Source organism: Glycomyces buryatensis, from assembly GCF_004912275.1.
Classification (GTDB): domain Bacteria; phylum Actinomycetota; class Actinomycetes; order Mycobacteriales; family Micromonosporaceae; genus Glycomyces; species Glycomyces buryatensis.
The window spans coordinates 30710-86274 of sequence record NZ_STGY01000042.1; the positions used below are offsets into that span (position 1 = coordinate 30710).

Below are 55565 nucleotides of genomic sequence, written 5' to 3' on the forward strand. Positions count from 1 at the left end.
GTCGCCTGTTAGCCCGGCACCGCTCACAGTCCCCCTGCCACTGGCAGGGCGCTGCTTCGCGTCTATGCCCGGTAGCGCATGACTCCCGCTATGGTCGGCGTTGCATCGCGTGCGCTGGTGTGCCTCGTTCAAAACACGTGCCGCCAGGTCGAGGTGATCCCGACAAGGCCGTCTCCCACCCGACACGACCCATAGGGGCCGGGAAGCTGCGGAACCCGATAGCACTGGGGAGTGAGAAGGTCCCGACCCCTGGTACAGGCCGGTCGTTCTCGGAATCATTCAGGAGGCCGATTCGGCCAGAGGCTTGGCGTAGTCTGCTTGCACCTACCCGGCTCCTGTACTAATTCCGCATCCCTGTGCGTATCTCAATTCTACCTCTACCGGCCATTATCGACAACACCTCAGTGGAGAAACATCATTCATGTTCCACGCCGAACACCCACGGCTGCAACGGAACCCGCATGAGGCGCACCCCACGGTCGGGTGTGTCGCCCGCCCAAACCCCAGGGGCTCCGGGAGCCCTGGAAGCCTTGCCCCGCTAACGGACACCCGCCCCGCTCACGCCTTCGTCGCCGATGCCTTTTGCGCAGAGCGGCCATCCACCGACACCGCCCCCGCCAACGACTCCACTCCCAATGCAGGCCTCCCCGGGCGCGACAACACCACCTCAGCCGGCTCTCAAAATTCAGGTTGAATCGCGGCGGCTCCCGGCTAGGCCGGGAGCCGCTTTGCGTTGTGCGGCTGTCAGGCGCGGGCTGCGGCTCGGAGGAGGCCGGTGAACTCTGCCGTGGGGAGGTCGAAGACCGGGGAGTCCTCGCCTAGTTTCGAGTCGCGAACCTGGTACTGGCCTTCGAACGCCCTAGCTTCCACGCAATTCTGGTCACCAGTGTTGCTGCTGCGACTGGACTTCCGCCAGGTCTGGCGGCATTCAACGCAGTTCTGATTGCCCGTGTCGCTGCTGCGGCTGGACTTACGCCAGGAGGTTGCTTGCATCGATGAACTCCTTAATCGGGGCGGCGATCGGCGGCTGCCTCGTCTCCTGGAAGGCCTCTTCGTAGTGTTGGACGACCTTGTCGGCGTCCTCGTAGTGGCTCCCGTGGAGTGATTCTAGATAGACCGTCGTGGGGAACACCCCGTCGGTGAAGTACATGGTCCGGTAGGGGCCTGGGATGCTTGAGTACATGCCTGAGGCGAACGGTACCACCAGGATTTCGATGTTTTCGCTCTCACTCATCTCCAGCAGACGCCTGACCTGAGCCTGCATGACCTCCGGTCCACCGACCTCACGGCGCAGCGCCGCCTCATCGGTGATGTAGACGATCTCAGGCGGATTCGCGCCGTTGAGTACGGTCTCCTGCCGTTCGACGCGCAGACCGCTGTCAGGGACGCCCTTCCCGGGGATGAGGTTCGTCTTGAGCCCATCGACATAGTCCTTGGTCTGGAACAGGCCGAAGACGAGACCCTGCCCCACGATGTGGAGGGTGCTGGCCGCACCTTCCATTTCGATGTAGTGCGCAAACTCCGGCGACACGTCGTAGTCGTGGTACCAGCCGTGCGAGTCGGCTGCCTCCACGAGTTCAATCAGGTGTTCGGTCTCTTCCCCCGTGAGCTTGTAGATGACCGATGCCGCGAAGGCGTCCGGGAGCTTCAGAGCCTCGTTGGTGCCCGCTTCCTGCTTGCGCACCTTGGACTCTGAGATTCCCATCTTCCGTCCCGCAGCGGCCACGCTCATGCCCGCGCGCTTCCGGAAGCCTTGGACCTGCCGACCGTAAATGACCTTGGAGATGTACGGAGAGTGAGTCATACATTCCAGAATCACATGGCATCGACCTCTGTGGGTAGTCCAACTCGGCCGCTCAGTTTTACCGGGTGGAACTGCCTGCCGCCCAGGTCCTTCACTCCGGGTCCCCGGAGTCTTACCTTGGGAATCAGGGGAGCACGGCACTCCCCCGCACAGAAACGGCTCCCTGCCCGCTAGCACCGGGCAGGGAGCCTTGACCACCGGAAGATAGGACCCTCCCATGGCAGACATCAGACTACTGCGGGCCGGCGGCGGCGGACAAGATCCGATCGGCGGGATCGTGCCCGAGCGCATGGATCTCCTCGACGAGTGGGTCACCGCCGACGACGAGAAGATCGAGCTGTACAACGACGACCGGGCGTGCGACGCGCACCTGATCCTCGTCGGAGGCCGAGCCGGGGAGGAGCAGATCGCGACGCTCTTCCACTCCGGAGGAGTGGCCCGCGGCGCCGTCTGGCACGGCACCGGTTCCGAGCGATCCAGGCGGTGGCAGGCGGCCCAGCGTCGCCGGGCGGCCGCGGCCATCGCTGCGCACCACGCCAGGCCGCGGGGGGTCGTATGACGCTCCTGGGCTCGTTCGACTTCCACGGCATGACGATCGAGGTCAGCCGCACCGTCGGCGAACTCACCGGTGCCGAGGCGCTGTGGTTGCGGCGGGTCGATGCCGCGCCGACGGTGACGGTCGCGGTGGTCCGCGACGGCGATGTCGCGGTCACCAACAATATGGACTTCCGCACCGGGAGCCCGCGATCCGTCGAACTGGAACGCGCGCTCCGCGCCTTCCTGGCCGAACAGGGCGGCCCGGCGCATCCCGGGGAACTGCTCGGCGCGCCTCGGCGCGGAAGGCATCGCCCCTGAGCCGGGTCCGACCCGCTCCCCTGGACGATAGCTTTTGGATTGAACCTGTTGGGGTGCTTGCTGATCGAATCTCGCCGGGCTTGGTTGCCGCGCTAATCCCGCCGGATATCTTGGTCGTCAGTACGGGTAGTGGGTTCGAGCGCCTGTTCGGTGATGGTGTTGTGGCGCCCGGGGAGGCCTGCATTGGGTACGGGGGCGCTGGCGGGAGCGGTGTCGGGGGAGGTCCGGCTGCGCCAAAGGCATCGACGACAAGAGCTTGGACGGGGCAGGTGTCCGTTTGCGGGGCAGGGTCTCTGGGGTTCCTGTGGTGGCGCGACCGGTCTGGATGTCGGACCTGTTGGGCATGGTTGCGGATGGGGGTTCTCAGTGGGCGACACACCCGACCGCGGGGTGGGGGTCTGGCGGCTTCGATTGCGGCCGTGGGTGTTCGGTGCAGAACATGAGGGTTTTCTCCCCGATCGGGTGATGCCGATCGAGGCCTGTGGTGGGATAATTGAGGTACGCACAGAGATATGGAATTAGTACAGAAGTCGAGCGGGTGCAAGCAGACTACGCCAAGCCTCTGGCCGAGACGCCTTCTGACCGATTCCGAGAACACCGGCCTCATGTACTGGGGCAGTGGTTCTCAGCTCCTGGTGCTATCGGGTCCCGCGGTCCACCGCGCCCTTGATGGGCCGGTGTAGGTGGGAGACGGCCTTGTCGGGATCACCTCGACTTGGCGGCACGTGTCCTGAACGAGGCACACCAGCGCGATCGATGCAACGCCGACCATAGCGGGAGTCATGCGCTACCAGGCACACGCGAAGCAGCGCTCTGTTCGTTAGAGGGACTGTGGGCGGTGTCTGGGCCTTGCGGCGAAAGCATGCCCTCCAAGGAATGACCCGCGGAGCATGCCGAACCGACAGGCGAAGCACACCCTCCACCGAGGGACCGCGAAGCATGCCAGACCAAGGCCCGAGGCCCCCCTCGACCGAACCTGCCTGCACACCAGGCGGATACGGAGAGGAGTCCCCTCGGCGGTTGAGCCGAAGGCCACGCGCCACACACGCCCGGCCGACACGACCGGGCACCCACAACCGACCACGGCAACCGGAAGGAGGAGAACGACATGACCGACCCGACCTCGACTGCGCCATCCGCCTGCCCCCACCAATGCAGCCACACGCGCACGCACGCGACCAAGGCCACCAGCATCGGCACCGGCCAGCGCCACACCGCGGGCCGACTCCAGCCGGACACCATCCGACCCGGCCACGGCAACGCACCCCGGACCGGCCGGCCGCTCCTCGATCGCTGCGGGCCCGAACCCTCACCGACGGTCAGCCCAGACCCGGCAGGCCACCACGACCGGGATTCCCCGTCGCTCCGTCGCTGCGAGCCTGAACCGCAAGGGAAACGCCGTCCGGCCCCGGCGACGCACCCCGGACCGGCCCGCCACCCTTCCATCGCCGACCGCCCGAACCGCAAGCGGAAGCACGGCCCGGCACGAAATGCCGGACTGGGGTCCGGCCCGGCGCCGGTTATTTCGCCGGGAACGTCGCCGCGGTTGCGAGGCCGCGCCGGGCCCACCGGTCCAGGTCCTCGTCCGCCTCGCATCCCTTGGCGTCCACGGTGATCCACCCGTCGAGGGGGCGGTCGCGCATGACCATGGTCGCGGCGCCCGGCTCGGCGAGCAGCGACTCGTGCTCGTCGGGGTCGACGCGGACCATCAGGCCGCCGTGGCCGTGCACCGCGACGGCCATATTGCCGTCGTAGAGGAAGGCGAGGCCGCCGAACATGCGCTTCTCGGTCAGGTGATCGGCCAGGTCGGGCGAGTCGGTCAGCAGTGCCCGGATGCGGGCCGCGAATGCTTCGTCGTATGCCATGCCCCGATACTCGCATCCGGCACCGACCACCGGGGTCAGTAGCTGCGGCGCCCCCGCTTCGACGCCTTCTTGCGCTCGCGTTCGGCGCGTTCCTGGTCGCGCTGGGCGCGAGCGTGTTCGCGTCCGGCGGCGTCCATTTCCTTGAGCTCCCGGGCGAAGCGCTCGGCGTCGTCCTGCTCCCGGCGTTCGCGCGCCTCGGCGGTCGCCAGTTCCTCCTCCCACGCCCGGCGCGGATCCGGATCCGCAGAACGGCGGCGGTCCGACTCGACCGGCGGACGCGGGACCGGCCCCCCTGAGGCGCCGGAGTCGCGGCCGCGGCGCCGGAGGTAGGCCAGGAGCGCCAGTCCGGCGATGCAGGCGAGGATGGCCGCCGTCCAGATCACGGGTTGCCTCCCTGCGCCGCGCGGTCCGCGTCCATCTGGTCCTCCAGCTTCAGGCCGTCATTCGTCTCGGTCAGGGTGTACTTCCCGATCTTCTGGAGGTTGATCGGGTTCCCCCAGTTGTTCTTGAGGGGGTCCCAGGACTTGCGGGTGGCGTCGAAGGACTTCTTCCATATATCCAATGTGGAGTTCATGGTGGAGGAGCCGGCCTTGGTCAGCGACTTCGACGTGCCCTGCAGCAGTTTGTCCTTGGTGACGTCGAGCGCCTTGCGCAGGCCCTTGGCCTCCGAGGAGAACTTGCGGAGCTGCCCGGCCAGGCGGCCCATCTTCGACATCAGCCGCCCGAGCTTGCCGACCATCTTCGCGAACACCGCGACGGCCTTCGAGACGACCCGGGCGGCGGCCGCCGCCATCGTCGCCCCGAACGTGAAGCCGGCGGTCGCGGCCGCGCTCAGCAGCCACATGATCGCCTCGGCGATGAAGTTGGTGATGATCTCCAGGAAGATCGAGCGGAGGATCCCCACGGCCACCCCGGCGACATTGATCGCCTCGGCCGTGGACACCGCCTGCTCGGAGGAGGCCCGCAGGACCGCTTCGAACCCGGTCGCGGCCTCGCGGTAGTTGTCGGCGTCCGCGCCGGTCCAGTCGTCGACGGCGGCGACCTCGGCGGCCCATTCATCGGCCGCGGCGGTCATCTCCATCGCGATATTGTTCCAGGTCAGCGCCAGCCCGTCGATGGCCTGAGGATTGCCGGCGAGCATGTCGAAGGGTTCGCGCAGGAACCAGACGTGCTCGATCAGCCAGCCGAATCCGGCCTGGACGAGGTGCTTGAAGGGGTTGCCGATGAACGAGAGGACGTCGAGCCCGGTGGTCACCGTCGTCGCGGCCGCGTCCATGAAGCTGAAGTCGGCGGAGGTGAAGATCGCGCCGTAGGACTCGCCGGTCTTGGCCAGGCCGTGGACGACCTTGGATCCGGCGGTCGGGGCGGTGCTGGTCGGGTCTGCGATGAGGGGATTGGTCACGAGGTGGCTCCGTCGAGTTCGGCGAGCAGGTCGTTGAAGATCGCCTCGACCTCGTCGTCGGCGGCGGTGTACTGGTTGGCGGTGTCGTCGACCGCCGCGGCGAAGCCGACCCCGAGTTCGGCCGCGGAGCCGATCGCGGCGCCCGCGTCATCGAGGAACAGTTCGAGGATCGGCGGGATGACCTGCGCGAAGATGATGCCGTACGCCTCTTCGTCGCCGAGCCGCACCTGCTGGGCCGCGTCGGCGGCGGTCGCGACGCGGGTCATGGGGCCGTTCACGAGCCTGGAGGCGTGGTCGCGGAGCGACTGCGGGTCCACGTCGACCATTCAGGACTCCTGGCGCGGGTCGGTGAACGACTGGAGCATGCCCATCGCCTCGGAGTCGCCGCCGACCAGGCCGCCCATGATCTCGGTGGTCTTGCGGCCCGCCTCGGCGGCGGCCCGCTGGTAGGTCTCGAGGGTCAGCTCGGCCAGGCCGGCGCCGGACATGCCGCGCGCCTGCGGAGAGAACCGGAGCCCGGTGAGCGCGCCGCCCGCATTGACGGTGACCGTGACGGTCTCGTCATCGCTGCTCAGCGACGTCGAAGCCGCGGCCAGTTGCTCCTCGGCGCGGCTCGCCCGCTCCTGGATCTGGGCCACACGGGACTCCAGGGACTGCATGATCTCTTCTGGGGTTCGCATCATCGTCCTTCGTCTCGAAGTACAAGATCGGTGCCCTGAAGCTACTGGGCGGCAATGAATCTGAGATGGACGCGCACTGAACGTCCCGGGGTGGGGAGTGGACGGCCACTGACACTGTGCCGAACTGGCCTCAGGGGTTCCGCCATGGCGCTACGTGCCGATATAGTGACCGAAATGCGCGTGATGCGCGACACTTTCGATTCCCTCCCCTTTGGAGCGGCTATGCGGACAACGGCGACCCTCGCGGCGACATCGGCTCTGCTGCTGTCCCTGGCGGCTTGCAGCCCGGACGAACCCGAGAGCTCCGGGGACGGCTCCATCGTCTTCTGGACCCCCTACACCACCCCCGAGCGAATCGCGTTGCAGCAGCCCGTGATCGACGCGTTCACCGAATCCACCGGCATCGAGGTCGAGATGGTGCCGCTCGAACCCGACCAGATGTCGCAACTGCTGGTCACCAATGCCGCCTCCGGCGACGTCCCCGACGTGATCGCCCACAACCCGTCCTCCACCGCCGCCTGGGCCTCGCAGGGGCTGCTCGACACCGAAGCGCCCGGGGAGGTCGTGGACGCCCTCGGTGAGGGCACCTTCTCGGCGTCCGCCCTCCAGATGGTCACCATCGACGACGCGCTCAACGCGGTCCCCTCCGACGGCTGGGGCCACATGATCGCCTACCGCACCGACCTGTTCGAGGATGCCGGACTGGGGCCGCCCGAGTCCGTCGCCGACGTCGCGGACGCCGCCGAGGCCCTCCAGGGCGACGGCATCGCCGGAATGGCCATCGGCACCATGCCCGGCGACCTGTACACGACCGAGGGCATCGAGTCGATGCTGCTGCCGTTCGGATGCCACCTCGCCTCCGGCGGCGAGGTCACGCTCGGCGCCGACGAGTGCGTCACGGGACTCGAGCAGTACCAGCGCCTGGCCGCCACGGCCGGTTCCGGCCAGCTCGACGTCGACGCCGCGCGCGCCGCCTACCTGGCCGGGGACGCGGCGATGGTGCTGTTCTCCTCGCACTTCGTGGACGAGGCCGCCGGACTCGATGTGGACAACCCGGTGACCTGCGACGAGTGCGCCGACAACCCGCGTTTCCTGGCCGAGAACACCGGGTTCGTCACCGGCCTGACCGGCACCGGGAAGGAACCGGCCGTCGCCTATGGACAGACGACGAACTACGGGATCCCCTCCGGCGCCAACACCGCCGACGCGAAGACGTTCATCGAGTACATGATGTCCGACGGCTACGTCGAGACCCTGGGCTCAGCCACCGAGGGCCGCATCCCGGTCCGCCAGGGACCGAGCGGAACGTCCACCGAGTACGTCGACGGGTGGGCGGAACTGCGCTTCGGCAACGACTCCACGCAGGACGAGTCGATCGCCGACGTCTACGGCCCCGAGCTCGTCGACCGGATGGCGTTCGGCGCCGATCACCTCACCCGCTGGGGCTGGGGCACCTCGGACGCCGAGCTGGCGGGCGTCGTGTTCACCCAGACGATCCTCGCCAACGAGGCCGAGCCGCTGTTCGACGGCGCCGATCCGGCCGAGGTGGCCGCATCGATGGCCGAAGCGGTCACCGCCGCCCAGCAGGACCTGGGAGGATGAGCGCCCCCACGCGCACCGGCAGGCCCGCCCCGCGCCAGCGCGAGGTGATCCGGTCCGACCCCGGCCGCCCCCGGTCGCTGCTGCTGCGCCGCCCCGGCGCGCCGCTGACCGCGTCCCAGCGCGAGGACCTGCACGGGCGGGTCCTGGTGTCCCCCACCGTCATCGTCGTCCTCGCCTTCGCGGTTCTGCCGTTCTGCGCCGTCGCCCTGTTCGCGTTCCTCGACGTCCGCCTGGTCGACATCCCGCGCCTCTACATCGACGAGCTGACCTTCACCACCGCCAATATGACGGCCGTGTGGACCTCGGAACGGTTCTGGTCGGCCGCGCTCACCACCGCGATCTACGCCGTCTCCGCCGCGGTCGGGGCCGTCGCGGTCGGCCTGGCCGTGGCGCTGGCGCTGCGCGCGCCCTTCCGCGGCCGCGCGGTGATCCGCGCGCTCGTGCTGACCCCGTACATCCTGCCGGTCGTCGCGGCGACCACGATCTGGAAGACGCTGCTGCACCCCACCTATGGGCCGGTCAACGCGTTCGGCGTCCAGTGGCTCGGCTGGGACGAGCCGATCGCGTTCCTCACCACCTCCAGCGCCGACGTCGGCCCGTTCTCGGTGCCGGTGGCGCTGATGTGCGTGATCGCCTTCGAGATCTGGAAGACGTTCCCCCTCGCCTTCCTGTTCATCACCGCCCGGCTCCAGGTGGCGCCCAAGGACTTGGAGGAGGCGGCCGCGATCGACGGGGCCGGCAAGACCCGGACGTTCATCCACATCGTCCTGCCGCAGTTGATCGGGGTGATGGCGCTGCTGGCGGTGCTGCGGCTGCTGTGGTCGTTCCAGAACTTCAACGACATCTACCTGCTCACCGGCGGCGCGGGCGGCACGGAGGTGCTGGCGGTGCGGGTCTACTCGGAGCTGATCGTGCGCGCCGACATCGGATCGGCCTCGGCGACGGGCCTACTCATGACCGGCATGCTCCTGGTCGTGGTCGCCGTCTACGCCTGGATGCTCAGGAGGGAGCGCGTATGAGCCCGCCGCGCCGAAACCCTACAGGAAATAGGACATATCCTATAGGATCTGCCCGGGCGAGCCGGGAGGACCGGGTCCTGGCGGCGGCGCGCTGGGCCGTCATCGCCGCGGCGGTCGCGGTCACCGCCGGGCCGCTGTTGTACGGAGTGCTGTTGTCGCTCAAGCCGTTCGCCGCGGCGGCCGCCGATCCGCTCGACCTGTTCCCCACGCCCGGGGAGGCGACCTTCGAGGCCTACCCGACGGCGATCCTCGAATTCGGGCTCGGCCGGAACATGCTCACCTCGCTCCAGGTCGCCCTCGCCACCGCCTTCCTGGCCGTCGCCTGCTCGATCCTCGGCGCCTACGCGGCCGTGCGACTGCGGTTCTTCGGCCGCAGCACCGTCAATGTCGTCTTCCTCGGGGTGTACCTGCTGCCGGGCATCGTCCTGGCGGTCCCGCTGTTCGTGCTGCTCAACCGGATCAGCCTGACCGGCACGCTCATCGGCCTGGTCCTGGTCTACATCGCACAGACCGTCCCGGTCGCGCTGTACATGCTCCGCGGCTACCTCCAGGCCATTCCATCCTCAGTGGAGGAGGCGGCGATGATCGACGGCTGCGGGCGGCTGGCGCTCATCCGCCGCGTCGTCCTCCCCATGGCCCTGCCGGGCGTGGCGGCGACCGCGCTGTACGTCTTCATGATCGCCTGGAACGAATACCTGTTCGCGCTGCTGTTCCTGGTGGGCGACCGCGAACGGTGGACCGTCTCGCTCGGCATCGCCCAGCTCACCGAGTTCTCGGTGCCGACGACCGTGCTCATGGCCGGCTCGATCGCCATCACGATCCCCGTCGTCGCGGGCTTCCTCCTGGCCCAGCGGCTGCTCGTGACGGGTTTGACGGCAGGAGCGGAGAAGGGTTGAGGCATATGGCGATCCGATTGGGCATCCTGGGGGCCGGGGCGCGCGGCTGTGACACCTACGGCCGCTGGGCCCTCGAACATCCGGCCCGCGCGACCATCTCGGCCGTGGCCGACCCGGTGCCGCACCGGCGGGAACGGCTCTGCGACGCCGCCGGAGTGGCGAACGCGCACCGCTTCCCCGATTGGCGGGACCTCGTCGCGGGCGCCGAGCGGATCGGCTTGGACGCCTTGGTGATCGCCCTACCGGATCGGCTGCACGTCGAAGCGGCGCTGGCCGCCATCGAGACCGGCCTGCCGATCCTGCTGGAGAAACCCGCCGCGACGACGGCCGCGGACCTCGACGTCCTCGCCACGGCCGCACGGGAGGGCAAGGCCCGCATCTGGATCAGCCACGTCATGCGCTACCAGGCGTTCTGGCAGACCGTGCATCGCCTCGTCGAGTCCGGCACGATCGGGCGCCTGGTGACGATGCGCATCGAGGAGAACATCGGGTTCTGGCATTTCGCCCACTCCTACGTGCGCGGCAACTGGCGCAACCTCGCGGGGTCGGCGCCGATGATCCTCGCCAAGACCTGCCACGACCTCGACATCATTCGCTGGTTCGCCGGCAGCGCACCGGCGACCGTCGCCAGCGCCGGGTCGCTCACCTACTTCCGACCCGAGCACGCCCCCGCGGGAGCGCCGGCCCGCTGCCTCGACGGGTGCCCGGCGGCCGAGACGTGCCCGTTCTACGCGCCTCGCTACTACGCCGAGGCGCAGGCGGACAATCACGACTGGGTGGCGACGCTGCTGGGCGAGGACACGTCGACCGAGGGCCGTCTGGCGGCGCTGCGGACCGGGCCGTACGGGCGGTGCGTCTTCCACAGCGACAACGATGTCGTGGACCACCAGCAGACCGTGATGGGCTTTCCGAGCGGCCTGACGGCGACACTGTCCACTTCGGCGTTCACCGGTCAGAACACGCGGACGGTGCGGTTGACGGGTTCGGCCGGGGAGATCGCGGGGAACCTGCACCAGTGTTCGCTCGAAGTCGACCTGTTCTCCCCCCGCGGCTCGCTGCCGGAGCTGCCGCAGGCCCGTGTCGTCGGGAGCTTCACGCGGCCGCCTATGGGACACCAGGTGTTCGAGTTGTTCTCCGGGCCGGTGAACGAGGCGGGGGAGCCCGACACCCGAGGCCATTCGGGCGGGGACGAGGCCCTGATGGAGTCGTTCATCGCCTCCCTCGAGGGCCGCACGGAGCCGCCTTCGAGCCTGGAGGCGTCCCTGGACAGCCACCGGATGGCGTTCGCGGCGGAGCGCTCGCGCCTCGAGGGCCGCGAAATCGTTTGGGGGACGACATGAGCTGGTGGCGGAGTGCGGCGATCTACCAGGTGTACCTGCGCAGTTTCGCGGACGGGAACGGCGACGGCATCGGGGACCTGGCCGGGCTGGAGCAGCGGCTTCCGTACCTGCGGGACCTGGGCGTGGACGCACTGTGGATCGCGCCCTGGTACGTCTCGCCGATGGCCGACGGCGGCTACGACGTGGCGGACTACCGAATGATCGACCCGTCCTTCGGGAGCCTGGCGGGCGCCGAGCACTTCATCGGGGCGGCGCACGAGCACGGGCTGCGCGTCATCATCGACATCGTCCCCAATCACACCTCTGACGAGCACGTCTGGTTCCAGGAGGCGCTGCGGGCCGCGCCCGGTTCGCCCGAGCGGGCGAGGTACCACTTCCGCGACTCACCGAACAATTGGCCGTCGCGCTTCGGCGGTCCGGCGTGGACGCAGGTCCCCGACGGCCAGTGGTACCTGCACCTGTTCGACGCGAAGCAGCCGGATCTGAACTGGGAGAACCCGCAGGTGCGGGCCGAGTTCAAGTCGATCCTGCGGTTCTGGCTCGACCGCGGCGTCGACGGCTTCCGCATCGACGTCGCCGATCGCCTGGTGAAGCAGCACGGCCTGCCCGACAAGGCCGATCCCGGCAACCCCGACGTGCCACCGGCCTATGTGTACGAGGGGCCGGGCGCCCCGGACAAGGACCGGCCCGAGGTCCACGAGATCTTCCGTTCGTGGCGGCGGCTGCTGAACGAGTACGACGGCGAGAGGACCTTCGTGGGCGAGATGTGGGTGCGCGACCCCGACCGGTTCGCGCTCTACCTGCGTCCCGACGAGCTGCACACGGCGTTCAACTTCGCGTTCCTCAGGTGCGCCTGGGAACCCGCGGCGCTGCGCGAGGTCATCGACCAGACCCTGGAGACCCACCGGAAGGTCGCGGCGCCGCCGACGTGGGTCCTGTCGAACCACGACGTGACCAGGCACGTGACCCGCTACGGCCGCGAGGACACCCGCTTCACCAAGCGCGTCCACGACGTCCCGACGGATCTGGAGCTCGGCACCCGCAGGGCGAGGGCGGCGGCGCTGTTGAGCATGGCCCTGCCGGGGAACGTGTACGTCTACCAGGGCGACGAACTGGGCCTCCCCGAGGTCTTCGACCTGCCGGACGAGGTCCGCCAGGACCCGGTGTTCAGGCGCACCGGGGGAAGGGACCTGGGCAGGGACGGCTGCCGCGTCCCCCTGCCCTGGGAGGGCGAGGAGCCGCCGTTCGGCTTCGGCTCAGACGGCACCTGGCTCCCCCAGCCCGAGGACTGGCAGGGCTTGACCGCCGCGAGCCAGGCCGACGATGCCGGCTCGATGCTGGCGCTGTACCGCCTCGCCCTGCGCATCCGCCGGCACGAACCGGCCCTGGGCGACGGGAAGCTGCGCTGGCTCCCGAGCGAGGAGGGGGTGCTGGCCTTCGAGCGGGACCCGGGATTCGTCTGCTTGGTCAACCTGTCCGACTCCCCGGTGCGAGTCCCCGCCGGAACGCCGCTGCTGGCGAGCACCGAACTGGCCGGAGACGAACTGGGGCCCGACGCGACGGTGTGGATCCACACCGAGGCCTAAGACTGATCGTCGCCCACTGAACATGAGCAGATCTACTGACAGAGTTTGAGCAATTTTACTGATAGAATCTGAGCAATTGTTCTGATGCAACTTGAGCAGATTGGCGATTAACAACATGGACCAGCGTCGACGCTGGCTGGCGGATCGTGTCACCCGCGGGCTCGGATTCTCCCGGGTAGTCGTAGTCACCGGCCCTCGACAGTCCGGCAAGACCACACTCGTCCGAAAAATGGTGGAGCCGGAGGGCACCTTCCGAAGACTCGACGACGAGGCCACACTGCAGGCGGCCCGCAACGACCCGATCAGCTTCGCGAATTACGGTCCCACCCCCCGCGCGATCGATGAAATCCAGCTGGGCGGCGACTCGCTAGTCCGTGCCGTCAAGACCGTCGTGGACGACAACCCCGCCAAGGGCCAGTTCATACTCGACGGATCAGCCGACTTCCTCACCGTCCCCGGCCTTTCCGAGTCGTTGGCGGGTCGAGCCTCGTTCTATGAGCTACTGCCGTTCAGCCAGGGGGAGATCGAGGGTTCACGGGACGAATTCGTCCGCCGGGCCTTCACCGACCCCGATTCGTTGCGGGATTCGGCGACTTCCCCGGTCACTCGCAACGACTACCTGGACCGGATCGTTCGCGGCGGCTTCCCCGAAGCGTACGTGCTCCCATCGGAAGACCGAGCCGACTGGTTCGACGGCTTGGTCCGCACCGTGACGCAGAGGGATATCACGGCGCTGGCGAACGCCCGTCGCGCCGGCGAGATCCCCAGACTCCTCCGCCTTCTGGCGGCTCGGACCGCGAGCGAGCTGGTGATCTCGCAAATCCATTCGGACTCCGGGCTCGGGCGGGACACCACAGCCGACTACATCGGCTTCCTGGAGATGACCTACATGATCCACAAGGTCTCGGCCTGGTCGACCAACTTCACCAACCGAGCACGCCGCACTCCGAAGGCGTATCTGCTCGACCCCGGACTCGCAGCGCATCTTCTCGGCGTCGACGTCGAGGGACTCGCGGTCCCAGAGGACCAGAGGCGCGGTCCGCTGACCGAAACCTTCGTCGTCGGTGAAGTGAAGAAGCAGCTCGCATGGTCCGGTACGCGGGCCCAGATGTTCCATTTCCGAGACCAACACGGGGCCGAAGTCGATCTGATCCTGGAACACCCGGACGGCAGAATCGTGGCCGTGGAGGTCAAAGCCGCCTCCACGACCCAGGGCAGGGATTTCAAACATCTTGCCGCACTGCGCGACAAGCTCGGCAACCGCTTTGTACACGGGTTCGTCCTGAGCATGCATCCGACCCCGGTCGCCTTTGGAGACCGGCTCACGGGACTCCCGATATCCGCCCTCTGGACGAACCGCTGAGAAACGGCCTGAAATCCGAAGTGCCGCACCGCGAACGCTTGGTCCCGTGTCCATGAACGAGGTGCGATCGCGTTTCGAGCAGGGAGTGGTGCACCGCAGAAAAACGCCGGCCCGGCGCCTTTCGGCGTCCGGACCGGCTTCGCGGTATTCGGTGTCAGGTCTGGTCGGTCGGGCTCGGCGGTTCGGGTGGGACCGGGGCCGAGCCTTCGAGTCTGGCTCGCATGTCTTCGTAGGTGGCCGCGTCGATCTCACCGGTCGCGTAGCGCCGGTCGAGGATTTCCCTGGCCGTGCCGTGCTGCATCGGGGTGAACGGCGGCCGGTGTGCCGCCATGGCTCCGGACTTGCTGAACCGCAGTACCGCCCAGATGATCAGCGCGATGAATCCGGCCCAGAACAGCAGCATGAACAGCCCCCAGATCCAGCCGCCCATCATGCCGGGCCCGTCGTAATAGTGGTTTCCCCACATCGTCGTCTCCCACCCTCCCTGTCTCGATTGAGTGGTTCTCGACTCCATCATCACCCCGTCGGGCACCGCTGTGAATCGTCTTAGAGACGTATTCGAACTACAGCAGGGCGACTACCCGCAGGTCCCGTGGTACTAGAAGCGGTCGACGACCTGGACATGGCCGGGGGCGTAGGACGCGAGGCGGGCCAGGAGCTGGTCCGGTTTGGGTTCGAAGTCCTTGCAGCGGATGGCCAGGTCGAAGCCGGCGACCAATCCTTCGGTGGCGCGGTTGGCCTCGCGCAGGACCGATCGGTCGATGAAACCGGGGCGGTCGGAGCCGCCGCGGCCGAGGTAGACGTCCGCGGCGAGCAGCAGGTAGGACTGGCCGCGCCGGCGCGAGCCGACGGTGATGGCCGCGAGCTCCTCGACATTGCTCCAGGGGATGAGCAGGACCTTCCCGAAGCTGGGGCGCACGCGCAGCCCGAAGTGGTTGACGAACAGCATCGGGGGCCGCACGAGCGGGGCCAGGAAGAACACGGTGCCGATCAGGGCGATGACGGTGAAGAAGCCGGGCAGGGCGACCACGGGGTTGGCCTCGCCGGAGTCGAGGGTGCCCGGTTCGGTGTGCACGAGCCAGGCCAGAGCGGCGATCCCGGCGGCGCACACCAGGGCGTACAGCACGAGAGAGGAGATGCGGCGGGCCGGCGAGCTGCGTTCGACGACGACCCATTCCGAACTCCTGCGCACAGCCTCACCTCCCCGGTCGACACTCTAACTATGGTCGCCCCGTCCTGGCTACCGGCGGGTCGCAAAATGGGGGTCCTTGTTTCTGACGTTTCGTCCGTACACTGGTAGCAACCCGGCATCGCCCCAAGCCCGTACGGCGCCGGCGAACACCGTCCAACCGGCTGAGCCGGAACGCAAGTCCAGACAATGGGGGTTCTTGTGCCGGCGATCCCGGATGAAGGCCTACGCGCGACCCTGGCCACGATGGCCCCCGGCACCGCCCTGCGGGACGGGTTGGAGCGGATCCTGCGGGGCCGCACCGGCGCGCTCATCGTCGTCGGTTGCGACGAGGACGTCGAGACGATGTGCACCGGCGGCTTCGAGATCGACATCGAGTTCTCGGCCACCCGGCTGCGCGAACTGTGCAAAATGGACGGCGGCGTGGTCATCACGACCGACGGCTCCCGCATCGTGCGAGCCGGGGTCCACCTCATGCCCGACCCGTCGATCTTCTCGGCCGAGTCCGGCACCCGCCACCGCACCGCCGAGCGCGTCGCCAAGCAGACCGGCTTCCCCGTCATCTCGGTGAGCCAGTCGATGCACACCATCGGCCTGTACATGGGCACGCTCCACCACCTGCTGGAGCCGTCCACGAAGATCCTCTCCCGCGCCAACCAGGCCCTGGCCACGCTGGAGCGCTACAAGCAGCGCCTGGACGAGGTCGCGGGCAACCTGTCGAGCCTGGAGATCGAGGACCTGGTGACCGTGCGGGACGCGGTCGCCGTCCTGCAGCGGCTCGAAATGGCCCGGCACATCGCCGACGAGGTCGAGGGCCACGTCATCGAGCTCGGCACCGACGGCCGGCTCCTGGCCCTCCAGCTCGACGAGCTCATGGCCGGCGTCGACGCCGACCGCGAGCTGGTCGTCCGCGATTACGTGCCCGATGGCGCCGACTTCCCCAAGGCGCTGCGGACCGTGGACGAGATGAGCTCGACCGAGCTGCTCGACCTGACCGCCGTGGCCCGCTCGCTCGGCTTCCCGAACACGGCCGACGTGCTCGACCGGCGGGTCGGCCCCCGCGGCTACCGCATGCTCGCGAAGGTGCCCCGGCTGCCCGAGACCGTCATCGAACGCGTGGTCGACCACTTCGGCTCCCTGCCCGAGCTCCTCGGCGTCACCGTCGAAGACCTCCAGGACGTCGACGGCGTCGGTCCCGGCCGCGCCCAGAACATCCGCGAATCGCTCACCCGCCTCGCCGAGGTGTCGATCCTCGACCGCTACATCTAGGCCGAGGCGGTGACCGACCCGTCCGGGCCGGTCACCGCCTCCGTCGTTGCGATACAAGGGAACTCATAGCAGTCCTTCCCGTACCCCCGGTCATGGAAACGCTTCCCCACTTGAGTCCGAATAATGCGGTATCTGCTATATTCCGGTGAAATCGAATATTGACGAAATTCAATATGGGCCGCGCCGTCCGACGGCGCGTGTGCAACTCTCCCCGGCACGGGCGACACACGCAGGCCCCCTCACCGCCAAAGGACTCAGCATGCTGTTCCTCTACTGCTGCGTGTCGCTCTCCTGCCTGGCACTGGCCGCGGCCGGCGCCATCGAGCAGCGACGCCACTACCGACACCTCCGCTCCATCCCGCACCGCGTCCTCGTCAACGGCATCCGCGGCAAGAGCTCCATCACCCGCCTGTGCGCCGGCGCCCTCCGCGGCGGCGGCATGGTCACCGTCGCCAAGACCACCGGCACCGCCGCCCGCTTCATCCACCCCGACGCCACCGAAGAACCCATCCGCCGCAAATTCGGCATCGCCAACGTCATCGAACAGCTCGGCGTCGTCCGCCGCGCCGCCGCCTTGGGCCCCGACGCCCTCGTCATGGAATGCATGGCCATCCTCCCCGCCAACCAGGAGATCAACCAGACCAAACTCATCCAGTCCACCATCGGCGTCCTGTGCAACGTCCGCGAAGACCACCTCGAGGAGATGGGCCCGACCCTCGACGACGTCGCCCGCTCCCTCTCCCGGTCCATGCCCGTCGGCGGCATCTGCGTCACCGCCGAACGCGAACGCCTCCACCTGCTGCGCCACGAGGCCCGCAGACGACAATGCCGACTGCGCCTGGTCGACCCCGAATCCGTCACCGACGCCGAGATGTCCAAATTCGACTACATCACCTTCAAAGAGAACGTCGCCATCGCCCTCGCCGTCGCCGGACTCCTCGGCATCGACCGCCGCGACGCCCTCGAAGGCATGTGGGCCGCCCCGCCCGACCCCGGCGTCCTGCGCGTCGAAACCTATCGCCCGGCGGGCAAGACCATCCGATTCGCCAACGTCTTCGCCGCCAACGACCCCGAATCCACCCTCATGAACATCCGACAGCTGCTTGAGCAGGAAGCCATCGAACGGCCCCTCTACATGGTCGTCAACTGCCGACCCGACCGCATGGAGCGCAACGGCCAGATGGGCGCCCTCGTCCCCCTCGTCGCCCCCGAGAAGGTCATCCTCATCGGCGGCCCCACCCGCTCCGCCAAGGTCGCCGTCCCGCCGCGCTGGCAGGACACCGTCATCGACCACGGCGACCTGAACGCCGGACCCGGGCTCCTCGAAGCGGTCATGGCCGACATCCCCAGCGGCGCCTCCATCGCCGCCGTCGGCAATATCCACGGACACGGCGAAGCCCTCATCGAACAGCTCTCGCACCACCCCGCCGGCGCGGACGGCGCTAGGCCCTTCCCCGGCGTCGGCGACCTCCCGCTCCCGGTCACCGCGAACGGCTTCCAGCCGCTGACCGAGTTCCAGGCGGGCCCGCGATGACCGGCACCGTCCTCCAGCCCGAGGTCGCCGTCATGGCCCTCGCCGTCGGGCTGCTCTTCTCCCTGGTCTGCTACCTGACCACGAACCTGTCGCCCGGCGGCATGATCACGCCCGGCTGGCTCGCCATCAGCCTGCTCATGAACGCCGCCCAGACCCTCGTGGTCATCGGCATGACGGTGGCGACCGCCCTCATCGTCATCGGTCTGCGGCGCCTGATGATCCTGTACGGCAAACGGCTCTTCGCCGCCGCCGTCCTCACCGGCGTGCTGCTCCAGACCGGGCTGTTCCTCATCGTCCAGCACACCGAGACGTCGCTGTACTCGCACTACATCCTCGGGTTCGTCATCCCCGGCCTCATCGCCTACCAGATCGCCCGCCAGAAGACCGGCGTCACGATCGCCGCGACCGTCGTCGTCACCGGCGCCTGCTACCTGGTCCTGGTCCTCGGGGTCCTCACCGCGCTGGTGCCCACGACCGAGCCCGCGCCCGGTCAGGTCAGTTCGATCGCCGTCACCGGAGAGGCCGCCTCGCCCAGGTGAGCGCTCAACTCGTAGTCCCCGGCCGGAAGCTGCCGCCGGTCGCCCGCGCAGCCCGGCTCCGAGGCCAGACCGTCGAACTCGAACTCGACGGTCTGGCCCTTGCCGTCCTCGAGCTCGACCGGCTTCGCGGACGCGGGGGTGCAGTGCGCGCTCGAATACACCACGTCGGCCCCGGCCGCCAGCTCGATCGACACCCCGCCCAGGTCGGCCGTGCACGCGGCGTCCGCGCCGCTGGCCACCAGCACGCTCACCGGCACCGGTGAACCGGAACGGGCCTGGTCGAACGCCGCCACCACCTGGAGCATCAGATCGTCCGCCGTGCAGACCGGCACCACCGGCTCAGCCGAGGACGCCGACTCACTCGGCTCGGACGGGGGCGCCTCGGACGGGACGGTCGGGCGCTTGAGGGTCGAATCGACCGACGGCGTGGCCCACTCCTGGGCCTCGGCATCGCCCTCGGCCGTCGCCGAGCCGCCGTCGTCCCCGCCGATCGCTCCGACCGCCACGACGACCACGATGATCAGCGCGAGGACCGCGCCCGCCACGATCGCCCGCCGCTTCCAGTAGACCGCCTCGGGCTCCGAGCCCTTCACCAACTTGCCCCGAAAACCCTGCACGTCGGGACGCTAACGCACCCTCCGAGGCGATCGGGGGAACTACACGCGGACAATAGGGGCCATGCCGACATCCGAAGTGCTGTCCGAGCGCCTCCTGCCGTGGTTCGAAGATCAGGGCCGCGGCGGGGACGACCTGCCCTGGCGCCAGGAGGGCACCACCGCCTGGGGCGTCCTGGTCTCGGAGGTCATGAGCCAGCAGACCCAGGTCGCGCGCGTCGCCCCCGTGTGGGAGCGGTGGATGCGGCGCTGGCCGACCCCGGCCGACCTGGCCGCCGCGCCCACCGCCGACGTGCTGCGCGAATGGGACCGGATGGGTTACCCGCGGCGGGCCCTGCGCCTCCAGGAGTGCGCCCGGATCGTGGCCGAGAAGTACGACGGCTCCGTCCCCTCGGACCCGGCCGAGCTGGAGCGTCTGCCCGGCATCGGGGTGTACACCGCCGCCGCGGTGGCCGTCTTCCACTACGGTGCCCGGCATCCCGTGGTCGACACGAACGTCCGCCGCGTGGTCGCGCGCCTGGGCGGCGCGGCCGACGCCGGGACCGCCACCACCAAGGCCGACCTGGCCGCCACCGAGGCGCTGCTCCCCGACGGCGCCGAGGCGGCCGCGAGGGTGTCGGTGGCGCTCATGGAGCTCGGTGCGCTGGTGTGCACCGCCCGCAAACCCGAGTGCGGCGTCTGCCCGGTGGCCGCCGAGTGCGGCTTCGCCGGCCAGGAGATCCCGCCCGGTCCCAGCCGCAAACGGCAGCGATACACCGGCACCAACCGGCACGTCCGCGGTGAGGTCATGAAGCTCCTCCGGGACGCCGACGGGCCCGTCCCGCGCGAGCGAATCGACGCCGTCTGGCCCGATTCGAGGATGCTCGACGAGGCGATTTCCCAGCTCATATCGGACGGCCTGGTAGGTACCGACGAATCGGGGCAATTCGAGTTGCCGAGCGCGTGACAAGGGCCGCCACCACTGCTACGTTGGAATTGAGAGAACTTCACGATGCTCGGTCGGCGCCGATTATTTCGAGTCGGCGGCTCTGGGTCGAACTTCACTGCTCATACAGTGAAGCACCGGACGGACGAAAGTTATTGTCCGTGCTCACCGCCGGTGCCAGAGCCGAATCGCCTACCGACCTGATCCGCCCCCGTGCGGCTGGCCAGGAACACGACGACGCGGCTCGCGCCAATTACCGTCGCGTCGACCGCGGACCGGCCGCCAGAAAGCGGATCAGGATGGGAGCGGACGCCTTGAGCGACGGACGCGACCGGGCAACGACGATGCCGCCGAGGTACCGCGCGCTCAGATCTCGGCGGCACCGTCTCGTTCTCGCCGCTTCGTAAGGCCGCCTGAGGGCGGCCTCTTTCTTCGTCCGCGAACCCCTCCGCAGCGCCTGAGAGGGCCGCTGCCGGCGCCTCGTTGCGCTTGGCCCACCGGATGATCCAGACGACGATCAGGACCGCCGGGAGCCCTTTCGCCGCCACCGCCGCCAGGACGCCGACGGCGCCGAGACCGAAGCCGTCGCGGCCCAGCGGGGAGTTCCACAGCGCGTGCAGCGCGATCACCCCCACCAGGGAGGCCGCCGCGACCCACCCCGAACGCCGGGTCTTCCTCGTTGCGGCATAGGCGATCCCGGCGCCGACGATGGCGGTGAACACCGCATGGCTCCACAGCCCCGCCAGCACCCCGCGCACCACGAACACGGCCACGACCGGTTCGACCACGTCGCCGGCCCGGTTGAGGACCGTGCTGGACATGGCGAAGGCGTAGCCCTCCACGATCTGGAAGCCCACGCCGCAGAACGCGCCCAGGACGACCCCGTCGAGGACGCCGCGGACCCGGTCCCACACGATCGCGACCCCCAGCACCACCCCGGCCGCCTTGACGACCTCCTCGACCACCGGCGCCCCGAGCACCGGCGACCACTGCCCGGCCCACGCGGGGCCGCCCGCGGTCGCCAATAGGCCCCGCACCGCGTTGGAGCCGTACAGGGACGTCATGACCGCGACGGTCGCGCCCCACACGGCGACGACGGCCAGCGCCGCGCCCGGCACCGAGAGGTGTTCGGCGAGGCGGCGGCGCAGCCACCAGAACGGGAGGGCGAACAGCGAGAACAGGAGCAGGGCGCAGGTGCCCGCTCTGGGATAGGCCAAGCCGACCGGGAGGGTGTTGTACAGCAACAGGATCGAGGCGGCGGCGATGAAGAGCGCGGCCGTCCACTGGGGCGGGCTGGTGGGGTCGAGGCGCATCAGGCCTCCCCGAAGGCGATGCCGTCGATGAGGGCGTCGATGCGGTCGACGGTGGACTCGTCGAGGGCGGCGCCGGTCGCGGTCACCTCGGCGCGGACCTGGTCGTGGACGAAGGCGCAGGCGAATCCCGCGCCGGTCTCGGTGACGAAGCTGCGCCCGGACCCGGCGACGCCCGAGGCGGTGCAGGGGCGGCTATCGGTGAGCTGGACGCCGGGCTGGACCTCGAGCAGGCGGGCCATCTCGGCGGCCAGGTAGTCGGCGTCGAACTCGTACGGTTCGGCCACGGCGATGGCCACTTCCGCGTCACCGACGAGGAATTCGACGCGGCCGGACTCGGGCTGGTAGTACCCGGGGCGCATGTGGACCTCGGCGGGCGCGGTGATGGTCACCTCGAACAGCGTGAAGGTCTCTCCGCCGACGTCGACGGTGGGGGCGACGGCCTTGTTCAGCAAGGGCACCGCCAGCGCGAGGGCGAGGACCACCGCGGCGACGACGGCGGAGACGGCGAGGCTCTTCTTGCGCGACACGCCTCAACCTTGACATGGCTTTGCCGCCGGCACATCGCGAACGGCGGCCGAACGGGCGCCGGGCGCATTCGATATGGGGCCGAGGGGTTCGGGGGCGCACCGGATGCGGGGGTTCAGGGGGGTTTGGGGCGAGGGGTCGAAGGGGTTCGGGGTCCTCGACTGGTTCGGCGGGCGCGGGCCCTGAGGGAGGGCCCGCGTCAGCGTCTCGGATGGTGGGCGTGGCCGGAAGGGTGGTCCGGCCGGTTCCCACTGTGCCGCTAAAGGCCGTGCTGTTGCTTACTCGGCTGCTTCGCGCTGAGTCGGGATGTCACCGTTGATCAGGGCGCGGATCTCGGATTCGCGGTAGCGGCGGTGGCCGCCGAGCGTGCGAATCGCGGAGATCTTGCCGGCCTTGGCCCAACGGGTGACGGTCTTGGGGTCGACGCGGAACATCGCGGCAACCTCAGAAGGCGTGAGCAGGGCCTCTGTTTCAACCGGAAGGTTCAAGTCTGTCGTCATCGTTCGTTCTCCTCCACAGACGGGCGTGGAATCACCGGGTTCCGTAGCCTCGATTGGTTCCTTCTCTAATCGTCCGTGCTGTAACAGATGTCCGACATAGTCCGAACGGCCGATTTTGTGTGGACGTTCCGGTCGCGTCACTCATCCGAGTGATCACTCCAAACAGGAAACGCAAGGTGGCGGGGGCTGTGCGCAGGTGTTTCGGGCTCAGTTCAAACGCTCGGTGAGACGACGATCACGCCAGCGCTCGATCAGTTTCATGTAGCAGTCCTGTGCGGACTCGACGTCGCCCGCGCCGAGGTAGTCCAGGGACTCCCAGGTGAGGTCGACGGAGTCCTCGCGGCGCAGCTCCTCGTAGTCCAGGCCTGAGACGATGCCGCCGTAGTCGAGTTCGACGATCGAGTCGTGGTGGAAGCCGTCGAGCCAGTCGCGGGTCTCGGCCAGGGCCTCGGCGAGGTCGGCGCCCTCGCCGAACTCGGCGCGGACGAGGTTGCGGGCCACCACGAGTCCGGTGCGGGCGCGGGCCATGGGGGTGCGGTAGCGCAGCCAGGTGGCGCGGGGGTGGATGACGAGCTGGCGGTCCTCGGGCCTGACGCAGGCGAACCAGCGCAGCGGGACCGACCAGGAGGCGACCTGCTCGTGGGCGTCGGCGGGGGCCTCGCGGCGGTCGGAGCCCTCGTCGTGGGCGACCACTTCGGTGGCGGAGGCGAGGAACTCGGGCGGGATGAGCGCCTCGGCGACGGCCTCGGGGGTCAGGCGCCGCACTTCGAGGGCGGAGGCGGCGATGCGGTAGCGCAGGTTCCAGGGGCAGATGAGCGGGTCGGCCTCGCCGCGGTCGATGACGTACGCGTCGCGTCCGAAGGCCGGTACGCTCCGCCACGGCCACCCGATGCGCTCGTACAGCGCCTCGCGCCGGACCCGGGGGCCCTCGTGGATGTCGACCGCGCGTCCGGAGGCGGCGTAGGCGCGCCAGTAGTCGGCATCTACAAAAGCCCCCGCCGGCTCGTAGACACGCAGATACGACGCGTTCGGTGCGTACACGAGGCAGATACTTCCACAGTCATAAGATGAGGACGTAGGCATACCCGCGCTACGCCAGCACGTCTCGGCCGCGACCCGGCCTGGGCGCGAGCCGTTCTTTGAACTGGAGCAAGCCATGAGCATCTTCGACGAATCGGGCCATGAGCAGGTCGTGTTCTGCCACGACCCCGATTCGGGACTCCGCGCGATCATCGCGATCTATTCCACCGCGCTGGGCCCGGCCCTGGGAGGCACCCGCTTCTACCCCTACGCCTCCGAGGACGAGGCCCTGAGGGACGTCCTGCACCTGTCGGAGGGCATGGCGTACAAGAACGCGATCGCCGGGCTCGACCACGGCGGCGGCAAGGCCGTCATCTGGGGCGACCCGGCCATCGACAAGAGCGAGGCCCTGCTGCGGGCCTACGGCCGCTTCGTGGAGAGCCTGCACGGGCGCTACGTGACCGCCTGCGACGTCGGGACCTATGTGGAGGACATGGACCAGGTGGCGCGCGAGACGCGGCACGTGAGCGGGCGCTCGCCCGAGGCGGGCGGCGCGGGCGACTCCTCGATCCTGACCGCCTTCGGGGTGTTCCAGGCAATGCGGGCCGCGGCCCGCCACCGCTGGGGCACCGAGGACCTGGCCGGCAAGACCGTCGGCATCGCGGGGCTCGGCAAGGTCGGACGGCACCTGATCCCGCACCTGACCGAGGCCGGGGCGAACATCGTCGCCTGCGACGTCTCGGACGCGGCCCGCGCATGGACCTATGAGCACTTCCCGAACGTCAAGCTCGTGGCCGACGCCGACGAGCTCATCGCCTCCGGACTCCACGTCTACGCCCCCTGCGCGCTGGGCGGGGCCCTGAACGAGCAGTCGCTGAAGACCCTCGACGCCGAGATCGTGTGCGGCGCGGCGAACAACCAGCTGGCCGAGCCGGGCATCGCCCTCGAACTGGACCGGACCGGCGTCCTGTACTGCCCGGACTACGTGGTGAACTCCGGCGGGGTCATCCAGGTCGCCGACGAGTACGACGGCGCCTTCGACTTCGACCGGGCGAAGCGGCGCACCGAGCAGATCTTCGCGACCACGGCCCGGATCCTGGAGCGCGCCAAGGGGGAGGGCACCACGCCGGTGGCCGCCGCCGACGCGATCGCCGAGGAGCGCATGGCCGCGGTGGGCCGGCTCCAGCGCGTGCGCCTGTTCTAAAGGTTCGCAGCGCCCTTACGCTCAATATCCGAATCCGTTCGAACACCCCCGCGCCCGCATAGTGGAGCCGTCGCTCCCACTATGCGGGCGGTCGTTCGTACCCGTCTGGACGCCCCCGTCGGTAATCTGTGGCATCCAACTCATGGGCCGGGATGCAACCGAGCACCGCGAGGTTGTACCGTAGGAGCCACGAAGAGATTGCAAGCATTCCGGGGCGCCTGACTGGCTGCCCCGATGATTTCTGTGCGAGGGGGTCGAGCCATATGGGGCGAGGCCGAGCCAAGGCAAAGCAGACCAAAGTGGCCCGGAAGCTCAAGTACCATGCTCCGAACACCGACATACGGGCGCTCGAACGCGAGCTCTCCGGTGGTCGTGAGGACGTTGAGCCTCAGGAGCATGAGGAGGAACCGGACCCCTACGCCGCTTATGCCGAGCGGTACGAGTCGGACGATGACGACGTCCGCGAAGAGGACTGGATCCCGCCCAAGAAGCAGTTAGCCTGCCCGCCGACCGTCTGATAGGACGGCCCGCGCGCAGGAGGGCGTGCCCGACCGACACCTGCAATCCACAAATCCAGCGTGACCCACTGGGGCGATTCGTCGTGTCCTCGATTCCGGAGGCCGCGGCGGACGACGTCGTCCGCCGGTCTGCCGGGGCGAGTTCCTCGGCATTCTCACTCAGTTCCAGCGCAGGGATTCTCATACATACAGCCGAAGGGCGGGGCGACCAGATGGTCGCCCCGCCCTTCGGCTGCCTTGCGTCCTTTTACTCGCTTCCTGATTACTGCTGGGGAGCCTGGGGCCACTGCTGGCCCTGCTGCGGCTGACCCGGCTGCTGCGGCTGGCCGGGCTGCACCTGGCCGGTCGGGTAGCCCTGCGGGGCCGCCGGAGCCTGCGGCGCGGCCGGGGCGGCCGTCCTCGGCGCGGCTCCCGACGCCGGCACCATGAACACGGCACTGACGAGCGCACCGTAAGCACCGATGACGAGCAGAGCGGCGATCCAACCCGCGGCGTCGCCGGCACCGTCACCGTCGGGCAGGCTCGCGATGGCGTACGCGAAGTCCGCGAGGAACAGCGCGCCGATGGCGATGGCGCCGAGCTTCCACAGGTTCTGGAGCTTCTCGCCCATGAAGACCGTCAGGCCGAGCAGCATCACCAGCCCGACGAGACCGCCGGTCATGCTCCCGCCCAGGTTGCCGGAGGCCCAGCCGGCGATGACGGTGGGACCGTCGGAGAACTCGCCGCCGTCGCTGAACCCGGCGATCAAACCGCCGAGCACCGCCGCCGCCAGGCCGGAGACGGCGAGGATGCCCGGCATCGCGGGCAGGCCGAACTTGTCGAACAGCGACGGGCCCTGCTGGGCATAGGCCGCGTACTGCTGCTGCTGGGCTTGCTGCTGCTGGTACTGCGCTTGAGGAGAGGCGTACGGGGTCTGCCCGTAGCCTTGTTGCTGCTGCGGCTGGCCGGGCGTGGGCTGCGGATACCCCGCACCTGATTGCTGTTCACTCATGGCCCCATCATGCACTGTGAAGGCAAGAACCCTCAATTGGGTTCGACGCCCCGGCAAGCGGGCCAAGGTCGCTCGCGAAGCTCTAGGCTGGAGTCATGTCGCAACGTCTCCGTCCCGTATCGCCGATCTGGGTGGCAGGGCGTCCACAGCACGGCGAAGAGGAATTCTTCGTCACCCACCCCTTCGACGACTCGCCCGTCGGCGCGGCGTCATGGGCCACGTCCGGACAGGTGGAGGCCGCCGTCTCGGCCGCCGCCGGGATCGCGGCCGAATGCGCCGCCCTGCCCGCGCACGTGCGCGCCGAGGCGCTCGACCACGTCAGGCGCCGCCTCGACGAGGAGGCCGAGACGTGCGCCGAACTCATCACGGCCGAATCGGGCAAGCCCATCACGTGGGCGCGCGTCGAGGTGCGCCGCGCGGTCTCCACGTTCCGCTGGGCCGCCGAGGAGGCCCGCCGCTTCTCCGGCGAGATGCAGCGGCTCGACACCGACCCCGGCGCCGAGGGCCGCCTGGCGCTGGTGCGGCGCTTCCCGCGCGGCCCCGTCCTGGGGATCACGCCGTTCAACTTCCCGCTGAACCTGGTGGCGCACAAGGTGGGCCCGGCGATCGCCGCTGGCTGCCCGGTCGTGCTCAAGCCGGCCCCGGCGACGCCGCTGTCGGCCCTGCATCTGGGGGCGCTGTTCTCCGAGACGGACCTGCCCGCGGCGATGCTGTCGGTCCTGCCGGTCCCCAATCAACGCGCCGAGCAGCTGGTGGACGACCCGCGGCTGCCGGTCGTCTCGTTCACCGGTTCGGGCGCGGTCGGGGCGCAGATCCGGCGTCGCGTGCCCGAGAAGCACGTGACGCTCGAACTGGGCGGCAACGGGGCGGCGCTGGTCGCGGCCGACTACCCGAAGCGGGACTGGGCGGCGGAGCGGATCGCGACGTTCGGGAACTACCAGGCCGGGCAGTCGTGCATCGCGGTGCAGCGGGTGTTCATCGAGGCCGCGGCGTTCGCCGATATGGCGGACCGGATCGTGGAGAAGGTCAAGGCCCTGGACACCGGCGACCCGAACGACCCGGCGTGCAAGGTCGGGCCGCTCATCAACGAGGAGGCGGCCGCGCGCGTCGAGGGCTGGATCGGCGACGCGATCGCCGAGGGCGCGACGGTGCTGTGCGGAGGGACGCCCCGGTCGGGGTCGACGCTGGAGCCGACGGTGCTCCAAGACGTTCGCGCCGATGCGCGGGTCCTGCGCGAGGAGGTCTTCGGCCCGGTGCTGGTGCTCCAGAGCGTCGAGGGCTTCGAGGAGGGCCTGGCGGCGATCAACGACTCGCGGTACGGGCTCCAGGCCGGGGTGTTCACCGACCGGCTGCCGCAGGCGATGCTGGCGCACCGCGTGCTCGAGGTCGGCGGCATCGTCATCGGCGACGTGCCCTCGTTCCGGGCCGACCAGATGCCCTACGGCGGGGTCAAGGGCTCGGGCGTGGGACGCGAGGGCGTCCGGTCCGCGATGGACGACTACACCACCGAACGCGTCCTGATCCTCCCCGACTCCCTCTAAATCACCTATCGTTTCCAGGGCCCGAATCGACTGCGATGTTTCTAACTGAGGACGGTCCCATCCCTGGTCGCGATCGCCGAGCCCCTATAACTTGGGGACATGACTGTCCCTCCCAACTACGGCCAGGGCCCCGGCGGGCAACAGCCTCCCGGGTACGGCTACGGCTCAGGACCTGACCCGCAGACGCCCGCCAACGGATACGGCTCCACTCCCGATCCGCAGTCCGGCTCCGGCTTCGGCTACCAGCCGGGCCAGTCGAGCGGCGGATACGGCGGCGCGCCCGGCCCGGCGGGCTCCGGTGGCTACAGCTACCAGAACCCGTACGACCCGCAGAGCGACCCGTACTCCCAGCCGGGTGCGCCCCAGCCGCCGAAGAAGAACCTCGGCATGATCGGCGGCATCATCATCGGCGTCACGGTCGTGGTGCTGGGTGCGATCCTGCTCGTCACCCTGGGCCTGAGGGGCGACGAGCCCACCGACGACCCGACCGCGGCCGCCGGCTCCGAGTCGCCCTCGGCCGAGGAGAGCACCGCCCCCGAGGAAGAGGAGTCGGAGCCCCAGGCGGGCGACGAGGTCGGCCAGTGCCTGCCGTACGAGCCGGCAGTCGCCGACGACGGCTACGGGGACGGCCTCGTACTCGCCGAGTCCTGCGACGCCGAGGACGCGTTCTGGACGATCACCGCCCAGTCCTACGACGTCTCCGACATCGCGGTGGACGACGAGGGCTACCTCGTCGACAATGCGCCGGTCTACGACTTCTGCGGCGAGAGCGTCGGTGCGTACCACCCCGGCCAGCCGTGGACGAACTGGCATTACGTGTACTCCTCGGGCGGCCTCGACTCGCTGTACTGCATCGAGGCGATCGACAAGACCAACGCCGAGTCGGAAGGCGTCCCGGTGACGCCGACCGAGGGCGACTGCTTCGACAAGACCTCCGAGTGGTGGACCGTCGACTGCTCGTCCGACAAGGCCGTCTACGAGGCGACCGGGGTGGTCGAGCTCGACGAGCCGACGGACCTGAGCGACGAGGAGGCCGCCGAGCAGGCGACGTGCGGCGGCAACCTCTACTGGGAGCTGCCCGACCCTGAAGGCCGCACCACGGCCCTGCTGTGCGGCAACGAGTTGTAAGCCGAAGCCGGGGAACGAACGAGAAAGCGGGGCCGCCCTGAGGAGGGCGGCCCCGCTTTACGTTTCTCGATTCGGCCTTAGCCGCTGTGTTCTCGTTCGGTCTTAACCGCTGTGCTCTCTGTTCGGCCCTAGCCGAAGCGCCCGGTGATGTAGTCCTCGGTGCGCTGGTCGGACGGGTTGGAGAACAGCTTCTGGGTGTCGTCGAACTCGACCAGGAACCCGAAGCGCTCGCCGGCCTCGTCGACGTCGGCCGAGTAGAACGCCGTCGAGTCGGAGACGCGGGCGGCCTGCTGCATGTTGTGGGTGACGATCACGATCGTGTAGTCGCGCACCAGGTCGTTCATGAGCTCTTCGATGCGGGCGGTCGCGATCGGGTCGAGCGCCGAGCAGGGCTCGTCCATGAGCAGGACCTCGGGCTCCACTGCGATGGCCCGCGCGATGCACAGGCGCTGCTGCTGGCCACCGGAGAGCGCCAGGGCGCTCTTCTTGAGGTTGTCCTTGACCTCGTCCCACAGGGCCGCGCCGCGCAGGGCCTGCTCGACCCGGTCGGCGAGGTTGTCCTTCATGCCGTTGATGCGAAGGCCGTAGGCGACGTTGTCGAAGATCGACTTGGGGAACGGGTTGGCCTTCTGAAAGACCATGCCGATGTGGCGGCGGACCGCGATCGGGTCGACGCCGTGCGCGTAGATGTCCTTGCCGTGGAAGGTGACCTTCCCGCTGACCTTGGCGCCGGGGATGAGGTCGTTCATGCGGTTGATGGACCGCAGTACCGTGGACTTGCCGCAGCCCGAGGGTCCGATCATCGCGGTGATCTGGTTGCGGGCCACCGGCAGCGAGACGCCGCGGACGGCGTGCACCTGACCGTAGTGGATGTCGACGCCTTCGAGCTCGATGACCGTGCCGGTCTCGACCGGGGCGGAAGTGCCCGCCTGGCTGTCAAGCGCGATGCGGGCGCGGACTTCGGTCCTGCCGCTGGTCTCGTTCACTGGCACGCAAACTCCAATCACCGTATTTCAACCGCTGTTAACGTGTCCTGTACTCATCAAATGCGATCGAGGTGCACGAGGGTTGGCAATCAGGTGAACGCCGGGTGAATGTGGGGCGGGAGCTGGGTCTCGGACTTGTTCAGGCGTGCTCGGGCGGCAGCAGCTCGTCATTAGGATAGCCGCCCAGTAGATCGTCGGAGGCGGTGAGCGTGAACTCCTCGTCCAGCGCAATGGTGGCGAGATTCGAGGAGGAGGCGACGTCGCCGTCCTCGGACAGCTCCATGAGCATGCCACGCACGACCTGCGCCGGCACGCCGGCATCGTCGCCCAGCTCGTTGAGGCTGAGCTCGACCTCCACCGACTTGCCGCCGCCGGGCAGGACGAAGTGGCCCTCGTCGTCGAAGTCGTACTCGACGCCGCCGACCCTGCGAATGGCGATGGCGGTCAGTTCCTCGAGGTCGCCGCGCTGATCGGCGGCTTCCTCGATCGCCTCGAGCTTGCCGAAGGCGAGGACGTCGAACGGGTTGATGTACAGCTGCGGGGCCACGAACAGCTGGCCGTCGCGGGTCTCGCCCCGGTACAGGCCCAAGGCGAGCAGGAATTCGAGCAGGTCGCGGACGGTGTGCGGCACGGGCAGGCCGGCCCGCTCGCAGTGAGTGGTGAAGGTCGCAATGCGCTCGCTCCGTTCGGCGGTGGCCCGGTCGTACTCCTCGCGGGCCTCCTTCTCGATCACCTCCGCGGAGGTGCCGAAATGGTGCTCGCGGGCCTCGGTGATCCAGTCGTCCACATCGCCCGGATCGCACCAGACCGGTTCGTTCCACAGGTCGTCGTCGGGGAAGACGTCGGCCCACCAGCTCGCGGGGAACAGACTGAGCGAGGGGACGGTGCGGAACAGCTCGATGCTGCACGGCATGATCCGGATCCAGGCGGGGTGCATCTGCGCCTGGACCGGGCCGGTCTCATCGCCGCCGAAGGGCCTTTCGAAAGCTTCCACACATCGACGGTATCAGCGCACCACGACATCGCCCGCACGCATGGCCGCAGCGTGGTCCGCGTCCGACACGGGGCCTTGCACAGTCGAGTCCCGGGACCGGAATCTAACCCAGCCGAAGGCCCGAAAGGTCCGGTTCGAACTCGGCGAGGGAACCGGCGTATTCGGGGGTGAGGTATTCGAGGGTGCGCACTTGCTGCGCGAGCAGCTGCCCCACCGACACGATCTGGTCGGCTGGATTGATCACGAGCCAGTGCTGGTACTCCGAGTAACGTTCTTCGGCCTGCGCCACGGCGGTCACAGCTTCCTCCTGAGGTGATCGGGTGCGATCAGGCCAACCTAATGCGCCATGAGCGCTGCACGGATTCATGACACGCGCCCACGGGATGAAATACCTGTTTCGGCACAGATCACACCGGACGGATCAGGAGCGCAGCACCAGGCGCAGCGTACCGGTGCCGCCCTCGGCGACCTCGATGGGCACGCCCCAGTCCTGGCGGGTCAGGTGGCACGCCGGGTGCTCGGCCTCGGCGTCGCAGGTGGCGGCCTGGGCGACGACTTGGAGGACGCCGCGTTCGATGCCGTCGGCGAGTTCGAGTTCGCGGTCGAGTTCCTCCGTCTGTCCCGCCCCGGCGGCGAGCAGCTGCGGCGGGTCGGCCGAGACGGTCACCGAGATGGGCGAGCCGTAGGTGTAGTCGAGCTTCTGGCCCTCGGCGGCGGTGAACAGGACTTCGAGTCGCAGCTTGCCGGGCCCCACCTTGGTGCGCTTGCGGGTGACGCGATGGTGCTCGCCGTCCACGGCGGACTCCGCCGGCTCGGGCCGGACCAGCCGGTGCGCGGCGGACTCGACCACGACCAACTCGCCGTTCAGCACGATCACGTCGCTGGGTTCGGCCAAGCCGGAGACCAGCGTGGACACGTCCCCGGTGTGCGGGTCGACGCAGCGAACGGCGCCGTTGTAGGTGTCGGCGATGGCGATGCGGCCGTCGGGGAGGACGGTGACACCGAGCGGGTGCTGCATGAGCGCATCGGCGGCGGGGCCGTCGACATGCCCGAAGTCGAACAGCCCTTGGCCGACTGCCGTGAGGATCAGCTTGTCGTGGATGAACCGGAGCGCGGAGGTCTCGGCGTCGACCACCCACAGGAATTCACCGTCGACCGCGAGGCCGGAGGGCTGCGCCATCCAGGCCTCCCGGATGTCGCCGTCCTTCAGGCTCTCGACGGTGGAGCCGACGTAGGGAGCGGCGGTTCCCGACAGCGGTTTGAAGTACCAGAGCTGGTGAATCCCGGCCATCGCGATGATGATCGAGTGCCCGTCCCAGGCGACGTCCCAAGGAGAGGAGAGGTCGACTTCGAGGGCGGCGTCGGTCCCGTTGTCCATGCGCCACTGCCTGCCGGTCCCGGCCACGGTGGTGACGGTCCCGTCTGCGAGGCGCACGCCGCGCAGCAGGTGGTTGACGGTGTCGGCGACGACGACGTCGTAGCCGACCTGGGCGGCGATGTCCTCGGGCAGCAGCGCGAGCCCTTGCGGCTCATTGAACTGCGGCTCGGTGCCGTCGGCGCGGCCGCGCTCGCCGGTGCCGATGACGCCGGTGACGGTTTCGAGGTCGGGGGCGAGGCGGACGAGCCGGTGCCGGGCGGAGTCGGTGACGAGGACGTCGCCGCCGGGCAGGGGCAGGGCCTTGCCGGGGAAGCGCAGCGTCGTCTCCGCCTCGGGCGCGGCCACGTACGGCGTGCCCTCGGGCTTCAGCGTGCCGTCGGCGGTGTGGGTCTCGACCAGGCCGCCGATGAGCTTGTCGAGCGCCTCGACGTGGCCTTCGCCGGCCATGGTGGACACGACGTAGCCGACGGGGTCGATGACGACGAGGGTGGGCCAGGCGCGGGCGGCGTAGGCGTCCCAGGTCTTCAGGTTCGGGTCGTCCAGGACGGGGTGCTCGACGCCGTAGCGTTCGACGGCGGCGGCCAAGGCCTCCGGGTCCTTCTCGTGCTCGAACTTCGGGGAGTGGACGCCGACGATGACGAGGGCGTCGCCGTACTTCTCTTCGAGCGGACGCAGTTCGTCGAGGACGTGCAGGCAGTTGATGCAGCAGAACGTCCAAAAATCAAGAACCACGACCTTCCCTCGGAGGTCGGCCAGTTCGAGCCGGCGGCCGCCGGTGTTGAGCCAGCCGCGGCCGACGAGTTCGGCCGCGCGCACGCGAGATTGGGACATCGGGCGATCTTATCTCGCGCACACGGGGGCAGGCCCCGTCCGGACGAGTCCGGCCAGGGCCTGCGAAAGCCGGTGTGAACTGCGAAAACGTGGACCGCTATTCGGCGGGTTCGGCTTCTTCCTCGCCGAGGAGCGTGAGGCAGTAGACGACGCCTTCGTACTCCATGGATTCGCGTTCTTCCTCTTTGCACTCGGCGCCGTTGTCGACCTCTTTGGTGATCTCGAAGTCCTCGCCGTCGGTGGCGTCGGCGCAATCGACCGGCTCGACGGCCTCTTCGCTGACCTTCGTGACGCAGCCGCCCGGTTCGAAGGCGGGGCCGCGGAAGAACATGAACCAGGCGCCGACGGCGATGCCGAGGACGAGCACGACGGCGATCGCGATGCCGGGGATGAGCCAGCTCTTGCCGCTCTTGGCGGGGGCCTGCGGCGGGTACTGCTGGCCGGTGCCCATCGCGCCGGGCGGCATCTGTCCCGGGGGCATCCCGGCGGGCGGGTACTGGCCGGCGGCCATGCCGGGCTGGGACGGCTGCTGCTGGGGCGAGCCGGGCTGCGAGGGGCCGTAGCCGGGGACGGCCGAGGCCGGCGGCTCGCTCTGCGGGTTGGCGGGCCCGATGATGAGCTTCTGGGTGTCGTCGGACCGGACCGGCGGAGGCTGCTGCGCGTAACCCTGCGGCGGCTGCTGTTGGGGCTGCTGTTGCTGGGGCTGCTGCATCTGCGGCTGCGACGACTGCTGCTGGTCCGCCGGGGGCATGGCGTTGCCGGCGAGCGGGTTCGGCGGCGGGGACGGCCAGGCCGTGGCCTGGTCGGCCGGGACGCCGCTCTGGAGGTCCTCGCCGTACGGAGCGGGCGCATTGAAGCCGCCGACGCCTTGGGGCGGGAGGACCTCGGTGCGCTCGTTGTCCTGGTACGGGGCCTCGGCTGCGGGCATCTCGCCGGGAGTCGCGCCCGGGTTGAACCGGAGGATGGTCGTGCCGCCCTCGTCGAAGCTCGGGACGGGGGACTCGTGCGGTTCGGGTTCGGCGGCGGGAGCCACGGGCTCGGGCTCGACCGGTGGCACCTGCGCGGGTGCGTCCGCGGCGGGAGCGGCCGGGATGTCGAAGTCCATGGAGGCGGCCTTCGGGATCGCCTGCGTCACATCGGCATCGAAAGGTTCGGGAACGGGGGTCTCGGCCGCAGGGGCAGGCGGGGCCGCCTCGGGCTCGGGTTCCACCGCAGGGGCCGCGGGCTCGGGCTCCGGCTCGGCGGGAGCCGCCGCTTCGGGAACGTCGGGCTCGGCAGCCGCTTCAGGTTCGGGGGCCGAGTCGGCGGCCGGGGCGGCGGGGATGTCCGCGTCAGCGAGAGCGGAAGTCGGGATCGCCTGCGTCGCATCGTCTTCAACGGGCGCGGCGGGCTCCGCTGCGGCCGGTTCGGGCTCCGGAGCGGGCGCTGGCGCCTCGGGTTCGGCGGCGGCCTGGTCGGCGGAGCTCTGGTCGGACGGCTCGGCAGCGACTTGGTCGGACGGTTCGTCCGCGGCCGGGGCGGCGGGGATGTCGGCACCGGCCAGCGCGGAGGTGGGGATCGCCTGCGTCACTTCGTCTTCGACGGGCGGTGCCTTCTCGCCGTCGTCTGCCGGTTCGCTCGCGGCGTTGGTGTCGTCGGGCTCGGCGCTCTCCGGGGCGGGAGGCGGATTCGACCCCTGCTCAGGGGAGGCGTCGGTGTCGCGGGCCCGGTCGTCGGGGGCCTCGCCCTGCTCAGGCGTGTTGCCTTGCTCGGAGGTCACGGCTGCTCCTCAATGCTGCTTTCGGCCCGGCGTCTTGGGGGAACGCCAGACGCGTCACACGGTACAGCAGCAGGGCACGCTCTCACTCGACAGGGTTACATCCGGGTTGCGCCGCATCGCCATCGGAGCGGGGAAGACGCGTGATCCGCATGGGACCGAAATGGAGTGGGGAGAGATTAAAGACCGGGCGCCGGCAGTTTGCCCACCCCTCATGGCAAACGCGGCGCCCGGTCGGTGTGAGAACCCCCTGGAGAGGGTCTCGCGGTGCGGAGACTCGGCGTTGTCGACCGCACCATTGGGAGGAGATAAGTTCGCGGCCTCGAATCGAGGCGTCCGCCGGGGCCGATGCTCGACTCCCAGTCGTCGGTCCGCGGCGGTCGAAAACTTCGAAGGTATGTTTCCTCGTTGTTTCCGTGCCTCAATTACAACACCGAAAACCTTGATCCGCCAACGAATCATCGGTGCCCTTGATCACGTCCAGGCGAGCAGTGTTTCCCCTGGTCGTGATAGGAACGCGCCGATGTCCGCGAGGAACTGGGAGCCCAGTTCGCCGTCGATGAGCCGGTGGTCGAAGGACAGTCCAAGGGTCGTGATCTGGCGGACCGCGATCTCCCCTTCGTGGACCCACGGCTGGGGCCGGATGGCACCGAACACCAGGATCGCCGACTCTCCCGGCGGGAGGATCGGGGTGCCGGTGTCGATGCCGAAGACGCCGACGTTGGTGATCGAGAACGTCCCGCCGGACATGTCGGCCGGGGTGGTCTTGCCCTCGCGCGCGGTGCGGGTGAGGTCGCCGATCGCGGCGGCCAGTTCCACCAGGCTGAGGCGCTGGGCGGCCTTGATGTTCGGCACGACCAGTCCACGCGGGGTGGCGGCGGCGATGCCGAGGTTGACGTCGTGTTTGACGACGATCTCCCCGGCCTCCTCGTCCCAGAACGCGTTGATCATCGGGTGGCGGGTCGCGGCGAGCAGCACGGCCTTGGCGACCAGCAGCAGCGGCGTGACCTTGACGTCGGCGAACTCCCGGCGGCCCTTGAACTGGGCGACCGTCTCCATCATGGCGGTGACGTCGCAGGTGAGGAACACGGTGGCGTGCGGGGCGGTGAACGCCGAGGCCACCATGTTCTGCGCGGTCAGCTTGCGCACGCCCTTGATCGGGATGCGCTCCTCGCCGCCGGGTTCGACTTCGCGGGCGATGCGGCTCGGCGGGGTGAAGACCGCCGGTGGCTGCGCCGCCGACTCGACGTCGGATCGGGAGACGGTGCCCCGCGGCCCGGTGGGGGTCAGCGAGGCGAGGTCGATGCCGAGGTCCTTGGCGAGTTTGCGCACCGGGGGCTTGGCGAGGACCGGCCCGGTCTGCGCCGGAGCTGAGGCCGGAGCCGGAGCCGGTACCTGGGGCACGACCGGTGCCGGAGCCTGGGCCACCGGTGCGGGCGCTTCGGCGCCGGACTTGCGCTTGCGGCGCTTCGGGGCGTGCTCCTTGGCGCCGTAGCCGACCAGGTTCGGGGTGCGCTTGTCCCCCGATTCCTTCGCGGGTTTGTCGGTGGGCGGCGCTTCGCCCTCGACCTCGAAGGTCGCCAGGGGCGAGCCGACGTCGACCGTGTCTCCCGGCTGCGCGTGGTGCTCGGCGAGGAACCCGTCGTACGGGCTGGGGACCTCGACGAGGGCCTTGGCGGTCTCGACCTCCACGAACGGCTGGTTGAGCTTCACTTCGCCGCCGGGCTCGACGAGCCATCCGGCGACTTCGCCCTCGGTGAGTCCCTCACCGAGGTCGGGCAGATTGAACGTGATCTTCTGACCCATGTCCCGCTCCTCAGTACTCGAATGACCGGTCGACGGCGTCGAGCACCCGGTCCAGGTTCGGAAGGTAGTCCTCTTCGAGGCGGCTCGCCGGATAAGGGACGTCATAGCCCGTCACCCGCAGCACGGGTGCCTCCAGCGAGTAGAAGCACTGCTCGGTGAGGCGGGCGGCGACCTCGGCGCCGATGCCGTGCGAGCCGGGGGCCTCATGGACGACGACGGCGCGGCCGGTGCGGCGCACCGAGGCCTCCAGCGGCTCCCAGTCGATCGGGGAGAGCGAGCGCAGGTCGATGACCTCCAGGTCGCGTCCCTCCTCGGCGGCGGCCGCGGCGGCATGGAGCGCCACGTCGACGGTGGGGCCGTAGGCGATCACGGTCGCGTCGGATCCGGAGCGGACCGTCGCGGCGTCATGCAGGCCCAGGGAGGACTTCTCGGTGTCCACTTCGGCCTTGGCTTGGTAGCGGCGCTTCGGTTCGAAGAAGATCACCGGGTCGTCGCTGGCGGCGGCCTGCTGGATCATCCAGTGGGCGTCGTTCGGGTTCGAGCAGGCCACGACCTTGAGCCCCGCGGTGTGCGCGAAGTACGCCTCGGGGGATTCGGAGTGGTGCTCGATGGCGCCGATGCCGCCGCCGAAGGGAATGCGCACGACCACCGGGAGGCGCACGCGCCCGCCGGAGCGATTCGGCATCTTCGCGAGCTGGGAGACCAGCTGGTCGAAGGCCGGGTAGACGAAGCCGTCGAACTGAATCTCGCAGATCGGCCGGTAGCCGCGCAGGGCCAGGCCGATCGCGGTGCCGATGATGCCGGACTCGGCCAGCGGCGTGTCGATGACCCGATCGGAGCCGAAGTCCTTCTCGAGTCCGTCGGTCACGCGGAAGACGCCGCCGAGACGGCCGACGTCCTCGCCCATGATGAGGGCCTTGGGTTCCCTCTCGAGCACGGTGCGCAGCCCGGAGTTGAGGGCCTTGACCATTGACATCGTCGTCATCAGGACTCACTCCCCTCGTCGAGCGAGGCGCGGAAGGCGACCGCCTCCGCGCGCTGGGCCGCCAGCTGCGGCACCGGTTCGGCGTACACCGAATCGAACATCTCGCTCACCTCCGGGTCGGTCAGGCTGATCACGCGGTCGCGCAGCTTTCGCACCTCGCGGTCGGCCTCGGCGTCGATCTCGGCGAAGTAGTCGCCTCCGGCTAGGCCCTCGGCCTCCAGCCAGGTGCGGTAGCGCAGGATCGGGTCCTTGGCGCGCCACTGGTCGAGCTCGGCCTCGTCGCGGTAGCGGGTGGCGTCGTCCGAGGTGGTGTGGGGCTGCATGCGGTAGGTATAGGCCTCGATGAGGCTCGGGCCCTCGCCGTGGCGGGCCCGGTCGAGCGCGCTCTTGGTGACCGCGTACGTCGCGAGGACGTCGTTGCCGTCGACCAGGATGCCCGGGACGCCGAAGCCCGCGGCCCGCTGGGACGGCGGGACGAGGAACTGGCGGGCATTGGTCTCGGAGATCGCGTACTGGTTGTTCTGGCAGAACAGCACCAGCGGCGCGTTGAACACGCCGGCCCAGATGAGCGCCTCGTTGAAGTCGCCCTCGGAGGTGGCGCCGTCGCCGTGGTAGACGACGACCGCTTCGCCCTCGTCGGAGCCGACCGCGCCGTCCTTGGCCACGCCCATGGCGTAGCCGGCGGCGTGGAGGGTCTGGGAGGCGATGACGATCGAGTACATGTGGAAGCGGTCGGCGGCCACGTCGCGGCCGCCGAGGTCGACGCCGCGGAACAGCGCGAACGACGACAGCAGGTCGATGCCGCGGCACCACTGGACGCCGAGCTCGCGGTAGGCGGGGAAGACGGTGTCCTGCTCGCGCAGGGCGCGGCCGGAACCGACCTGGGCGGCCTCCTGGCCGAGCAGGCTCGGCCACAGGCCGAGCTGGCCCTGACGCTGGAGGGCGGTGCCCTGGGCGTCGAGCTCGCGGGTGATGACGAGGTCGCGGTAGAGGCCGCGGTACTCCTCGTCGGACAGGTCGAGGGCGTAGTCGGGATGGTCGACGCGCTGCCCTCCGGGATTCAGCAGTTGGACGAACTCGGGTTCGTTCGCTGAGGCGGATTTCCGACGGTTCTTGGCCGTCTTCTTGGCTGGACGCGGTTGGTCGCCCATGTTGGCCTCCTCATATTGATATTCCGGTGTATCCAAGCATCTCAAAGCCTTGGGCGGTGCGCGTCACACCCGCCATCCGATTACTATTCGTGGGCTGACATTCAACGCTGAGTAACAATTCTCGCCTTAGCCTCCGACATCATCGGTCCTGAACGGCCGTTTCGTCGCACGGGGGTGGCAGGAAGGAGCACGCCGTGCGCCGGACACGCAGCGACCAGGGGGGACGCTGGCCGTGGGGAATCTGGCTCGCTCTGGTGGGGGTGAGCGCCGGGACGGTGGGGTCCTTCGCGGTGGTCGGGTGGGCGTTCACCAGCGCGGCCGGGCTGTACGACGGCAGCGGCGGCGGCGCGCCGCTCGAATGGGAATCCGAGACGATCGTGATCGAGGCCGAGGAGGCTCCGCCCGGCGGGCCGTCCGACGGCGAGTCGCCCGGGGCGGCGGGGGACTCGCGCGCAGAACCGGGTCCTGAGCCCTCGGCCGCCGAGCCGCAGGTCGCCCCGGCGCCGGGGCGGACCGAGACCGAACCGGAGCTGCGACCCGAGTCGGATCCGGAGTCGGATTCGGTGACCGATGCGGAACCGCCGCAGCTGATCCCGATCGAGAGCGGCCACGGACGCGACTGCGAATCGTCCGCGCCCGGACATTCCCCGGGCGGCGAGGAATCGCTGCCCGATTGGGCCCAGGACAACCTGCCGGAGCTGATCCCCGACTTCGAATAGGCCGGACCGCTCCGTCGGCAAGGCGGCACGGGCTTGCACTTGAGCTTGGACTCGGGCGCGGACTCGCTCAAAGGAGTGAGCCTGGGAAATCCCCACCCGCAGCCGTAACTTGCACATGCGGATTTCCGTTAAAGGTTTCGAGAGCGCATCGCTGAGTGATGAACGCACACGGACACCTGTGGGGTACAAGCACATGGACCTTTTCTCCCGCACCATGCTCGCCTCCTCGGCCGAGGCCGGCCTGACCACGACGGCACTGGCCCGTCATGTTCCACTCCTCGGCCGCAATATCCCGGCCGGGGACCGCGTGTCACTGCTGACCGGATGCATCGGCTCCGACGGACTCGGCAGCGGCGACCACATCCTCATGCTGACCTCGCAGCGCCTCGTCGTCACCAGGCAATCGCGTCTATTGGGGCGGGTCAGGCTGTGCCTGGACGCGCCGGTGTCGGCGGTGGAGAACCTGCGCTGGTCTGCCGACCCGAACGGGCCCGGCGTCGAGCTCGACTTCACGGTCCTGGAAGGTCCCGACGCGGCCGAGCCGCACCGCTGGCACTTCTGGCTGCCGGCCTCCCACGCCAAACGCGTATGGCGAATCGACGCGCTGCTGGCGCGGGAGTTCCGCCGCCCGGGCGCGAACTCGACCCGCGAGCGTCCGCAGACGGGATTCGAAGCGACCCTGACGGCGGCCTGACGAAGCCGGCGCGCCGCCCCTGGCTGGAGGGGAAGCGCGCCGGCGGCAGGTCGGAAGCGGCCCGGGGTGATCGCGGTTCGCTCGGCGACGATGCGTCAGCGGCGCAGTTCGGCGGTGCAGCATTTGACGCTGCCGCCGCCCTTCTTGAGCTCCGAGAGGTCGACCGGCACGGGTTCGTAGCCGGCGCCCGAGAGCTTGCGCTGCATGCCGACGGCCTCGGCGTTGACCACGACGTTGGCGCCGTCGGAGACGAAGTTGAGGCCGAATGCGGCTGCGTCGTCGGCGTCGGCGATGACCGCGTCGGGGAAGAGCCGTTCGAGCAGGAGGCGACTGCCGGGGGCGAAGGCGTCGGGGTAGTAGGCGATGCGGTCGTCATCGAGGGGCGCCAGCGCGGTGTCGAGGTGGTAGTAGCGCGGGTCGACCAATTTCAGCGAGACGACGGGGTGGCCGAAGACGTCGGCGGCCTCGGCGTGGGCGCGGGCGTCGGTGCGGAAGCCCCAGCCGGCGAGGATGAGCTCGCGGCCCGGCAGGTAGGTGAAGTCGCCTTCGCCTTCGTTGGTGTGCTCGGGCTTGATGACGGTCCATGTGGCGGCGCGGTACCACTTCTCGTGGGAGTCGGCCTCGGGCGAGCGTTCGGGGTAGCGGAAGCGGGCGCCGTAGGCGATGCCGTCGACGGCGAAGGCGCCGTTGGCGGCGTAGACCATGTCGGGGAGGCCGGGTTCGGGCTCGATGTGCAGGACCTCGTGGCCGAGTTCGGTGTAGACGGCGGCGAGGGTGTTCCATTGGGCGCAGGCGAGGGCGGTGTCGACGGGGGTGGAGGTGTCCATCCATGGGTTGATCGCGTACTCGACGGCGTAGTAGGCCGGCTTGCACATGAGGTAGGTGCGCCGGCGACCGGACGCCCGGGTCGCGGGCGCCTGGTCGGGGGAGAAACCGTGTTGGGTCATGGCGCGAGTTTAAACAGAGGATGCGGCTCTGTGCCCGTGGCGGCGCCGCGAGTCACTGATGCCGTCGAGCACCCCCGCGCCCCGCGTCGGGGTTTCGGTGGGAACCGTGTCGATAGCCGCCGAGCAGGCCGGTGACCGGGGAGCCGTCAGTGGCGAGGGGTTTCCGGGGCGGGGTGGGCGTCGCCCGGTTGTTCGCGGACCTGAGCGTTCAATGTGGGATGCGCGTTGCCGCCGTCCGCGCCCAGGCCGGCGAGCAGGCGCAGCCCGTCCTCGGTGGTGCTGCCGGGGGCCGCGGACAGCACCACCAGCTCCATGCCCGATTCGTCTGGTAGCGCGAAGTTCTCCTGGTGCAGCTCCAGCAGTCCGACCAGCGGGTGCCGGTACGCTTTGCGTCCATGTGCGCGGGCGCGCACGTCCGCGCGGGCCCAGAGGCGGCGGAACCGCTCGCTGCCCATCGCCAGCTCGCCGATGAGCGAGGCCAGGCGGGGGTCCTCGGGATACTTGCCGGCGGCCAAGCGCAGGTGCCCGACCACATTGAGGGTGCACTGGTCCCAGTCGACATAGAGGCCGCGCTCGGCCTCCTCAAGGAATAGGTGCCGGGCGGTGTTCCAGCCCGGCACCGGCAGGCCGTAGAGGAGCCGGGCCAGACGGTTCCCGGCGAGCACGTCCAGGCGATGGTCCATGATCAGCGCGGGCGCGTCGGCGACCAGGTCGAGGACGCGCCCCAGTTCCGGCCGGACCCGCCCGCCCGGCACCTTCGCGCGGCGGCGGCGCTGCCTCGCGAGCCGGTAGAGGTGCCCGTTCTCGGTCTCGTCGAGCCCGAGAACGCGGGCGAGCGCGTCGAGGACCTGCTCGGAAGGCTGGGTCGCGCGGCCCTGCTCCAGGCGTACGTAGTAGTCGACGCTCACTCCGGACAGGTGCGCGACCTCTTCACGGCGCAGCCCTTCGACCCGGCGGAACCTGTCGGTGGGGATGCCGAAGGCCGCCGGGTCGACCCGGGAACGCCGGGTCCGCAGGAAGCCCGCGAGATCGTCCATGGCCCAAGTATGGCCTCGGTGGCGCCGGTGAAGGTGGCCCTGCCATTACCAGGAAGTCCCGTCCGACGGAAGAAGCGCCCCTGAACGCCGGGCGGCGCGGCGCCCAGAATCGAAGGCACCACGTCCGAAAGAAGCAGCGCCGAAGGAGTTCCCATGAAGACGCTGATCGTCTACGCCCACCCGGAGCCGAAGTCGCTCAATAGCTCACTGAAGGACCTCGCGGTGTCCACGTTGGAGGCCGCCGGGCACGAGGTGCGGGTGAGCGATCTGTATGCGATGAACTGGAAGGCGATCGTGGACGCCGCAGACTACGGGCCCCACGCCTCAAGTCCGCTGAGGGTCGCCCGGGACTCGGGCCGGGCCTTCGACGCTGGGGCGCTAACCCCGGACGTCCTCGCCGAACAGGAGAAGCTGCTGTGGGCCGACACGATCGTCTTCCAGTTCCCGCTGTGGTGGTATGCGATGCCCGCGATCCTCAAGGGCTGGGTGGACCGGGTTTTCACCTACGGCTTCGCCTACGGCGTCGGCGAGCACAGCGAGACCAAGTACGGCGAGCGCTTCGGCGAGGGCACCCTCGCGGGCAGGAAGGCGCTGCTGTCGGTGACGGTCGGGGGCCCGCAGTCGCACTATGCCGCCCGCGGGATCAACGGCCCGATCGACGATCTGCTGTTCCCGATTCACCACGGCATCCTCTACTACCCGGGCATCGAGGTGCTGCCGCCGTTCGTGCTGTACGGCACCGACCGGACGACCGACGAGGACTACCCGGTCATCGCCAAGGCCTGGGAGCAGCGCCTGCTCACCCTGGAGTCGACCGAGCCGATCGCGTTCCGGCGGCAGAACTTCGGCGATTACGAGATCCCCTCGCTGCACCTGAAGGAAGGGCTGGAGCCGGCGGACCGCACGGGTTTCGGGCTGCACGTGCGCGGCTTACGGCCGGCCCTGCCGGCCCCGCCGGTAGCAACCCGCAACTCGCTTCCCACTCCCACTCCCACTCCCACTCCCACTCCCACGATGCTGGGCGCGGACGCCAGGCAGGCTGAGGCGGCTCGGCGGCTCGACCCATTCCCGATACAGCATCCCAGGCGGGGCCAGATCGAATTTGAATCGATCCCCACTGAACACCCGCAGGGTCAACTCATCTGCAACAGGTGGAGCCGGAACCAACTCAGAACCCCCTCCCCTCCCCCCCCTGCCCACCCACCCACCACCGCCTACCAACCATTTCGAGAGCGGGCTCTCGCCCGCGCGGGGATCCGGGTCCGGTTCGGCGTGCTCGGCAGTACCGGTTCCGGGGCTTTCGCCCGCGTGAGGATCCGGGTGCGGGGGCCAGCTCCCGCACCCTCATCGACCCGCTGAGTCCTGGTTCATCTCCTCTAGCCTGCCGTTACCGGGCCCGCCCTTGAGACTGCTCGGGCCGGGCCGAAGGCCCTTGGGATTCCGTTCGCTTCCTCAGTCACTCGGATCGTCACCTCCAGGTCGTTGACCTCGCAGCTTTCGAGTTCGGCGCTATTGGCCGCCACCATCGCCGCAGCGGCCGCACAGGCCTCCTCGTCTCCGAACAGGACCTTCGCGGCTCCTGCCAGCGCGGCCGCGTCGGCGGCTCCCTGTGCGCGATGCCTGGCCGCCGTGGCCTGGCCGACCGCGGCGAACGCCACCGTCGACACCACCAGGGCCGCCACGACACCGACCGCGAGCACCGTCGCCGAGCCTTCCTCCCCGCAGCCGGCCCTTCGGCCGTCCCGGGGCCCTATTGCGGTCCGGAGTGCGTTGGGGCGTTGCTTGTCCCGTTCGGCTTCGTTGGGAAGGTCGCATTGCCGCTTGTCGGCTCGATCGGGCCCGGCCGCACGGTTCATTCGGCCACCCCCGGTTCGAGTGGTGCGGTTGCCACTGCTGTCACGTCCATCGATGGGGCGAGCGGACCCAACGGCCGCGACGGCGCGGTCACCGTGGCTCGCGCGAGCCCGGCCTCCTGGGATATGGCGACCGACGCGCCATCGGGCAGGTACGCGGCCGCTGCGGCCTGGGCGTTCTCGCCCCTGGCGGCCGCGATCGCGGCGCTGTTGGCTGCGTCGATCGCCCGGACCTTCACCCCGACGGTCGAGATCGCCCACATCCCCAGGGCCAGCACCGCCACCACGGCCGGGAGCACCGCCGCCAGTTCGGCGGTGACGAGTCCCCGTTGGCCGTCCGCTCCCGACCGGCCGCGCCGAGACGCGCGAGGCCTGCCGTTCGCGCCAGAACCCGCTCGCCGTCCCGCTCGCTGACTGGCTCGCCGTGCAGATGAAAGACCTGTGCGGCTGCCGTCGCCAGAGCGGCGGTGCGGGGATGACCCGCGGCGGCCGGGGCCTCCCGCTCGGCGGCGTTCGGTGGGAAGGCACGGTGGTCTTCGCCGTGGAACATCCACATTGTGGCGACGAAGCCGGCTCTCAGGCTGCGCCCGTGCACCGTCAGGTGGTTGCGCCGCTTGGTTCGGCCGCTGGCCCGGCGCGGGCCGGATCTGGGCCGCCGTCATGACAGGGCACGTTCGATGAGGGCCGACAGCGCGCTTTGGACCGTGCCCGAGGTGAGGACTTTCAACAGCACTCCCGCGAAGGCGACCGCCGCCAGAGTCCCCACGGCGTATTCCGCGGTGCTCATGCCGCTCTCTCCGCCACCGCGCATCTTGGAGGCGAACTTCCCGCCCCAGCTCGGTTTGGTCACGCCTTTCATGCGGCCCGGGCTCCATTCGTCCTCGCGCGGGCGGGGCCGCGGGCTCGGGCGGTGGGTCTGGGCGGCTTCGGATCGGGTACGGCCGGTTTCGCCTTCGGTGTTTCGGATCGGGGTCTTGCAGCAGCTGAGTTGGGACGGCTTGCAGGCGGCGTCTCCGCGACCGCCGCTGTTCGAGCGGGGCGTGCGCTGGCGCGGTTCGGTGTTGCCGTCGGCGTTCGGACCGGTCGCGGTCCGGCACCGTTCGTCGCCGCCATCGATGTTCGAGCCGGTCGCGGTCCGGTCACGTTCGCCGCCGCATGGGCGGGGCGACGTCCTGGTGCCGAAGTCGGTGCCGCGCTGGTCCGGTACGGAGTGGATCGGGAGTTTGCAGGCGGTCATGGTGGTGTCTTCTCCGGTTTCATTGCGGTGCTCGACGGGTCGGGCCGTGGTGGTCGGGGTGAGTGCGGTGGTCTGAACTGGTGCGGTGGTCTTGGCGGGTGTGGTTGTCGGGACTGTTGCGCTGTTCGCGGTCATGCGGTGTTGCCTTTCTTCTCGGTGGTGTTCGGTTCAGATTCCGGTGCCCACGGTGTCGGCGACGATGCCGAAGACCACCGGGCCGATGCCGGCGATCACGAAGGCGGGCAGGAAGCACAGGCACAGCGGTCCGATGAGGGCCACGGCGGCGCGTCCGGCGCGTTCCTCGGTTCGGGTGCGGTGCTCGGCTCTGAGTGAGGCCGCCAGTTGTTCGAGTCCGGCGGCGATGGCCGCGCCGGAGTCACCGGACCGGTCGAGCTGTTTGGCGAGCCGGTCGGCACCGGGCAGGCGCCCGAGTTCGGGTGCGGCCTCGGCGGCGGTGGCGCCGAGGTGGATGGCCTGGGCGAAGCGGGCGAGCCGTTCGCCGATCGCCGGTTCGTCGCTGCGGGCGACTGCGAAGGCCGCCTGAGGGAACGGGGCTCCGGCCCGCAGTCCGGCGGCGAGCAGGTCGAGCGTCCAGGGCCATTCAGGAGCGAGGCGGGCCGCGGTGGCCTTCTCGACCCGGTCCGGATCGGTCTTGAGCAGTCGTGCCGTGAGCCACCACAATCCCAATCCGACGGCGATTCCGGTGCCGCCGCCGATGACGACGACCGCAGCCGCCCCCGTCAGCGGGGCGATGCTAAACCTGGCGGTCGCTGCGATGCCGGCCGGTGCGCGCATCACGCTGCCTCCGTTCCGACCGAGGCGATCAGCGCCCGAGTCCAGGCAAGGCCCGCTCCTTGGAGGACGATCGCTCCGGCCAGGCAGGCGATGCCCGCCCAGCTCGCCAGGAGGAAGGCGACGGCGTCGATGCCGAGCGATTCCCCCAAGGCGACTCCCGCCGCGGGCAGGACCGTCAGCAGGCCGGCGGTGGCGCGGATGGAGGCGGTCTGGGCCCGGCCTCTGGCGGCCGCCTGCTCGTCCTCTCGCAGGTGGTCGGCGAGACGGCGGCACAGCTCCGCCGCCGGAGCGCCGAGCTCGGACGCGACCGACCAGGCCGCGTTCAATCGCCTGGCGGTGGACCGGGCACCGCGGGGCCAGTCCGGTTCGATCGCGGCGATCGCGCGGGCCGGGTCCGTCCCGGCGGCGAGATCGGCGGCCAGGTAGGCGACGGTGTCGGCGGCGCCCTGCCGGGCTTCGCGAAGGTGCTGGCGGCGCAGGGACCGGTGCCAGGCGGCCAGGGCGGCCGCGGTGTAGACGGCGGCGAGGACACCGGCGGTCACAGCGGCGAGCGCGCCGAGCCCGGAGGCGAGCCAGGCGGCGGCGATGGTCGCGGCCGTCGCCGCTGCGGCGGCGGTGCGCTTCGGTCGGTGGATCATCAGAGCTCGGGCGATGGCGTTCATGAGTTCCGCTCCCTCAGCAGGCGTTCGAGGATGCCGGCGGCCGGTCCGGGGCCGTGGCGGGTCCAGGCGGTCGCGACGGTCAGACCGCCGGACCTGGAGGTGTCGGTGTCGATGACGGCGAGTTCGGCGACCTGACGGCCGTTTCCGCATCGTCGCAAGTGGATGATGACGCGGAGGGCGGCGACGAGCTGGGCGTGCAGGCCGGCGCGTGGCAGCCCGTGCGGGAGGGCCAGGGCCTCCAATCGCGCCGGGACGTCGGCGGCCGCGTTGCAGTGCAGGGTTCCGGCCCCGCCTTCATGTCCGGTGTTGAGCGCGGCCAAGAGTTCGCTGACCTCCGCGCCCCTGCATTCGCCGACGACGATGCGGTCGGGCCGCATCCGCAGGGCCTGGCGCACCAGCGATGCGAGGTCCACTTCGCCGGCGCCCTCGATGTTCGCCGGCCGCGCTTCGAGGGTGAGCGTGTGGGGATGGTCGGGCGCGAGCTCGGCGGCGTCCTCGACGATGACGATCCGCTCCGCATCGTCCGCGCAGGACAGCAGGCTCGCCAGCAGCGTCGTCTTCCCGGTGCCGGTCCCGCCGGTCACGACGAACGGGAGCTTGGCTTTGACGATGCGCAGCAGCACGTCGGCCAGGTCGGCGGTGAGTGTGTCGGCAGCGACCAGTTGCGCCAGCGTGAAGGCTTTCGAGCGGTGGGTTCGGAAGGACAGGAACGGGCCGTTCGCGGCGATCGGCGGCAGGACCGCGTGGAAGCGGGTGCCGTCGGGCAGCCGGACGTCGGCGTACGGGTTGCCCGCGTCGAGGCGGCGGCCCGCCGCTGCCGCGAGGCGGCAGGCCAGCGAGCGGATCGATTCAGTGCCGCCCAAGGCGACCGGCGCGGGCCGCAGTCCCTCGCCGCGGTCGATCCACACCCCGTCCTCCCCGTTGACGACGACGTCAGTGACGGTGGCGTCGTCCAGCAGCGGCTGGAGTGCCCCGGCGCCGGTGAGGTCGTCGGCCAGCGCGGCGGACAGGTCGAGGAGCCCGCGCTGGTCCGGGGGTGCGGCGCCGGATTCGCAGAGGGCGCGGACGATGTCGGCTTTGGCGGTGCGGCCGCGCTGCTCGCCGGGTGCGGCCGGGTCGGTCTGGGCGGCGAGTTGGCGGCGGATCCGATCCAGCAGTTCGCGGTTCATCGCACCGACCCGGCCCGGTCGGCGGCGCGCCGGGAGCGTTCGCCGCAGGCGGTGCGGGATTGGACCAGTTCGGTCCCGAGCGCGTCGACGACGCGGGCGGTGCGGCCTCTGGGAAGTCGGCCCTGCCGCAGCCGGGTCGGCAGGTTTCGGTCGGTGGGCATCTGCCCCCAGACGGGCAGGACGGTCGCGTCCTCGGGCTCGGTCCGCTGCGCAGCCCGGGCCCGCGCCGGAGTCGCGTTCTTGCGCGAGGCGCCGGCGGGCCGGGCGTGGCCGGCGCCGGTGGCGGTGCGCCGGACGAGGCCGAGGCGGGAGGCGTGGAGGCCGTAGGCGGTGCGGACGCTGCGGGCGGCCTCCCAGTTGCGTTCGCCGGGGGCGACGAGCAGTGCGACCGAGCGGGCGGCGCTCGCGGCGCGGATCGCGGCCTCGCTCGGTTCGCGCGGCAGGTCGGTGACGATGAGGTCGGCGGCCAGGCGGGCGGCGTGGAGGACCCGTCCGACGAGTTCGGGGTCCACGCCGGCGGGGTTGTGCGGGTCGGGTCCGATCAGGTAGAGCTCGCCGCGCTGGGGGAGTCCGGCGAGGAGTCGTTCGGGTTCGAACGGGCCGGTGGCGCCCGCCAGGGAGGGCCAGCGCCAGCCCGATTGAGAGGCCAGTCCGGCGGCGGCGTCGATGCCGCCGCCGGTCACGTCGAGGTCGATGAGGACTGCTCGCTTGCCGCTCTGGGCTGCGGCGGTGGCCAGGCCGAGTGCGAGGGTTGAGGCGCCGGCCCCGCCGTGCCCGGCGACCGTGGCGACGACCGGTGCGAGTGTCACGGCGCGTTTGGCGCGGGTGAAGCGGTCGAGGAGCCATTCGGCGCCCTCGGGTACGGCGATCACGTGGTCGGCGTGCAGTTGGATCGCCATGGGCCACAACATGGACGTGTCGGCGGGGTCGGCGCCGAGCCAGGCCATGGTGGTGCAGAGGATGAGTCCGGGCCGCTCGGGGAGGCGGTGGGCGAGGCAGTCGGGGGCGACGTCGGCGCCGACGATGACCAGGGGCGCGCGTTGCCATCGCGGTTCGGCGTCGCGTGGATGGCGGACCCGGTGGAGGGGGTGGCCGGTCGCGGCGGCGAGGGGCGCGACGAGTTCGGCGAGGCGGTCGTCGCCGGTGATGAGCAGGGATTCCGAGGCGAGGCCGACGGCGGCACCCTGTGGTTGCCGGGTGGTTGCTGCGGGTTTGAGGGTCGAGGTCGCGGCCATGATCACTCCTACATTCAGTGGCGGATGTGTGCCTTGGAGTAACCATGTCCGGCAGTGTCAAGGGTTGGCAAGAAAAACTTTTGAGGCTGTGGATAACTTCCGGCGAAAGGTCGATAAGGGACATTTCAGAAAGCACGTTTCGGTGCTGGACCGGCCGCGCCTGTGGATAACTCGGCGTGTCGTACGCGAGTGGACGTCATCTCCCGATATGGAGGGACAAAGACGAGTGAGGGACCGTCGCGATGCGACGGTCCCTCACTCGATTGGAAACGCTATTCGGGACGGATGCCCCACACGCCGAACCAGGCCTCGCTGGGGGACAGCTCGACCACGTCCTCGCCGCTGGCGAGCGCGTTCGGCGGGCAGGTGGTCGGCTCGATCGCGACCGAGGCGCGGTTGCGGTCCCCGTCGAGGCCGTCGGCGGTGTAGATGTGGACCCAGTCGAAGGACTCGTCCATCCACACCGTGACCGCAGAGCCCGAGACCGGGTCGGCCAGGCGCACCTCGGCCTTGCCGTCCGAGCCGCGGGTCAGGCCGCCGTAGCAGTCGTCGATGACGTGGTCCTTGAGGACGGTCGGCTTGGCGAGGTCGCCGGCCTCGTCGCCCACCGGGATCTGCTGCTTGTCGAGCTTGAGCTTCTTGGAGGCCGGGACGTGGAGCGTGGCCTCGTCGATGCGCTCCAGCGAACCGGGGACGAAGTAGGAGTGGGTGCCGATGCCGAACGGCAGCGTGCGGATACCGGGGTTCGAGACGGTGTGCGCGGCGCGCAGACCGCCGGGGCCGATCGACCAGCGCGTCCGCAGCAGCATCGTCCACGGGTAGCCCAGCCGCGCCGGGAGGCGGCATTCGAGGGTGACGGAGGTTTCAGTGACCTCGACCGCCGTCCACTGGGCCCAGGCGACGAAGCCGTGGAGGGAGGTGTTCGTCTCGATCTCGTTGACCGGGAGCTGGAAGTCCTCGCCGCCGAAGGAGTAGCGGCCGTCGCGGACGCGGTTGGGCCAAGGGGCCAGGACATGCCCCGACCAACCCGGGGCCAGCTCGTCGTCGCCGTAGCTCATGACGATGTGGCGCCCTTTGTAGGTGTAGGAGCGCACGCCGCCGCCGACGGCGACAATGGTGGCCTCGTGGTCGGCATAGGCGATGGCCCATTGTTCGCCAGACAGCGCCATCGGGGGTACCTCCATGTTGTTCGCGGTGCGCAGGATGTGCTTTGACGTTAGCTCATGTCCGATGACCTGCGGCACGCGTGTCGATGTGGGCGAGATCGCAGCGAACCGTCGAAACCAACAAGACTCGTTATCGAAACCCTCCCAGTAAAACCGACAAACTAGTATAAATACCCACGCTCACGTCGCCTGTCTCATATTTTGCGCGCCTTCTAGGACGCCTGTGAGGATCACCCTGCGGGCGCGGGGACTTCCGTCCACTCCCGGCTTGAGGCACCATTTCACAAATAACTACCAACCGTCGCCTCCCGGAAGCCCCCGGTCGGCAACCACAGGGACAACCACTCAGGAGTACAACGATGTCTGAGTTCAAGCCCGGCCTCGAAGGCGTCATCGCCTTCGAAACCGAGATCGCCGAACCCGACAAGGAGGGTGGATCGCTCCGCTACCGCGGTGTCGACATCCAAGACTTGGTCGGCGAGAGCACCTACGGCGATGTCTGGGGGCTGCTGGTCGACGGCCGCTTCGGCGACGGCCTACCCGCCGCAGAGCCCGTACCCGTACCGGTCTCGTCCGGCGACACGCGCGTCGACGCCCAGGCCGCCGTCGCCATGCTCGCCCCCTACTGGGGCCTCAAACCCCTCCTCGACATCGACGACGCCACCGCCCGCGACGACCTCGCCCGCGTCTCGGTCACCACACTGTCGTTCATCGCCCAGTCCGCCCGAGGAGCCGGCCGCCCCGCCGTCCCCCAGTCGGAAATCGACAAAGCCGAGACCATCACCGAGCGCTTCATGCGCCGCTGGCGCGGAGAACCCGACCCCCGCCACGTCGAAGCCGTCGACACCTACCTCATGTCCGCCGCCGAGCACGGCATGAACGCCTCCACCTTCACCTCCCGCGTCGTCGCCTCCACCGGCGCCGACGCCGCCGCCGCCATCTCCTCGGGCATCGGCGCACTCTCCGGTCCGCTCCACGGCGGCGCCCCCTCACGCGTCCTGCACATGATCGAAGGCGTCGAGAAATCCGGCGACGCCGAGGGCTACGTCAAGAATCTCCTCGACTCCGGCGAGCGCCTCATGGGCTTCGGCCACCGCATCTACCGCGCCGAAGACCCCCGCTCACGCGTGCTCCGCGCCGCCGCCAAGCGCCTGGGGGCGGCCCGCTACGAGGTCGCCGAGGCACTGGAGGCCGCCGCACTCGCCGAACTCCACGCCCGCAAGCCCGACCGCGTCCTCGCCACCAACGTCGAGTTCTGGTCCGCGGTCCTCCTCGACTTCGCCGAGGTCCCCGCCGACCTGTTCACCCCGATCTTCACCTGCGCCCGCGTCGCCGGCTGGTCGGCCCACATCCTCGAGCAGAAGAAGCTCGGCCGGATCGTGCGCCCATCGGCCACCTACGTCGGCCCCGGCCCCCGCAAGCCCGCCGACGTCGAGGGCTGGAAGTAACACCCTCGACCGCCGCTTGACGACGGCCCGCGAGCCTCCCCCACCGGGGCTCGCGGGCCGTCCGTCTGTGTGCCGCCCGGCCACCAGGGACCACCGCGCGTATCGAAGCCGACCGATCGGGTTTACAGTGTGCGCAGGAACGACCAGAACGGAGCCGAACGTGACCGACCCGATCACCATCCCCGCCGACCTGCTGCCCGCCGACGGACGATTCGGCTCCGGCCCCTCCAAGGTGCCGTCGGCCGCAATGGGCGCGCTGGCGGGCATGGGTTCCTCCGTCATGGGCACCTCCCACCGCAAGAGCGCCGTCAAGAACCAGGTCGGGCGCCTGCGCTCGGGCCTGGCCGACCTGTTCTCGCTGCCCGACGGATACGAGGTCGTCCTCGGCGTCGGCGGCACCACCGCGTTCTGGGAGGTCGCCGTGTTCGGCCTCGTCCAGGACAAGGCGCAGTGCGCGACGTTCGGCGAGTTCGGCTCGAAATTCGCCAAGGCGATCAAGATCGCCCCGCACCTGGCAGATCCGACCATCATCACCGGCGAGCCCGGATCGGCGGCGCACCTGACCGCCGAAGACGGCGTCGACGTCTACGCCGCCCCCCACAACGAGACCTCCACCGGCGTCGCCATCGACGTCAAGCGCGTCGCGGCCCCCGGCCTGATGCTGCACGACGCCACGTCCGCGGCCGCGGGCCTGCCCGTCGACCTGAACGAGACCGACTGCTACTACTTCGCCCCGCAGAAGGGCCTGGCCTCCGACGGCGGCCTGTGGATCGCGATCATGAGCCCCGCCGCCATCGAGCGCGCCGAGCAGATCGCCGCCTCCGGGCGCTACATCCCGGCCTTCCTCGACCTGAAGACCGCGATCGACAACTCCCGCAAGGACCAGACCTACAACACCCCCGCGGTGGCCACGGTCGTCCTCGCCGCCGAGCAGGTCGACGCGCTCAACGCCGCCGGCGGACTCGACGCGGCCACGAAGCGCTGCGCCGAAAGCGCCGGCACCCTCTACTCGTGGGCCGCCTCGCGCGACTTCGCCGAACCGTTCGTCACCGACGAGAAGCTCCGCTCCAACGTCGTCGCCACCATCGACTTCGACGGCGTCGACGCCGCCGAGATCGCCAAGGTGCTCCGCGCCAACGGCATCCTCGACACCGAGCCGTACCGCAAGCTCGGCCGCAACCAGCTGCGCATCGCCACCTATCCGGCCGTCGACCCCGCCGACACGGCGAAGCTGACCGAAGCGATCGACTACGTCGTCGCCCAGCTCTCCTGACGACAACCCGCCAGGGCCGGACCGCTCCGCGGTCCGGCCTTCGCGCTTCCCCGGACCTGTCGGCCCCCTCGGCTACCGTTGACCCCGTGGACACCGCCTCAGGCACCGGACGACTGCACCTGCTGCCCGAACTCATCGAGCATCAACGTGTGCGCACCACCCCGGTCAAGACCGAGGCCTCCGCATCCGCGCAGCGCCTCACCTTCGACGACGGCACCTCGCTGTTCGCGAAGTTCGCCGAGAACGAACGCCCCAGCTACCTCGCCGCCGAAGCGAACGGGCTGCGCTGGCTGCGCGAGGCCACCGACTCGGTGGTGGACGTCCTCTACGCCGACGACCGGCTCCTCGTCGAACCGTGGATCGAACCGGCCGAACCGAACGCGGCACACGCCGCCGAACTCGGCCGCCAGATCGCCCTCATGCACGGCGCCGGCGCCGAACGCTTCGGCGCGCCCTGGCGCGGCTACATCGGCGAGACCTTCATGGACAACGACCCGGCCGGAGCGACCTGGGCCGAGTGGTACGCGGCGAAACGGATCGAACCGTACCTGCGGCCCTCCCGCGACAACGGCGCACTGGACGCGGCCGACGTCGCCGCCGTCGAAGCCCTCACCGCCCGTCTTTCGACCCTCGCAGGCTCTGACGAAACACCCGCCCGCACCCACGGCGACCTGTGGTGGGGCAACGTCCACTGGGGCACCGAACGCGCCTGGATGATCGACCCCGCCGCCCACGGCGGCCACCGCGAGACCGACCTGGCGAACCTGCGCCTGTGGGGCGGCGTCCCCCACTTCGACGCGATCCTCGCCGGATACACCGAGGTCAGCCCGCTCGCCGACGGCTGGGAGGAACGCGTCGGCCTCCACCAACTGTTCCCCCTCCTGATCCACACCACCCTCTTCGGCCGCACCTATCGCGCTCAGCTGATGGGAATCGTGTCTCACTTTACGAAAGTGTCATATTGACGAACTAGGCTCGATTCATGTCAGCACCAACGCACGGCTCTCCGGCCGCAAGCGGCGGCCCCGGCCTCGGCGACCGCCATGGCCGCACCGCGACCGACCTTCGGGTGTCGCTGACCGACAAATGCAACCTGCGCTGCACCTACTGCATGCCCGAAGCAGGCCTGTCGTGGCTGCCGAAGCCCGAACTGCTCACCGATGACGAGGTGGGCCGCCTCGTCGCCATCGCCGTCCGCGACCTGGGCGTCACCGAGGTCCGCTTCACCGGCGGCGAACCGCTCCTGCGGCCCGGCCTGGTCGACATCGTCACCGCCGCCGCACAGCTCGAACCCCGGCCCGAGATCTCCCTGACCACCAACGGCATCGGGCTCGAACGCCTCGCCGAGCCCCTCGTCGAAGCCGGACTCGACCGCGTCAACGTCTCCCTCGACACCCTCAACCCGGACACGTTCATCGCGCTCGCCAAACGCGACCGGCTCGACCAGACCCTGCACGGCATCAAGGCCGCCGCCGCGGCCGGCCTCGCCCCGGTCAAACTCAACACCGTCCTCATGCGCGGCGTCAACGACGTCGAAGCCGCCGACCTGCTCCGCTACGCCCTCGCGCACGACTACCAGCTGCGGTTCATCGAGCAGATGCCACTCGACGCCGGCGGAGTGTGGCGGCGCGAGAACATGGTCACCGCCGCCGAAATCCTCGAAGCCCTCCGCCCCGAATTCGACCTCGTCCCCGACCCGCACCACCGCGGCTCGGCACCCGCCGAAACCTGGCTGGTCGACGGCGGACCCGCGAAAGTCGGCATCATCGGCTCGGTCACCCGGCCCTTCTGCGGCGACTGCGACCGCACCCGCCTCACGGCCGACGGCCAAGTCCGCAACTGCCTGTTCTCCCGCACCGAGACCGACCTGCGCGACCTGGCCCGCTCGGGCGCGAGCGACGCCGAAATCGCCGAACGCTGGCGCGAGGCCATGTGGGGCAAGCTCCCCGGACACGGCATCGACGACCCCTCGTTCCTCCAGCCGGCCCGACCCATGTCGGCAATCGGAGGCTGAACGCAGTGCTGACGAATGCGGCGGTGACTTCATGGCGGTGACGGTCCGATACTTCGCGGGCGCACGCGCGGCGGCCGGAACGGCCGAAGAAACGGTGAAAGCGGCCGACATCGCCGAACTCAAGTCGGTACTCGCGGCCAAACACGGCCCCGGCCTCGACAAGGTCCTGTCCATCTCGACAATCCTGGTCGACGGCCGCGCCGCACG

Annotated in this window: 56 protein-coding genes and 1 pseudogene (1 of these 57 cut by a window edge); 24 read left to right on the plus strand and 33 right to left on the minus strand. The window is 69.7% G+C overall.

All coding sequences use genetic code 11. From position 1 onward, the window contains the following. Positions 1-744: 744 nt before the first annotated feature. On the minus strand, positions 745-993 hold the full coding sequence (locus FAB82_RS10535; RefSeq protein WP_136534500.1) for a DUF397 domain-containing protein: 249 nt from the start codon (positions 991-993) through the stop codon (positions 745-747). Then, positions 971-1804 (minus strand): helix-turn-helix domain-containing protein, encoded by an 834-nt coding sequence (locus FAB82_RS27050; protein WP_168801534.1) that lies wholly within the window; start codon positions 1802-1804, stop codon positions 971-973. The genes FAB82_RS10535 and FAB82_RS27050 overlap by 23 nt, the downstream gene beginning before the upstream one ends. Before the next feature lie 217 nt (positions 1805-2021). Here FAB82_RS27050 and FAB82_RS27055 point away from each other — a divergent pair, with 217 nt between their 5' ends. Continuing rightward, a complete protein-coding gene (locus FAB82_RS27055) occupies positions 2022-2363 on the plus strand; it encodes a hypothetical protein (protein WP_168801535.1) in 342 nt (113 codons plus the stop codon). Further along, positions 2360-2659: a hypothetical protein gene (locus FAB82_RS10545; RefSeq protein ID WP_136534502.1), complete on the plus strand. Its 300-nt coding sequence runs from the start codon at positions 2360-2362 to the stop codon at positions 2657-2659. Before FAB82_RS27055 ends, FAB82_RS10545 begins: the two co-directional genes overlap by 4 nt. Before the next feature lie 1520 nt (positions 2660-4179). Here FAB82_RS10545 and FAB82_RS10550 read toward each other — a convergent pair. From FAB82_RS10550 to FAB82_RS10570, 5 genes are read right to left on the minus strand one after another with little or no spacing between them, the layout of a single operon-like run. Beyond that, positions 4180-4524, minus strand: coding sequence for a TfoX/Sxy family protein (locus FAB82_RS10550; protein ID WP_136534503.1), 345 nt, complete (start codon positions 4522-4524; stop codon positions 4180-4182). 35 nt (positions 4525-4559) lie between these two features. Then, entirely contained in the window at positions 4560-4907 is a 348-nt protein-coding gene (locus FAB82_RS10555) for a hypothetical protein (RefSeq protein ID WP_136534504.1), read from the minus strand. Beyond that, entirely contained in the window at positions 4904-5926 is a 1023-nt protein-coding gene (locus FAB82_RS10560) for a hypothetical protein (protein WP_136534505.1), read from the minus strand. The genes FAB82_RS10555 and FAB82_RS10560 overlap by 4 nt, the downstream gene beginning before the upstream one ends. Continuing rightward, on the minus strand, positions 5923-6252 hold the full coding sequence (locus FAB82_RS10565; RefSeq protein ID WP_136534506.1) for a type VII secretion target: 330 nt from the start codon (positions 6250-6252) through the stop codon (positions 5923-5925). The genes FAB82_RS10560 and FAB82_RS10565 overlap by 4 nt, the downstream gene beginning before the upstream one ends. Next, on the minus strand, positions 6253-6606 hold the full coding sequence (locus FAB82_RS10570) for a YbaB/EbfC family nucleoid-associated protein (RefSeq protein ID WP_168801536.1): 354 nt from the start codon (positions 6604-6606) through the stop codon (positions 6253-6255). Between the two features lie 222 nt (positions 6607-6828). Between FAB82_RS10570 and FAB82_RS10575 the strand changes: the two genes are divergently transcribed. From FAB82_RS10575 to FAB82_RS10600, 6 genes are all read left to right on the plus strand, one after another. Then, entirely contained in the window at positions 6829-8208 is a 1380-nt protein-coding gene (locus FAB82_RS10575) for an ABC transporter substrate-binding protein (RefSeq protein WP_136534508.1), read from the plus strand. After that, entirely contained in the window at positions 8205-9227 is a 1023-nt protein-coding gene (locus tag FAB82_RS10580) for a carbohydrate ABC transporter permease (protein ID WP_136534509.1), read from the plus strand. Before FAB82_RS10575 ends, FAB82_RS10580 begins: the two co-directional genes overlap by 4 nt. Next, positions 9224-10123, plus strand: coding sequence for a carbohydrate ABC transporter permease (locus FAB82_RS10585; RefSeq protein ID WP_136534510.1), 900 nt, complete (start codon positions 9224-9226; stop codon positions 10121-10123). The genes FAB82_RS10580 and FAB82_RS10585 overlap by 4 nt, the downstream gene beginning before the upstream one ends. A gap of 5 nt (positions 10124-10128) precedes the next feature. Beyond that, positions 10129-11463, plus strand: coding sequence for a Gfo/Idh/MocA family protein (locus FAB82_RS10590; protein ID WP_136534511.1), 1335 nt, complete (start codon positions 10129-10131; stop codon positions 11461-11463). Beyond that, on the plus strand, positions 11460-13049 hold the full coding sequence (locus tag FAB82_RS10595) for a glycoside hydrolase family 13 protein (protein ID WP_136534512.1): 1590 nt from the start codon (positions 11460-11462) through the stop codon (positions 13047-13049). Before FAB82_RS10590 ends, FAB82_RS10595 begins: the two co-directional genes overlap by 4 nt. 115 nt (positions 13050-13164) lie before the next feature. Continuing rightward, positions 13165-14412 carry an ATP-binding protein gene (locus FAB82_RS10600; RefSeq protein WP_136534513.1) on the plus strand — a complete coding sequence of 416 codons (1248 nt, stop codon included), beginning with the start codon at positions 13165-13167 and terminating at the stop codon, positions 14410-14412. Positions 14413-14566: 154 nt separating this feature from the next. Here the strand turns inward: FAB82_RS10600 and FAB82_RS10605 are convergent, their stop codons facing one another. Next, positions 14567-14878, minus strand: coding sequence for an SHOCT domain-containing protein (locus FAB82_RS10605; RefSeq protein WP_136534514.1), 312 nt, complete (start codon positions 14876-14878; stop codon positions 14567-14569). Between the two features lie 132 nt (positions 14879-15010). Beyond that, positions 15011-15604 (minus strand): hypothetical protein, encoded by a 594-nt coding sequence (locus tag FAB82_RS10610; protein WP_136534515.1) that lies wholly within the window; start codon positions 15602-15604, stop codon positions 15011-15013. A 186-nt stretch (positions 15605-15790) separates the two neighbouring features. Here FAB82_RS10610 and disA point away from each other — a divergent pair, with 186 nt between their 5' ends. The 3 genes from disA to FAB82_RS10625 all read left to right on the plus strand — a co-directional run bounded on the left by disA (position 15791) and on the right by FAB82_RS10625 (position 18943). Then, positions 15791-16870, plus strand: a complete 1080-nt coding sequence (disA, locus tag FAB82_RS10615) for a DNA integrity scanning diadenylate cyclase DisA (RefSeq protein ID WP_136534516.1) — start codon at positions 15791-15793, stop codon at positions 16868-16870. 259 nt (positions 16871-17129) lie between these two features. After that, positions 17130-18404, plus strand: a complete 1275-nt coding sequence (pgsB, locus tag FAB82_RS10620; RefSeq protein WP_136534517.1) for a poly-gamma-glutamate synthase PgsB — start codon at positions 17130-17132, stop codon at positions 18402-18404. Continuing rightward, a complete protein-coding gene (locus tag FAB82_RS10625; RefSeq protein ID WP_136534518.1) occupies positions 18401-18943 on the plus strand; it encodes a poly-gamma-glutamate biosynthesis protein PgsC/CapC in 543 nt (180 codons plus the stop codon). Before pgsB ends, FAB82_RS10625 begins: the two co-directional genes overlap by 4 nt. Here FAB82_RS10625 and FAB82_RS10630 read toward each other — a convergent pair. Next, positions 18895-19560 (minus strand): hypothetical protein, encoded by a 666-nt coding sequence (locus FAB82_RS10630; protein ID WP_136534519.1) that lies wholly within the window; start codon positions 19558-19560, stop codon positions 18895-18897. The genes FAB82_RS10625 and FAB82_RS10630 overlap by 49 nt on opposite strands. 61 nt (positions 19561-19621) lie before the next feature. Here FAB82_RS10630 and FAB82_RS10635 point away from each other — a divergent pair, with 61 nt between their 5' ends. Then, on the plus strand, positions 19622-20503 hold the full coding sequence (locus FAB82_RS10635) for an HhH-GPD family protein (protein WP_136534520.1): 882 nt from the start codon (positions 19622-19624) through the stop codon (positions 20501-20503). Positions 20504-20634: 131 nt separating this feature from the next. Here FAB82_RS10635 and FAB82_RS10640 read toward each other — a convergent pair whose 3' ends face one another. The 4 genes from FAB82_RS10640 to FAB82_RS10655 form a co-directional block, all read right to left on the minus strand. After that, positions 20635-21795 carry a PrsW family intramembrane metalloprotease gene (locus tag FAB82_RS10640; protein WP_136534521.1) on the minus strand — a complete coding sequence of 387 codons (1161 nt, stop codon included), beginning with the start codon at positions 21793-21795 and terminating at the stop codon, positions 20635-20637. Further along, on the minus strand, positions 21795-22322 hold the full coding sequence (locus tag FAB82_RS10645; protein WP_136534522.1) for a hypothetical protein: 528 nt from the start codon (positions 22320-22322) through the stop codon (positions 21795-21797). The genes FAB82_RS10640 and FAB82_RS10645 overlap by 1 nt, the downstream gene beginning before the upstream one ends. Positions 22323-22598: 276 nt before the next feature. After that, positions 22599-22820 (minus strand): BldC family transcriptional regulator, encoded by a 222-nt coding sequence (locus FAB82_RS10650; protein ID WP_136534523.1) that lies wholly within the window; start codon positions 22818-22820, stop codon positions 22599-22601. A 207-nt stretch (positions 22821-23027) separates the two neighbouring features. Continuing rightward, on the minus strand, positions 23028-23861 hold the full coding sequence (locus FAB82_RS10655; protein WP_136534524.1) for a DUF8083 family protein: 834 nt from the start codon (positions 23859-23861) through the stop codon (positions 23028-23030). Positions 23862-23976: 115 nt separating this feature from the next. Here FAB82_RS10655 and FAB82_RS10660 point away from each other — a divergent pair, with 115 nt between their 5' ends. Together FAB82_RS10660 and FAB82_RS10665 are read left to right on the plus strand one after the other, a co-directional pair. Next, positions 23977-25044, plus strand: coding sequence for a Glu/Leu/Phe/Val dehydrogenase dimerization domain-containing protein (locus FAB82_RS10660; protein WP_136534525.1), 1068 nt, complete (start codon positions 23977-23979; stop codon positions 25042-25044). Between the two features lie 263 nt (positions 25045-25307). Then, entirely contained in the window at positions 25308-25562 is a 255-nt protein-coding gene (locus FAB82_RS10665; RefSeq protein ID WP_136534526.1) for a DUF3073 domain-containing protein, read from the plus strand. Between the two features lie 262 nt (positions 25563-25824). Here the strand turns inward: FAB82_RS10665 and FAB82_RS10670 are convergent, their stop codons facing one another. Then, a complete protein-coding gene (locus FAB82_RS10670) occupies positions 25825-26553 on the minus strand; it encodes a hypothetical protein (RefSeq protein ID WP_136534527.1) in 729 nt (242 codons plus the stop codon). Between the two features lie 95 nt (positions 26554-26648). Here FAB82_RS10670 and FAB82_RS10675 point away from each other — a divergent pair, with 95 nt between their 5' ends. Together FAB82_RS10675 and FAB82_RS10680 are read left to right on the plus strand one after the other, a co-directional pair. Next, on the plus strand, positions 26649-28094 hold the full coding sequence (locus FAB82_RS10675; protein ID WP_136534528.1) for an aldehyde dehydrogenase family protein: 1446 nt from the start codon (positions 26649-26651) through the stop codon (positions 28092-28094). A gap of 99 nt (positions 28095-28193) precedes the next feature. Continuing rightward, positions 28194-29222, plus strand: coding sequence for a hypothetical protein (locus FAB82_RS10680; RefSeq protein ID WP_136534529.1), 1029 nt, complete (start codon positions 28194-28196; stop codon positions 29220-29222). A gap of 128 nt (positions 29223-29350) precedes the next feature. On the opposite strand, the gene pstB is transcribed toward FAB82_RS10680, so the two are convergent. The 8 genes from pstB to pdhA form a co-directional block, all read right to left on the minus strand. Continuing rightward, positions 29351-30169 (minus strand): phosphate ABC transporter ATP-binding protein PstB, encoded by an 819-nt coding sequence (gene pstB, locus FAB82_RS10685; RefSeq protein ID WP_342799445.1) that lies wholly within the window; start codon positions 30167-30169, stop codon positions 29351-29353. Positions 30170-30347: 178 nt separating this feature from the next. Continuing rightward, positions 30348-31202 (minus strand): DUF6042 family protein, encoded by an 855-nt coding sequence (locus tag FAB82_RS10690; protein WP_136534531.1) that lies wholly within the window; start codon positions 31200-31202, stop codon positions 30348-30350. A gap of 103 nt (positions 31203-31305) precedes the next feature. Then, positions 31306-31500, minus strand: a complete 195-nt coding sequence (locus tag FAB82_RS10695; RefSeq protein WP_136534532.1) for a hypothetical protein — start codon at positions 31498-31500, stop codon at positions 31306-31308. A gap of 123 nt (positions 31501-31623) precedes the next feature. Continuing rightward, positions 31624-33411 carry an NHL domain-containing thioredoxin family protein gene (locus FAB82_RS10700; protein WP_136534533.1) on the minus strand — a complete coding sequence of 596 codons (1788 nt, stop codon included), beginning with the start codon at positions 33409-33411 and terminating at the stop codon, positions 31624-31626. A gap of 97 nt (positions 33412-33508) precedes the next feature. Next, complete coding sequence (locus FAB82_RS10705) at positions 33509-35170, minus strand: flagellar basal body-associated FliL family protein (protein WP_136534534.1); 1662 nt, start codon at positions 35168-35170, stop codon at positions 33509-33511. A 471-nt stretch (positions 35171-35641) separates the two neighbouring features. After that, positions 35642-36973 carry a dihydrolipoamide acetyltransferase family protein gene (locus FAB82_RS10710; protein WP_136534535.1) on the minus strand — a complete coding sequence of 444 codons (1332 nt, stop codon included), beginning with the start codon at positions 36971-36973 and terminating at the stop codon, positions 35642-35644. 10 nt (positions 36974-36983) lie between these two features. Then, positions 36984-37958 carry an alpha-ketoacid dehydrogenase subunit beta gene (locus tag FAB82_RS10715; protein WP_211116510.1) on the minus strand — a complete coding sequence of 325 codons (975 nt, stop codon included), beginning with the start codon at positions 37956-37958 and terminating at the stop codon, positions 36984-36986. Then, the gene (gene pdhA / locus FAB82_RS10720; protein WP_136534536.1) at positions 37958-39109 is read right to left on the minus strand and encodes a pyruvate dehydrogenase (acetyl-transferring) E1 component subunit alpha; all 1152 of its coding nucleotides are present in this window, start codon (positions 39107-39109) and stop codon (positions 37958-37960) included. The genes FAB82_RS10715 and pdhA overlap by 1 nt, the downstream gene beginning before the upstream one ends. A gap of 194 nt (positions 39110-39303) precedes the next feature. On the opposite strand from pdhA, the gene FAB82_RS10725 reads away from it, so the two are divergent. Both FAB82_RS10725 and FAB82_RS10730 read left to right on the plus strand, forming a co-directional pair. Then, positions 39304-39828: a hypothetical protein gene (locus FAB82_RS10725; RefSeq protein ID WP_136534537.1), complete on the plus strand. Its 525-nt coding sequence runs from the start codon at positions 39304-39306 to the stop codon at positions 39826-39828. 193 nt (positions 39829-40021) lie between these two features. Next, complete coding sequence (locus tag FAB82_RS10730) at positions 40022-40522, plus strand: hypothetical protein (RefSeq protein WP_211116511.1); 501 nt, start codon at positions 40022-40024, stop codon at positions 40520-40522. A 95-nt stretch (positions 40523-40617) separates the two neighbouring features. Here FAB82_RS10730 and ddaH read toward each other — a convergent pair whose 3' ends face one another. Together ddaH and FAB82_RS10740 are read right to left on the minus strand one after the other, a co-directional pair. Next, a complete protein-coding gene (gene ddaH, locus FAB82_RS10735) occupies positions 40618-41469 on the minus strand; it encodes a dimethylargininase (RefSeq protein ID WP_211116512.1) in 852 nt (283 codons plus the stop codon). A 146-nt stretch (positions 41470-41615) separates the two neighbouring features. Continuing rightward, positions 41616-42506 (minus strand): helix-turn-helix transcriptional regulator, encoded by an 891-nt coding sequence (locus tag FAB82_RS10740; protein WP_136534538.1) that lies wholly within the window; start codon positions 42504-42506, stop codon positions 41616-41618. Positions 42507-42659: 153 nt separating this feature from the next. Between FAB82_RS10740 and FAB82_RS28580 the strand changes: the two are divergent. Continuing rightward, positions 42660-43436, plus strand: a pseudogene (locus FAB82_RS28580) (NAD(P)H-dependent oxidoreductase); the annotation flags it as partial. A gap of 446 nt (positions 43437-43882) precedes the next feature. Here FAB82_RS28580 and FAB82_RS10750 read toward each other — a convergent pair. The 8 genes from FAB82_RS10750 to FAB82_RS10785 form a co-directional block, all read right to left on the minus strand. Then, positions 43883-44362 (minus strand): Rv3654c family TadE-like protein, encoded by a 480-nt coding sequence (locus FAB82_RS10750; protein ID WP_136534539.1) that lies wholly within the window; start codon positions 44360-44362, stop codon positions 43883-43885. Beyond that, positions 44359-45021 (minus strand): TadE family type IV pilus minor pilin, encoded by a 663-nt coding sequence (locus FAB82_RS28360; protein ID WP_281276893.1) that lies wholly within the window; start codon positions 45019-45021, stop codon positions 44359-44361. Before FAB82_RS28360 ends, FAB82_RS10750 begins: the two co-directional genes overlap by 4 nt. Then, positions 45018-45170, minus strand: a complete 153-nt coding sequence (locus FAB82_RS28585; protein ID WP_211116529.1) for a DUF4244 domain-containing protein — start codon at positions 45168-45170, stop codon at positions 45018-45020. Before FAB82_RS28585 ends, FAB82_RS28360 begins: the two co-directional genes overlap by 4 nt. Before the next feature lie 594 nt (positions 45171-45764). Continuing rightward, positions 45765-46391: a type II secretion system F family protein gene (locus tag FAB82_RS10765; RefSeq protein WP_246039572.1), complete on the minus strand. Its 627-nt coding sequence runs from the start codon at positions 46389-46391 to the stop codon at positions 45765-45767. Then, the gene (locus FAB82_RS10770; RefSeq protein ID WP_136534541.1) at positions 46391-47053 is read right to left on the minus strand and encodes a type II secretion system F family protein; all 663 of its coding nucleotides are present in this window, start codon (positions 47051-47053) and stop codon (positions 46391-46393) included. The genes FAB82_RS10765 and FAB82_RS10770 overlap by 1 nt, the downstream gene beginning before the upstream one ends. Continuing rightward, positions 47050-48222 (minus strand): TadA family conjugal transfer-associated ATPase, encoded by a 1173-nt coding sequence (locus FAB82_RS10775; RefSeq protein WP_136534542.1) that lies wholly within the window; start codon positions 48220-48222, stop codon positions 47050-47052. The genes FAB82_RS10770 and FAB82_RS10775 overlap by 4 nt, the downstream gene beginning before the upstream one ends. Further along, positions 48219-49457: a septum site-determining protein Ssd gene (gene ssd / locus FAB82_RS10780; protein WP_136534543.1), complete on the minus strand. Its 1239-nt coding sequence runs from the start codon at positions 49455-49457 to the stop codon at positions 48219-48221. Before ssd ends, FAB82_RS10775 begins: the two co-directional genes overlap by 4 nt. Positions 49458-49729: 272 nt before the next feature. Beyond that, a complete protein-coding gene (locus tag FAB82_RS10785) occupies positions 49730-50626 on the minus strand; it encodes an aldose 1-epimerase family protein (RefSeq protein WP_136534544.1) in 897 nt (298 codons plus the stop codon). A gap of 356 nt (positions 50627-50982) precedes the next feature. Here FAB82_RS10785 and FAB82_RS10790 point away from each other — a divergent pair, with 356 nt between their 5' ends. The 5 genes from FAB82_RS10790 to FAB82_RS10810 all read left to right on the plus strand — a co-directional run. Beyond that, positions 50983-52071, plus strand: a complete 1089-nt coding sequence (locus FAB82_RS10790) for a citrate synthase 2 (protein WP_136534545.1) — start codon at positions 50983-50985, stop codon at positions 52069-52071. Between the two features lie 160 nt (positions 52072-52231). Further along, positions 52232-53344 (plus strand): phosphoserine transaminase, encoded by a 1113-nt coding sequence (gene serC, locus FAB82_RS10795; protein ID WP_136534546.1) that lies wholly within the window; start codon positions 52232-52234, stop codon positions 53342-53344. Positions 53345-53430: 86 nt separating this feature from the next. Beyond that, on the plus strand, positions 53431-54309 hold the full coding sequence (locus FAB82_RS10800) for a fructosamine kinase family protein (RefSeq protein WP_136534547.1): 879 nt from the start codon (positions 53431-53433) through the stop codon (positions 54307-54309). A 17-nt stretch (positions 54310-54326) separates the two neighbouring features. After that, positions 54327-55358, plus strand: coding sequence for a GTP 3',8-cyclase MoaA (moaA, locus tag FAB82_RS10805; RefSeq protein WP_136534548.1), 1032 nt, complete (start codon positions 54327-54329; stop codon positions 55356-55358). Between the two features lie 31 nt (positions 55359-55389). Continuing rightward, on the plus strand, positions 55390-55565 hold the 5' portion of the coding sequence (locus tag FAB82_RS10810; RefSeq protein ID WP_136534549.1) for a MoaD/ThiS family protein. The gene runs 67 nt beyond the window's last position; only the first 176 of its 243 coding nucleotides appear in the window; it begins with the start codon at positions 55390-55392; its stop codon lies off the right edge, out of view.

Excerpts from the sequence above, each read along its gene's own strand:
- FAB82_RS10535 (WP_136534500.1), bottom strand. The coding sequence starts at position 993 with ATGCAAGCAACCTCCTGGCGTAAGTCCAGCCGCAGCAGCGACACGGGC.
- FAB82_RS27050 (WP_168801534.1), bottom strand. The coding sequence starts at position 1,804 with ATGACTCACTCTCCGTACATCTCCAAGGTCATTTACGGTCGGCAGGTC.
- FAB82_RS27055 (WP_168801535.1), top strand. The coding sequence starts at position 2,022 with ATGGCAGACATCAGACTACTGCGGGCCGGCGGCGGCGGACAAGATCCG.
- FAB82_RS10545 (WP_136534502.1), top strand. The coding sequence starts at position 2,360 with ATGACGCTCCTGGGCTCGTTCGACTTCCACGGCATGACGATCGAGGTC.
- FAB82_RS10550 (WP_136534503.1), bottom strand. The coding sequence starts at position 4,524 with ATGGCATACGACGAAGCATTCGCGGCCCGCATCCGGGCACTGCTGACC.
- FAB82_RS10565 (WP_136534506.1), bottom strand. The coding sequence starts at position 6,252 with ATGGTCGACGTGGACCCGCAGTCGCTCCGCGACCACGCCTCCAGGCTC.
- FAB82_RS10570 (WP_168801536.1), bottom strand. The coding sequence starts at position 6,606 with ATGCGAACCCCAGAAGAGATCATGCAGTCCCTGGAGTCCCGTGTGGCC.
- FAB82_RS10575 (WP_136534508.1), top strand. The coding sequence starts at position 6,829 with ATGCGGACAACGGCGACCCTCGCGGCGACATCGGCTCTGCTGCTGTCC.
- FAB82_RS10580 (WP_136534509.1), top strand. The coding sequence starts at position 8,205 with ATGAGCGCCCCCACGCGCACCGGCAGGCCCGCCCCGCGCCAGCGCGAG.
- FAB82_RS10585 (WP_136534510.1), top strand. The coding sequence starts at position 9,224 with ATGAGCCCGCCGCGCCGAAACCCTACAGGAAATAGGACATATCCTATA.
- FAB82_RS10590 (WP_136534511.1), top strand. The coding sequence starts at position 10,129 with ATGGCGATCCGATTGGGCATCCTGGGGGCCGGGGCGCGCGGCTGTGAC.
- FAB82_RS10595 (WP_136534512.1), top strand. The coding sequence starts at position 11,460 with ATGAGCTGGTGGCGGAGTGCGGCGATCTACCAGGTGTACCTGCGCAGT.
- FAB82_RS10600 (WP_136534513.1), top strand. The coding sequence starts at position 13,165 with ATGGACCAGCGTCGACGCTGGCTGGCGGATCGTGTCACCCGCGGGCTC.
- FAB82_RS10605 (WP_136534514.1), bottom strand. The coding sequence starts at position 14,878 with ATGTGGGGAAACCACTATTACGACGGGCCCGGCATGATGGGCGGCTGG.
- disA (WP_136534516.1), top strand. The coding sequence starts at position 15,791 with ATGGGGGTTCTTGTGCCGGCGATCCCGGATGAAGGCCTACGCGCGACC.
- pgsB (WP_136534517.1), top strand. The coding sequence starts at position 17,130 with ATGCTGTTCCTCTACTGCTGCGTGTCGCTCTCCTGCCTGGCACTGGCC.
- FAB82_RS10625 (WP_136534518.1), top strand. The coding sequence starts at position 18,401 with ATGACCGGCACCGTCCTCCAGCCCGAGGTCGCCGTCATGGCCCTCGCC.
- FAB82_RS10635 (WP_136534520.1), top strand. The coding sequence starts at position 19,622 with ATGCCGACATCCGAAGTGCTGTCCGAGCGCCTCCTGCCGTGGTTCGAA.
- FAB82_RS10640 (WP_136534521.1), bottom strand. The coding sequence starts at position 21,795 with ATGCGCCTCGACCCCACCAGCCCGCCCCAGTGGACGGCCGCGCTCTTC.
- FAB82_RS10650 (WP_136534523.1), bottom strand. The coding sequence starts at position 22,820 with ATGACGACAGACTTGAACCTTCCGGTTGAAACAGAGGCCCTGCTCACG.
- FAB82_RS10660 (WP_136534525.1), top strand. The coding sequence starts at position 23,977 with ATGAGCATCTTCGACGAATCGGGCCATGAGCAGGTCGTGTTCTGCCAC.
- FAB82_RS10665 (WP_136534526.1), top strand. The coding sequence starts at position 25,308 with ATGGGGCGAGGCCGAGCCAAGGCAAAGCAGACCAAAGTGGCCCGGAAG.
- FAB82_RS10670 (WP_136534527.1), bottom strand. The coding sequence starts at position 26,553 with ATGAGTGAACAGCAATCAGGTGCGGGGTATCCGCAGCCCACGCCCGGC.
- FAB82_RS10675 (WP_136534528.1), top strand. The coding sequence starts at position 26,649 with ATGTCGCAACGTCTCCGTCCCGTATCGCCGATCTGGGTGGCAGGGCGT.
- FAB82_RS10680 (WP_136534529.1), top strand. The coding sequence starts at position 28,194 with ATGACTGTCCCTCCCAACTACGGCCAGGGCCCCGGCGGGCAACAGCCT.
- FAB82_RS10700 (WP_136534533.1), bottom strand. The coding sequence starts at position 33,411 with ATGTCCCAATCTCGCGTGCGCGCGGCCGAACTCGTCGGCCGCGGCTGG.
- FAB82_RS10710 (WP_136534535.1), bottom strand. The coding sequence starts at position 36,973 with ATGGGTCAGAAGATCACGTTCAATCTGCCCGACCTCGGTGAGGGACTC.
- FAB82_RS10715 (WP_211116510.1), bottom strand. The coding sequence starts at position 37,958 with ATGACGACGATGTCAATGGTCAAGGCCCTCAACTCCGGGCTGCGCACC.
- pdhA (WP_136534536.1), bottom strand. The coding sequence starts at position 39,109 with ATGGGCGACCAACCGCGTCCAGCCAAGAAGACGGCCAAGAACCGTCGG.
- FAB82_RS10730 (WP_211116511.1), top strand. The coding sequence starts at position 40,022 with ATGGACCTTTTCTCCCGCACCATGCTCGCCTCCTCGGCCGAGGCCGGC.
- ddaH (WP_211116512.1), bottom strand. The coding sequence starts at position 41,469 with ATGACCCAACACGGTTTCTCCCCCGACCAGGCGCCCGCGACCCGGGCG.
- FAB82_RS10740 (WP_136534538.1), bottom strand. The coding sequence starts at position 42,506 with ATGGACGATCTCGCGGGCTTCCTGCGGACCCGGCGTTCCCGGGTCGAC.
- FAB82_RS10750 (WP_136534539.1), bottom strand. The coding sequence starts at position 44,362 with ATGAACCGTGCGGCCGGGCCCGATCGAGCCGACAAGCGGCAATGCGAC.
- FAB82_RS28360 (WP_281276893.1), bottom strand. The coding sequence starts at position 45,021 with ATGACGGCGGCCCAGATCCGGCCCGCGCCGGGCCAGCGGCCGAACCAA.
- FAB82_RS28585 (WP_211116529.1), bottom strand. The coding sequence starts at position 45,170 with ATGCGCGGTGGCGGAGAGAGCGGCATGAGCACCGCGGAATACGCCGTG.
- FAB82_RS10765 (WP_246039572.1), bottom strand. The coding sequence starts at position 46,391 with ATGCGCGCACCGGCCGGCATCGCAGCGACCGCCAGGTTTAGCATCGCC.
- FAB82_RS10770 (WP_136534541.1), bottom strand. The coding sequence starts at position 47,053 with ATGAACGCCATCGCCCGAGCTCTGATGATCCACCGACCGAAGCGCACC.
- FAB82_RS10775 (WP_136534542.1), bottom strand. The coding sequence starts at position 48,222 with ATGAACCGCGAACTGCTGGATCGGATCCGCCGCCAACTCGCCGCCCAG.
- ssd (WP_136534543.1), bottom strand. The coding sequence starts at position 49,457 with ATGGCCGCGACCTCGACCCTCAAACCCGCAGCAACCACCCGGCAACCA.
- FAB82_RS10785 (WP_136534544.1), bottom strand. The coding sequence starts at position 50,626 with ATGGCGCTGTCTGGCGAACAATGGGCCATCGCCTATGCCGACCACGAG.
- FAB82_RS10790 (WP_136534545.1), top strand. The coding sequence starts at position 50,983 with ATGTCTGAGTTCAAGCCCGGCCTCGAAGGCGTCATCGCCTTCGAAACC.
- moaA (WP_136534548.1), top strand. The coding sequence starts at position 54,327 with ATGTCAGCACCAACGCACGGCTCTCCGGCCGCAAGCGGCGGCCCCGGC.